The sequence below is a fragment of the Bacillus sp. RC242 genome (assembly GCF_044908245.1).
GTDB classification, from domain to species: Bacteria; Bacillota; Bacilli; order Bacillales; family Bacillaceae_G; genus Bacillus_A; species Bacillus_A mycoides.
Map to the genome: position 1 here is coordinate 576,564 of NZ_JBIYCZ010000002.1, position 56,527 is coordinate 633,090.

Annotated in this window: 53 protein-coding genes (1 of these 53 running past the window's edge); 6 read left to right on the forward strand and 47 right to left on the reverse strand. The window is 34.1% G+C overall.

Going from position 1 to position 56,527, the window contains the following annotated elements:
- The 13 genes from ABH957_RS06680 to ABH957_RS06740 form a co-directional block, all read right to left on the reverse strand.
- Window positions 1–794 carry the 5' portion of an S-layer homology domain-containing protein gene (locus tag ABH957_RS06680; protein WP_404443924.1) on the reverse strand. 934 nt of this gene lie to the left of the window's left edge, so only the first 794 of its 1,728 coding nucleotides appear in the window; it begins with the start codon at window positions 792–794; the stop codon falls past the left edge of the window.
- A 220-nt stretch (window positions 795–1,014) separates the two neighbouring features.
- Window positions 1,015–1,584 carry a hypothetical protein gene (locus ABH957_RS06685; RefSeq protein ID WP_404510790.1) on the reverse strand — a complete coding sequence of 190 codons (570 nt, stop codon included), beginning with the start codon at window positions 1,582–1,584 and terminating at the stop codon, window positions 1,015–1,017.
- 112 nt (window positions 1,585–1,696) lie between these two features.
- Complete coding sequence (locus ABH957_RS06690; RefSeq protein ID WP_113936930.1) at window positions 1,697–2,731, reverse strand: nuclease-related domain-containing protein; 1,035 nt, start codon at window positions 2,729–2,731, stop codon at window positions 1,697–1,699.
- A gap of 140 nt (window positions 2,732–2,871) precedes the next feature.
- Window positions 2,872–3,918, reverse strand: coding sequence for a GH25 family lysozyme (locus ABH957_RS06695; RefSeq protein WP_113936929.1), 1,047 nt, complete (start codon window positions 3,916–3,918; stop codon window positions 2,872–2,874).
- Between the two features lie 198 nt (window positions 3,919–4,116).
- Window positions 4,117–5,880, reverse strand: a complete 1,764-nt coding sequence (locus ABH957_RS06700; RefSeq protein WP_404510792.1) for an ABC transporter ATP-binding protein — start codon at window positions 5,878–5,880, stop codon at window positions 4,117–4,119.
- A complete protein-coding gene (locus ABH957_RS06705) occupies window positions 5,880–7,631 on the reverse strand; it encodes an ABC transporter transmembrane domain-containing protein (RefSeq protein WP_404510794.1) in 1,752 nt (583 codons plus the stop codon). The genes ABH957_RS06700 and ABH957_RS06705 overlap by 1 nt, the downstream gene beginning before the upstream one ends.
- A 124-nt stretch (window positions 7,632–7,755) precedes the next feature.
- On the reverse strand, window positions 7,756–7,977 hold the full coding sequence (locus tag ABH957_RS06710; RefSeq protein WP_001132292.1) for a YneF family protein: 222 nt from the start codon (window positions 7,975–7,977) through the stop codon (window positions 7,756–7,758).
- 78 nt (window positions 7,978–8,055) lie between these two features.
- Window positions 8,056–8,496 carry a sporulation inhibitor of replication protein SirA gene (gene sirA / locus ABH957_RS06715; protein WP_002014415.1) on the reverse strand — a complete coding sequence of 147 codons (441 nt, stop codon included), beginning with the start codon at window positions 8,494–8,496 and terminating at the stop codon, window positions 8,056–8,058.
- Window positions 8,497–8,652: 156 nt separating this feature from the next.
- Window positions 8,653–10,653, reverse strand: coding sequence for a transketolase (gene tkt, locus ABH957_RS06720; RefSeq protein WP_002087884.1), 2,001 nt, complete (start codon window positions 10,651–10,653; stop codon window positions 8,653–8,655).
- Between the two features lie 301 nt (window positions 10,654–10,954).
- A complete protein-coding gene (phnE, locus tag ABH957_RS06725; protein WP_002066554.1) occupies window positions 10,955–11,758 on the reverse strand; it encodes a phosphonate ABC transporter, permease protein PhnE in 804 nt (267 codons plus the stop codon).
- A complete protein-coding gene (gene phnE, locus ABH957_RS06730; protein ID WP_404510796.1) occupies window positions 11,758–12,552 on the reverse strand; it encodes a phosphonate ABC transporter, permease protein PhnE in 795 nt (264 codons plus the stop codon). The genes phnE (ABH957_RS06725) and phnE (ABH957_RS06730) overlap by 1 nt, the downstream gene beginning before the upstream one ends.
- Window positions 12,549–13,322, reverse strand: a complete 774-nt coding sequence (gene phnC, locus ABH957_RS06735) for a phosphonate ABC transporter ATP-binding protein (RefSeq protein WP_002033479.1) — start codon at window positions 13,320–13,322, stop codon at window positions 12,549–12,551. The genes phnE (ABH957_RS06730) and phnC overlap by 4 nt, the downstream gene beginning before the upstream one ends.
- Window positions 13,323–13,417: 95 nt before the next feature.
- Window positions 13,418–14,356 carry a phosphate/phosphite/phosphonate ABC transporter substrate-binding protein gene (locus tag ABH957_RS06740; RefSeq protein WP_404443907.1) on the reverse strand — a complete coding sequence of 313 codons (939 nt, stop codon included), beginning with the start codon at window positions 14,354–14,356 and terminating at the stop codon, window positions 13,418–13,420.
- A gap of 185 nt (window positions 14,357–14,541) precedes the next feature.
- On the opposite strand from ABH957_RS06740, the gene ABH957_RS06745 reads away from it, so the two are divergent.
- Complete coding sequence (locus ABH957_RS06745) at window positions 14,542–16,125, forward strand: bifunctional metallophosphatase/5'-nucleotidase (protein WP_404510798.1); 1,584 nt, start codon at window positions 14,542–14,544, stop codon at window positions 16,123–16,125.
- Between the two features lie 42 nt (window positions 16,126–16,167).
- On the opposite strand, the gene ABH957_RS06750 is transcribed toward ABH957_RS06745, so the two are convergent.
- Window positions 16,168–16,407, reverse strand: a complete 240-nt coding sequence (locus ABH957_RS06750) for a DUF896 domain-containing protein (RefSeq protein ID WP_002014431.1) — start codon at window positions 16,405–16,407, stop codon at window positions 16,168–16,170.
- Window positions 16,408–16,452: 45 nt separating this feature from the next.
- On the reverse strand, window positions 16,453–17,109 hold the full coding sequence (locus tag ABH957_RS06755) for a YneB family resolvase-like protein (protein ID WP_002014433.1): 657 nt from the start codon (window positions 17,107–17,109) through the stop codon (window positions 16,453–16,455).
- 141 nt (window positions 17,110–17,250) lie between these two features.
- Between ABH957_RS06755 and lexA the strand changes: the two genes are divergently transcribed.
- Window positions 17,251–17,865: a transcriptional repressor LexA gene (gene lexA, locus ABH957_RS06760; protein ID WP_002087894.1), complete on the forward strand. Its 615-nt coding sequence runs from the start codon at window positions 17,251–17,253 to the stop codon at window positions 17,863–17,865.
- 103 nt (window positions 17,866–17,968) lie between these two features.
- Here lexA and ABH957_RS06765 read toward each other — a convergent pair whose 3' ends face one another.
- The 31 genes from ABH957_RS06765 to hflX all read right to left on the reverse strand — a co-directional run bounded on the left by ABH957_RS06765 (window position 17,969) and on the right by hflX (window position 52,677).
- Window positions 17,969–18,772 carry a DUF4097 family beta strand repeat-containing protein gene (locus tag ABH957_RS06765; RefSeq protein WP_404456526.1) on the reverse strand — a complete coding sequence of 268 codons (804 nt, stop codon included), beginning with the start codon at window positions 18,770–18,772 and terminating at the stop codon, window positions 17,969–17,971.
- Window positions 18,773–19,315, reverse strand: a complete 543-nt coding sequence (locus ABH957_RS06770) for a DUF1700 domain-containing protein (protein ID WP_404510800.1) — start codon at window positions 19,313–19,315, stop codon at window positions 18,773–18,775.
- Window positions 19,308–19,631, reverse strand: coding sequence for a PadR family transcriptional regulator (locus tag ABH957_RS06775; protein WP_001102616.1), 324 nt, complete (start codon window positions 19,629–19,631; stop codon window positions 19,308–19,310). Before ABH957_RS06775 ends, ABH957_RS06770 begins: the two co-directional genes overlap by 8 nt.
- Before the next feature lie 226 nt (window positions 19,632–19,857).
- Window positions 19,858–21,657 (reverse strand): ABC transporter ATP-binding protein, encoded by a 1,800-nt coding sequence (locus ABH957_RS06780; protein ID WP_404510802.1) that lies wholly within the window; start codon window positions 21,655–21,657, stop codon window positions 19,858–19,860.
- A gap of 11 nt (window positions 21,658–21,668) precedes the next feature.
- The gene (locus ABH957_RS06785; RefSeq protein ID WP_404510804.1) at window positions 21,669–22,856 is read right to left on the reverse strand and encodes a nucleotidyltransferase domain-containing protein; all 1,188 of its coding nucleotides are present in this window, start codon (window positions 22,854–22,856) and stop codon (window positions 21,669–21,671) included.
- A 1-nt stretch (window position 22,857) separates the two neighbouring features.
- Window positions 22,858–23,331 (reverse strand): lasso peptide biosynthesis B2 protein, encoded by a 474-nt coding sequence (locus ABH957_RS06790; protein WP_033707071.1) that lies wholly within the window; start codon window positions 23,329–23,331, stop codon window positions 22,858–22,860.
- Window positions 23,332–23,367: 36 nt separating this feature from the next.
- The gene (locus ABH957_RS06795) at window positions 23,368–23,676 is read right to left on the reverse strand and encodes a lasso peptide biosynthesis PqqD family chaperone (protein ID WP_002128586.1); all 309 of its coding nucleotides are present in this window, start codon (window positions 23,674–23,676) and stop codon (window positions 23,368–23,370) included.
- Window positions 23,639–24,610 (reverse strand): aldolase, encoded by a 972-nt coding sequence (locus tag ABH957_RS06800; RefSeq protein WP_404510806.1) that lies wholly within the window; start codon window positions 24,608–24,610, stop codon window positions 23,639–23,641. The genes ABH957_RS06795 and ABH957_RS06800 overlap by 38 nt, the downstream gene beginning before the upstream one ends.
- 77 nt (window positions 24,611–24,687) lie before the next feature.
- Complete coding sequence (locus ABH957_RS06805; protein ID WP_000712621.1) at window positions 24,688–24,813, reverse strand: paeninodin family lasso peptide; 126 nt, start codon at window positions 24,811–24,813, stop codon at window positions 24,688–24,690.
- A 15-nt stretch (window positions 24,814–24,828) separates the two neighbouring features.
- Window positions 24,829–26,766: a lasso peptide isopeptide bond-forming cyclase gene (locus ABH957_RS06810; protein ID WP_404510808.1), complete on the reverse strand. Its 1,938-nt coding sequence runs from the start codon at window positions 26,764–26,766 to the stop codon at window positions 24,829–24,831.
- A gap of 292 nt (window positions 26,767–27,058) precedes the next feature.
- Window positions 27,059–28,222: an aminotransferase class I/II-fold pyridoxal phosphate-dependent enzyme gene (locus ABH957_RS06815; RefSeq protein WP_404510810.1), complete on the reverse strand. Its 1,164-nt coding sequence runs from the start codon at window positions 28,220–28,222 to the stop codon at window positions 27,059–27,061.
- A gap of 30 nt (window positions 28,223–28,252) precedes the next feature.
- The gene (locus ABH957_RS06820; RefSeq protein WP_016120646.1) at window positions 28,253–28,948 is read right to left on the reverse strand and encodes an HAD family hydrolase; all 696 of its coding nucleotides are present in this window, start codon (window positions 28,946–28,948) and stop codon (window positions 28,253–28,255) included.
- Window position 28,949: 1 nt separating this feature from the next.
- The gene (locus ABH957_RS06825) at window positions 28,950–29,927 is read right to left on the reverse strand and encodes an ATP-grasp domain-containing protein (RefSeq protein WP_002165241.1); all 978 of its coding nucleotides are present in this window, start codon (window positions 29,925–29,927) and stop codon (window positions 28,950–28,952) included.
- The gene (locus tag ABH957_RS06830) at window positions 29,914–30,519 is read right to left on the reverse strand and encodes a sugar transferase (RefSeq protein WP_404456520.1); all 606 of its coding nucleotides are present in this window, start codon (window positions 30,517–30,519) and stop codon (window positions 29,914–29,916) included. The genes ABH957_RS06825 and ABH957_RS06830 overlap by 14 nt, the downstream gene beginning before the upstream one ends.
- Window positions 30,520–31,135: 616 nt before the next feature.
- Window positions 31,136–33,370 carry a right-handed parallel beta-helix repeat-containing protein gene (locus ABH957_RS06835; RefSeq protein WP_404456517.1) on the reverse strand — a complete coding sequence of 745 codons (2,235 nt, stop codon included), beginning with the start codon at window positions 33,368–33,370 and terminating at the stop codon, window positions 31,136–31,138.
- 334 nt (window positions 33,371–33,704) lie between these two features.
- Window positions 33,705–35,264: a lipopolysaccharide biosynthesis protein gene (locus tag ABH957_RS06840; protein WP_016120648.1), complete on the reverse strand. Its 1,560-nt coding sequence runs from the start codon at window positions 35,262–35,264 to the stop codon at window positions 33,705–33,707.
- An 18-nt stretch (window positions 35,265–35,282) separates the two neighbouring features.
- A complete protein-coding gene (locus ABH957_RS06845) occupies window positions 35,283–36,551 on the reverse strand; it encodes a peptidase (protein ID WP_404510812.1) in 1,269 nt (422 codons plus the stop codon).
- A 43-nt stretch (window positions 36,552–36,594) separates the two neighbouring features.
- Window positions 36,595–37,563, reverse strand: a complete 969-nt coding sequence (locus tag ABH957_RS06850; protein WP_404443872.1) for a polysaccharide pyruvyl transferase family protein — start codon at window positions 37,561–37,563, stop codon at window positions 36,595–36,597.
- Window positions 37,564–37,626: 63 nt separating this feature from the next.
- Complete coding sequence (locus ABH957_RS06855; protein ID WP_404443869.1) at window positions 37,627–38,835, reverse strand: glycosyltransferase; 1,209 nt, start codon at window positions 38,833–38,835, stop codon at window positions 37,627–37,629.
- A gap of 119 nt (window positions 38,836–38,954) precedes the next feature.
- Window positions 38,955–40,127 carry a glycosyltransferase family 1 protein gene (locus ABH957_RS06860; RefSeq protein WP_002128602.1) on the reverse strand — a complete coding sequence of 391 codons (1,173 nt, stop codon included), beginning with the start codon at window positions 40,125–40,127 and terminating at the stop codon, window positions 38,955–38,957.
- A 35-nt stretch (window positions 40,128–40,162) separates the two neighbouring features.
- A complete protein-coding gene (locus ABH957_RS06865) occupies window positions 40,163–41,224 on the reverse strand; it encodes an EpsG family protein (protein WP_404510814.1) in 1,062 nt (353 codons plus the stop codon).
- A 35-nt stretch (window positions 41,225–41,259) separates the two neighbouring features.
- The gene (locus ABH957_RS06870) at window positions 41,260–42,153 is read right to left on the reverse strand and encodes a glycosyltransferase family 2 protein (protein ID WP_002128603.1); all 894 of its coding nucleotides are present in this window, start codon (window positions 42,151–42,153) and stop codon (window positions 41,260–41,262) included.
- Window positions 42,154–42,158: 5 nt separating this feature from the next.
- Entirely contained in the window at window positions 42,159–43,268 is a 1,110-nt protein-coding gene (locus tag ABH957_RS06875) for a glycosyltransferase family 1 protein (protein WP_002128605.1), read from the reverse strand.
- Window positions 43,253–44,410, reverse strand: a complete 1,158-nt coding sequence (locus tag ABH957_RS06880; protein ID WP_404456514.1) for a glycosyltransferase family 4 protein — start codon at window positions 44,408–44,410, stop codon at window positions 43,253–43,255. The genes ABH957_RS06875 and ABH957_RS06880 overlap by 16 nt, the downstream gene beginning before the upstream one ends.
- Window positions 44,411–44,442: 32 nt before the next feature.
- Complete coding sequence (locus ABH957_RS06885) at window positions 44,443–46,269, reverse strand: polysaccharide biosynthesis protein (protein ID WP_404456511.1); 1,827 nt, start codon at window positions 46,267–46,269, stop codon at window positions 44,443–44,445.
- A gap of 305 nt (window positions 46,270–46,574) precedes the next feature.
- Window positions 46,575–47,237 carry a CpsD/CapB family tyrosine-protein kinase gene (locus ABH957_RS06890; RefSeq protein WP_404443856.1) on the reverse strand — a complete coding sequence of 221 codons (663 nt, stop codon included), beginning with the start codon at window positions 47,235–47,237 and terminating at the stop codon, window positions 46,575–46,577.
- A complete protein-coding gene (locus ABH957_RS06895; RefSeq protein ID WP_404510816.1) occupies window positions 47,186–47,926 on the reverse strand; it encodes a YveK family protein in 741 nt (246 codons plus the stop codon). Before ABH957_RS06895 ends, ABH957_RS06890 begins: the two co-directional genes overlap by 52 nt.
- A gap of 269 nt (window positions 47,927–48,195) precedes the next feature.
- Window positions 48,196–49,530: a type I glutamate--ammonia ligase gene (gene glnA, locus ABH957_RS06900; protein WP_002014472.1), complete on the reverse strand. Its 1,335-nt coding sequence runs from the start codon at window positions 49,528–49,530 to the stop codon at window positions 48,196–48,198.
- A 48-nt stretch (window positions 49,531–49,578) separates the two neighbouring features.
- Complete coding sequence (gene glnR / locus ABH957_RS06905; RefSeq protein WP_002014475.1) at window positions 49,579–49,968, reverse strand: transcriptional repressor GlnR; 390 nt, start codon at window positions 49,966–49,968, stop codon at window positions 49,579–49,581.
- A 173-nt stretch (window positions 49,969–50,141) separates the two neighbouring features.
- Complete coding sequence (locus ABH957_RS06910) at window positions 50,142–51,413, reverse strand: methionine gamma-lyase family protein (RefSeq protein WP_404443851.1); 1,272 nt, start codon at window positions 51,411–51,413, stop codon at window positions 50,142–50,144.
- Complete coding sequence (hflX, locus tag ABH957_RS06915) at window positions 51,406–52,677, reverse strand: GTPase HflX (protein ID WP_404443848.1); 1,272 nt, start codon at window positions 52,675–52,677, stop codon at window positions 51,406–51,408. Before hflX ends, ABH957_RS06910 begins: the two co-directional genes overlap by 8 nt.
- Window positions 52,678–52,769: 92 nt before the next feature.
- Between hflX and ABH957_RS06920 the strand changes: the two genes are divergently transcribed.
- Entirely contained in the window at window positions 52,770–53,393 is a 624-nt protein-coding gene (locus ABH957_RS06920) for a trimeric intracellular cation channel family protein (RefSeq protein WP_002014478.1), read from the forward strand.
- A 99-nt stretch (window positions 53,394–53,492) separates the two neighbouring features.
- A complete protein-coding gene (locus ABH957_RS06925) occupies window positions 53,493–53,630 on the forward strand; it encodes a hypothetical protein (protein WP_002087943.1) in 138 nt (45 codons plus the stop codon).
- Between the two features lie 31 nt (window positions 53,631–53,661).
- Here the strand turns inward: ABH957_RS06925 and spoVK are convergent, their stop codons facing one another.
- Window positions 53,662–54,618: a stage V sporulation protein K gene (gene spoVK / locus ABH957_RS06930; protein ID WP_002014481.1), complete on the reverse strand. Its 957-nt coding sequence runs from the start codon at window positions 54,616–54,618 to the stop codon at window positions 53,662–53,664.
- A gap of 113 nt (window positions 54,619–54,731) precedes the next feature.
- Between spoVK and ABH957_RS06935 the strand changes: the two genes are divergently transcribed.
- On the forward strand, window positions 54,732–55,694 hold the full coding sequence (locus tag ABH957_RS06935; RefSeq protein ID WP_107886477.1) for a tyrosine-type recombinase/integrase: 963 nt from the start codon (window positions 54,732–54,734) through the stop codon (window positions 55,692–55,694).
- Between the two features lie 117 nt (window positions 55,695–55,811).
- The coding region (locus tag ABH957_RS06940; protein ID WP_404510818.1) for a collagen-like repeat preface domain-containing protein at window positions 55,812–56,527 on the forward strand (716 nt) is incomplete at its 3' end.

The following is a 56,527-nucleotide window of genomic DNA, read 5'->3' on the forward strand; positions in this document are numbered from 1 at the left end:
CTATAATTATCCGTCTCATGAATTGTAATGTATTTTGGTTTCATCGCATAACCTGGACGAATATTTTCATTACCTGTTGGTACAATCATTTCCTTTAATGGTACACCGTAAATATCCGTTGTTTTCTCTTCTATTGGTGCAGTATACATAACCGCTGCACGTTTCGTACGAGTTGGAGTTGTGCTTTGAATAAGAGATGCTTTTGTACCCTCAAATTTTGCTGAAGGTGAATAAATCCATTTCACCTCATTATCTATTTGGACTTGGAACCACTCTCCAACTTGTCCAATTGCAATAATTGTTTGCGGTTGTAACACTTTCTCGTCTTTATATGAATTAAATGGTGCGGAATATGTAGCTGTCTCTTCATTAATTACTAATTTTTCGTTTGCCAAGTGATAAACTTCCTTAACCTCTACATTTCCTTCACTACTTTGTATCCACCCAGCTCCAGATTCTGTTTGTATATAGTAAGCGTTTCCTTTTTGTTTTTCGGCTTTCACTACTTGATTAGAAAGCTGAACACCTGTCGCTTTTTGTAACTCAGCAGAATCAAATAAAGATGCTGAACCTATTATATGTACAAAAAAATCTCCTTGTACTTCATTTGTTATTCCTTTGCTCTCTCCACGTCCATCTTCATCTTTCATATGGCTTTCAATACTTTTTAATGCTTGCTCGTCTGTTGAAATCGTTACGGTCTTTTCTACTGTGTCGGCATAGGAAAAACTTGGAATCGTTACCATACTAAATACAATTGATGCAGCTAAAACATTATAAAATCCTTTTTTCATACTAATTATTTAACACGTTTATATCTTAATTCGTGTTAACTTCCCTCCCTAATCTAAAATATTTAAGACTATCTAGCAAACTTCTAAACTAAATAACCCTTTACAATATAACAAACTCTATCTCATTCGTATAGATAGGAATGACTACTATTTGCCTACTTTTTCTATATTGGAATATAGAAAAGAAGCTATAAAAGATATAGCTTCTCCTCTCACTATTTCAATCTCGTTGTACCTTATACTCTATAACTCTAACATCTTTATCAAATTGCAAAATAAGACATTCACTATCTATAGGAATGAAACTACGTTCATTCCCAAGATAGTATAGTGTAGTAATTCCCGTTTCCAAACTGCTTGTTTTCGTAGGGGCCCCTAACAATTTTATGATTTCCTCGTTTGATTTCCCTATCAATTTATGCTGCTGTAATAGGTCATCTACCATATGTACTCGTTTTTCTTCATAATTTAACCACCGATCCTGATTAAAGTTTGAAGTATATTTATTTACACTTAATTGTACAGTGCATACTATCAATGGAATGAGAGCAACCATCATTACAGTGAACAGTTGTTTCTTATCTTTATCACGTCTTGCTGATACATGTAATATAAACTTTTGAATAATAACTAATAAAATAAAAGGCATTACTACCACAAACATACTCATTACACTCAATGGCACATGAACCATATCGATAACAAAGATAAACACAAGATACATTAATATATACAAACAAAAATAAATGTACAATATTCCCCACAATATAGAGCTTTTACCTTTCTCCATCCAAATAACACCTTCTTTATCCCGCTATTTGCAAACAGTTATACTCCCACCTCAAAATTCGGCTGTACAGGGTAGGAGCCGGGATGCCCATAAAACCCTACTGATTAAAGTTTTACTTCGCGACATAATTCATCTGACCAATCATATCTCTAATCTTTCTTAGTTCTTGTGCTGTATATATTACTTTACTTGTTAAAACTTCATTTCTGAAAAACGTTACAATTTGCTCTCTATCTTTAAATCTCGGCAATTCTTCATTAGAAAGATCAATAACTTCTTTTCCATTCTCATTTTCAAAATATACAATCGGTTTTATTTTTTCCTTTACAATATCTATTTGCATTTCTTCCAAACAATTATATAAAGTTTGAGATAATATTTTCGCTTTATACGCTGGATTCCCTTCATTTCTTACTTGCAAAGTTAATGACGTTCCATCCGTAATAAATTCAAATGTCTCTTCTTTTTCAATTTCATGTTGATGCTTGCCAATTTCCTCAATCATAAATGAATATATACCTGCATTTTCTCTCGTTAAGCCATGGATTAATTTCCCTGTCCATTTTTTCGTCTCAAGTAGATAAATACCAGTTTTACATAAAATGAGGTGATGGATTCGATTTTCGTTTATGTCACGTTTATGTCTAGATTTATTGCGTATCATAAAAACGTTCGGCATAATATGAAATTCATCTTCTAGTATAATTCCTTGCTCAACAAAACCTCGTTTCATATAATGTAATGTTTCATGCGCATTCACTTCAGCACCGTTTTTGGTATACTCTCGTAAATCCGCAATTAAATTTTGAAACATATGTAGTTCATTACTATGCTTATCTTGCATTTCACTACGTTCTTTACTATGTTGAACAGCCAGTTGATTTTTCATCATACGCATATTTTCAAGTTCTCTAGCTGTACTAACTTGTAAATCATTATATTTTTTCTGTTCCATATTCTTTAAAGTACTTTGTTGTTCTTTATGATCTGTAATCGTAGCTGCAATTTCACTTTCATACGTTTCAATCGCTTGTTTCTTTTCAAATTCTACTTGCTGACTCTCTGATTCTAACTGTTTATTTTTATAAAACAGTACAAACACTGCAGCTAATAATATTAAAATCCCACCTATTAGCACATAATCCATACTTCTACTCCTTTATTTCATTTTCGATTATTTTTTATAAATATATCCATTATATTATACTATGCTTTCAATATACACTTTGTAAAAATTATATATTTTTAATAAAAGGCACCTCAGTCGAGATACCTTTTAAGTTCACTTTATTGTACACCATACTGAATATAACTTGAATCATTATATACCCACTGATTTGTCCCTAAGCAAAGCCATCCATTTTGCTTACTCCATACTCGATATGATTCACCATGATGTAACTGTCTTATAACATTCCCGTTTAATGATGGAGCGTCTCGCAGATTCACATTATCGCCAGTAATAGTTGCCACATAATGTTTGTACTGAATATAACTTGAATCATTATATACCCACTGATTTGTCCCTAAACAAAGCCATCCATCTTGTTCTCCCCAAACTTCATACGATTCGCCACGATTCAATTGGCGAATTACACTAGACTGTATAGATGGTCCACTTCGTAAATTCACATTATCTCCATTAATTACAGCAACTCCGTATACTGGAGTCGCATTATTAGGCGTGGGAACATTACCTCCACCACTTGCTCCATTTCCTTGTAAAGCTTCTAATGAAACAGCTGCTGATACATCACAATTTCCTACACCTGAAATTTGCCCAGAATCTGTGTACTGCCATGCTGTCCACTCTGTCCATCCACCAGCATCAGCAGGCGGTATACTAGAATATCTGGAAATCCATAGTGGAATGTCACTTAATCCGCTAATTCCAAATTCATTAATATACCAAACTCCTGTATATAACATTACATTTTTCCCAGTAGCTTGTTTCACATAATTTACGAAACTTCTTGCCCAATTCGATATAGTCGCACCCGTTAAACTACTATTGCTAGTATCCGTTGGCGATTCTAAATCTAAAACAGGAATTAAGTCCGTCTGATTACTCTGTAATATATTCACAAAATATTTCGCTTCTGAAATGGCATCATTTTGTTCTGGGTGCGCAAAATGATATGCACCAATTAATACATTCGCATTTCTCGCAGCTTGTACATTTTGAACGAAAGTAGGGTCAATATAGTTCACACCTTCCGTCGCTTTTGCATACGCCGCTGGAATACCAGATGACTTCACAGCATTCCAATCGATGTTTCCTTCCCAATGAGACACATCGATAAACGTAACATTTGAACTGGATCTATTTTGCATATAAAAGCTCCTATCAAATTTTTTTATTCCGTATACAATATGTACAACTTCAGTTAGTGGACACGACTTTTATGCTATAGTAATAAAGTTCTAATACATTTATTTTGTCGAGTTGTTTAAGAAAAAAGTGAAATTGAAACCACCCTTCACCAAAAACTCCATTAATACACTTTTAACACCGCAAAAAAGGCCTTGTAATTACAAAGCCTTTTGCAAACTCCCTTTATTTTGTAGTAAGTACATATTGTAGTAAAGTCCTTGTTCACTAAGTAACTCTTGATGTGTTCCGCTTTCTACAATTTCCCCTTCATGCATAACAAATATTTGATCCGCATCTTGGATTGTAGACAATCTGTGCGCAATCGCTATCGTTGTTCTGCCTTTTCGCATTTGCTGCAATGCCGTTTGGATAGCCTCCTCTGTTTCTGTATCAATATTTGCCGTCGCTTCATCTAACACTAATACTTTCGGATTAGTTGCTATCGTTCTAGCAAAAGCAATTAATTGCCTTTGACCACTAGAAAATGCAGCTCCTCTTTCGACTACTTCTGTATCATACTGCTCTGGTAATTTTTCAATAAACGTATTCGCTTGCACAAATCGCGCTGCTTCCTCTATCTCTTCATCCGTAATCTCTTCATTATACATACGAATGTTTTGCTTTACATTTCCAGCAAATAAAAATGCATCTTGCAGCACAAGACCAATTTTCTTTCGAATTTCTTGTTCTTCAAACTTCTCTAAATCTACTCCGTCTATTACAATATTTCCTGATTTAATATTGTAAAATCTCATTAATAAATTCATAATCGTACTCTTTCCGCTACCAGTATGCCCTACGAAAGCAACCGTTTGCCCTGGCTTTACGTGAAAAGATACATTTTTTAAAACGTCACGCTTTCCATCATATGAAAAAGTAACATCTTTAAACTGAATTTCCCCATTAGCTATTCCTGGCTGTTCACTCCCCATTTGAACAGGAGCTAAATCTTTATCATCCATTAAATGAAATACACGCGATGATGAAACAAGCGCTTGTTGGAAGAAAGATAGTTTCATCATCATCTCATTTACCGGCTGGAAGAAACGATGAATATAGTTAACGAAAGCATATAAAACCCCTACTTCAACAGGACTCTTTAAAGCATCGATTCCGAATAAACCAAGTACTAACGCAATTGCTACAATATGAACAAGATCTGTTGCTGGACGTAAAAGTAATGCATCTAATTTCAATGTACGACGTCCAGCACTAAAATGTTTATTGTTCACTTCTTCAAATTCTTTTCTCATCCGCTTTTCTTGCCGGAACACCTGAACAATATTCATACCTTGAATGGACTCATTTAACTTTGCATTTAATATACTCAGCTGATTACGTACCTCTAAATAAAAAGCTGCACTTTTCCGTTGATACAACACCATAATTGCAAACATTATCGGAATTAATATGAGCGAAAATAGCGCTAATTTTACATCTAATAAAAACATCGCTACTAAAATCCCTACTAAAAAGACTACATTTTTCACGAATGTTGATAGTACACTAACATAAAAATCCTTAATCGCTTCTGTATCATTCGTTATGCGAGATACGAGCGTACCAATCGGCGTACGATCAAAGAAGCTTAATGACAATTTTTGAACATGTTCATACACTTCAACTCGCATATCTTGGACAATCTTAAAAGCGATATTTTGAAAGTACAATAAGTCTAAATAAGTAAATAATACTTTTAATAAATGAGCAATAATATACACTACAAATAGGGTTACAAGTGCTGATTGTTCAAAGTTACGTGGTACTAAGTGTTCATCAAGAAATTGTTTAATTAAAAAAGGACCCATCATTTCAGTTACAGTTGCACCAACTAGAAATAAAAATGCTAACGCTAATAACCTTTTATATGGTCTCATATAAGAAAGCAATCGCCTTAAATCACTCCGCTTTTTCTCAGCCATCATACGCCTCCTTTCTCCACCAACGCCTCTAACTGCTGGCTTTCATACATTTCCTTATACCAACCATTTTCGTTCATTAGTTGTTCATGTGTTCCTCGCTGCATAACCTTACCTTCATCAATAACAAGAATAAGATTTGCATGCTGAATCGCACTTAAACGGTGCGCAGTAATAATCGTCGTTTTTTCTGCTCTTTCTCGTTTCAATGCAGTTAAAATAGTTTCTTCTGTTTTTGCATCTACAGCTGATAAACAATCATCTAAAATTAAAATTTCAGCATTCGTTAATAACGCACGTGCAATTGAAATCCGCTGTTTTTGGCCTCCTGATAGCGAAACCCCTCTTTCTCCTACTACCGTTTCATATCCTTCCGAAAATTGAATAATATCATTATGAATACAAGCAATCTCAGCAGCCCTGCTAATTTCTTTATATGTAGCATCGGCCTTTCCAAAAGCAATGTTCTCCCCAATACTCGCTGAAAATAAAAAATGATCTTGCGGTACGTATGAAATTGCAGAGCGTACACCGTGAAGTGTTAAATCTCGAATATCCCGCTCACCAACTTTTAATTCACCATTAAAGTGGTCATACTCACGAATTAAACATTTTAATAACGTCGTCTTCCCTGCACCAGTACGCCCTACAACTCCTAACGTTTCACCTTTTCTTAAGTTAAAGTAAATATCTTTTAAGTTTAATAGTTCATTCTTTTTATAAGAAAACGAATCAACAGCAAACGAAACATCACCACTTGCTATAGTATGTATAGCATTTTCCTTATTCACTACATCTGAAGTTTGTGAAAGTATTTTCTCCACACGATCATACGAAGCACGTCCACGCTCCATAATATTAAATAGCCATCCAAAAGCTAACATTGGCCATACAAGTGTCCCTAAGTACGTTGTAAATGTTACTAATTCCCCTACAGTTAATTCGCCCCGTACGACTAATAATGATCCGTAACAAATTGCGATTAAAAATGAAAATCCGACAATTAGAGCAATCGTTGGATCGAATAACGAGTCAATACGTGCGACTAGCATATTTTTATGTACGACATCTTCCGATTTCTTCTGAAACGATTGCAAATCCTCTTTCTCTTGTCCAAGTGAGCGAATTACCTTCATCCCACTCATACTTTCTTGTACTTTATCATTGATTTCAGAAAACGATTGCTGTGCCTTATGAAATCTTCTATGCAATAAAGTTCCATAATAATTTGTAGAAATAGCTACAATTGGCATCGGAATTAAACTTAATAACGTTAACTTCCAACTAATTGTAAATCCCATCGCTACGAGTACACATCCTCCAACAGCTAATGAATCAACGAGTGTTAAAACACCTGCCCCCGCAGTTTGCTGAATCGCCTGAATATCATTTGTCGCATGTGCCATCAAATCGCCTGTGCGACGTGATTGATAAAAGGATGGGCTCATCTTAGTAAAATGTTCATATAGATTCTTTCGCAGTTGACGAGCTAGTTTTAAAGAAGATCCAAAAATCATAATACGCCATAAGTAACGTAATATATACATCATAATTCCTACAACTACTAATAGAATAACCCAGTTCAACAATTTTTCAGACGTTAATGTTCCACTATTAATTTCATCTACTACAATCCCTAGTACTCTTGGCGCTACAAGTTCAAGAAGCGCGACACCAAATAACATAATAATTCCGATTATGTACGCTCGTTTTTCTTGCTTAAAAAACCAAGCTAAATTAAAAAACACTTTCATATTTATCCTCCTCCCTTAAAATGAGCGATGTTTTCAGTGTAACAAAAATACAGAATATTTAAAAGTTTTAAATATGTTTTATAACCAAAAGAAAAGGGCACTCGGTAAGAGTGCCCTTTGGCGCTTATTTTGTTTGTTGCTTGTTCATCGCGCTCATCATTTGATTGATTTTCTTTTGGGAAGGTTTTTGTCCCATTTGCATCATCATCATTTTTAACATTTGTTCGTTAATTGGTGGATTTTTTTGTAAGTAATTCATCATGTATTTGCGGGCAATGAAAAATCCTAACGCCACGCCTGCTACTAGTGCTACTACGCCCACTAGAATACCTAACCACATTGGCATATCTTTTCCTCCTTCATGTTGTCTACCTTACAGTGTACTAAAACCTTTTCAATAAGACAAGATACTATTCGACATTTTTTACACATATGTTCGTACTTGTTTGAGCGGATTTAACCAACCGTACTTTTTATTTTCATAATCCATCGCTAAAAATGTTAACTCACACTTTCTAAGCACCTCAAAGAAAGTTGTTTCCATGGATACATTTCCAGAAGTATTTATTCGAATATATTGTGGTTTCACCATTATTTCTCCGTATTCGGCTCCTGTATAAAGCGTATGAGTATGATTTGTTCTTTCATATTTACCAAGAACACGCAAAGCTTGTTCTAATTTATGATGAATTTTCATTACTTGTAACGGCATCGTAATATACGTCATTTGTTTATATAATACTTTCTTCTCCGAAAGGAACCCAGATTCTGAAAATCGAGCAAATAAATCAAAAAACAAATATTCACGACCAAAGTAAGCTTTCGCAATATCCTCTTGAATTAAATACAATTCATACGTTTTCATTTTTCCCCTCCCGATCTGGACAACCTTTTCCCTACATTATATAAGAGAAGATTTGCAATGATTGTCTGACTACGGAGAGAGAAAAAACTTTTCCTGTCGAAAAAACTCAATTACATAGAAAAATCTCCCCATGCTGGAGAGATTTTTCTAAAATCATTAAAGCATTTCTTTTACTTTACGAACAACGTTCTCTACAGTAAATCCATACTCTTCCATAATCTTCTCACCAGGAGCAGAAGCACCGAATGTGTCGATACCTAGTACATCTCCATCAAGGCCTACGTAACGGTGCCATCCGAATGTAGCACCCATTTCAATTGCGAAACGTTTCGTTACTGCTTTTGGTAGTACAGATTCTTTGTACTCAGCAGTTTGAGCTTCGAAGCGATCCATAGATGGCATGCTAACAACAGCTGCATCAACGCCGTCTGCTGCTAGAGCTTTTTGCGCTTCGATTGCTAAGCTTACTTCAGATCCAGTTGCAATTAAGATTACATCAGAAGTTTCTTTCTTGCTTGCAGAAACTACATATGCACCTTTTGCTACTTTTTCATAAGTATCGTCTTTTGCACCTTCTAATGTTGGAAGATCTTGACGAGTTAACACTAATGCAGTTGGTGTTTTTGTAGATTCTAGAGCTAGTCTCCAAGCTGCAACTGATTCGTTACCGTCTGCTGGACGAATAACAGATACATTTGGCATTGCACGAAGCGCTGCTAATTGCTCAACTGGTTCATGTGTTGGACCATCTTCACCAACAGCAATACTGTCATGTGTAAATACATACGTTACAGGCAATTGCATTAATGCTGCAAGACGAATTGCTGGACGTAAGTAGTCAGAGAATACGAAGAACGTACCACCGTAAGTTTTTAAACCGCCATGAAGTGCGATACCGTTCATTGCTGCACCCATTGCGAACTCACGTACACCGTACCAAATGTTTTTTCCGCTGTAATCAGCTCTTGTAAAGTCTTTTTCGTTATTCATGTATGTTTTGTTAGAACCAGCAAGGTCAGCAGATCCACCGAAGAATGATGGTACAGACTCTGCAATTGCATTAATTACAGCACCTGAAGAATTACGTGTTGCTGCTTTTGATCCTAATTCATAAGTTGGTAAGCTTTGTTCCCAACCTTCTGGAAGAAGACCGTTCATTGCTGCTTGCAGTTCGTTTGCTAATTCTGGATATGCTTGTGCATATTCACCGAGCATCGTGTTCCACGCAGCTTGCGTCGTTTCACCAACATCTTGTACTGTTTTACGGAAGTTGTCATATACTTCTTCTGCTACATGGAAGTCTTGTTCAGCAGTCCAAGCGTATGCTTCTTTCGTTAATTTTGTTTCGTCTACACCAAGTGGAGAACCATGTGAAGCTGATTTTCCTGATTTGTTTGGAGAACCGAAACCAATTGTCGTTCTTACTTCAATTAGCGTTGGGCGTTTTTCGTCAGCTTTCGCTTCTTCAATTGCTTTTGCGATTGCTTCAATATCATTTCCATCCTCAACACGGATTACTTGCCATCCGTATGCTTTGTAACGATCTTCTACACTTTCAGAGAATGAACGATTTAAATCGCCATCTAATGAAATATCGTTTGAATCGTAAAGTACAACAAGACGACCTAATTGTAAATGAGCAGCTAATGAAGATGCTTCAGCAGAAACGCCTTCCATTAAATCTCCATCACCACAAATAGCGTATGTATGATGGTCTACTACATTATACGCATCACGGTTGTATTTAGCCGCTAAATGTCTTTCAGCCATTGCCATACCTACAGCAGTTGCAATACCTTGTCCAAGTGGACCAGTTGTTGAGTCTACACCTGCTGTGTGACCATACTCAGGATGTCCTGGAGTTTTGCTTCCCCATTGACGGAAGTTCTTTAAATCATCCATTGTTAAGTCATAACCAGATAGATGAAGTAGACTGTATAGTAACATTGAGCCATGACCTGCAGATAATACGAAACGATCGCGGTTAAACCACGTTGGGTTATTTGGATTGTGTTTCATAAATTGAGTCCATAATGTATAAGCCATTGGTGCTGCACCCATTGGCATTCCTGGGTGACCAGAGTTTGCTTTTTCAATCGCATCAATGGATAATGTGCGAATCGTGTTGATAGAAAGTTGTTCGATTGAATGTGACATGCTATTCTTCCCTTCGCGTATGTTAGTAAACGTTTTATACATTTATATGATAGCTTCCCACGCAAGATTATACAACATGTATCGACAAATATGTTGATGTTTTTTTGATTTTTCATAAAAAACACAGTGATTCAGGGAATGTATGGGCATTCAATATGACATACTTTTTAATTGTTTTTATTTTAAAAATAAATATAATTATCTGTATTTTTATGCAAATATACTAATTTCTGATATATCTCCCTTTTGATAACCTTTAAAAATACAAAAAAGCATCTGAATTAGATGCTTTTAAAACAAATTAAATAATCCGCTTACGAATAGAACTTGAAATAAAATCAATTATAATTACCATTAAAATGATACCTAATAAAATAATTCCCACACGAGACCAATTACGTGAACTAAGTGCAAAAATTAATGGCGTACCAATACCACCTGCTCCAATAACACCTAAAATCGCAGCGGATCGTACATTAATTTCAAACCTGTATAACGTATACGATAGAAAATCCGGTAACACTTGTGGTAATACGGCATACCAAAGTATTTGAAACCGATTTGCACCCGTTGCTATTAACGCTTCCGTCGGTCCCTTATCTATATTTTCAATTCCTTCCGAATATAGTTTCCCTAACATTCCGATAGAGTGTAACCCTAAAGCTAGAACTCCGGCAAAAGAGCCTGGACCAACAGCTTTTATAAATAAAAGAGCCATAACTAATTCAGGAAATGTACGAACAAAACTAAGTACAAATTTCCCAGTTCCTGAAGTTAATTTTCCACTACTCATATTTGTTGCCGCCCAAAAAGCAAATGGAACAGATAAAAAAGCAGAAATAAATGTACCTAATATCGCAATTGCCAACGTATCAATTAAACCGTGTAATAAATCTTCACCATCTGGCAAAGATACATACGACCAATCTGGGTTCAATACGCCTGTCATAATTGCTTTTGTAATTTCTCCCGCCGTATTCTTTATTCCCTCTAACGGGACTCCTGAAAAGGCCCATACATATATAACTGTAAGTGCTATAAAAATAATCCAGCGATATATACTCGGTTTCTTCGGTTTTGGTACGATTATTGTCGTTTTACTCATTATAATTTCCCCCGCAACGCTGTACTTATATAATCAATTAGCAATACAACAACAAGGGTATAAATAATAATAGAAGCAGTTTGTTGATATTGTAAAAATCCAAGTGTACGATCATAATATAATCCAATCCCACCTGCTCCTACTAAACCTAGAACAGCTGCTGCACGTACATTCACCTCAAATGTATAAAGTACATAGGAGACGAAGTGCGCTTTCACTTGCGGAATGACCCCATAAACTATCCATTGCACCTTATTCGCTCCTACAGCTGTCATCGTTTCTAATGGACCTGGATCAATTGATTCAATTGACTCATACAATAATTTCGCTACGAGTCCAACGGAGAAACAAGTAAGAGCCAAAATACCTGGAAGTGGTCCTATTCCAAAAATCGCTACAAAAATAGCCGCTAATAATAAATCTGGTATTGTTCGTATAAAATTTAAAATCAATCGAGCTGGACTGTACAAAAATACACTAGTAAATACGTTACTTGCCGCAAATAGTGCAAGTGGAATGGCTAAAATCGCCCCTAAAGTCGTTCCAATAATCGCCATACGTATTGTATCTAACATTGCTGTTGTAATAATTTGAAAATAACTCCAATCTGGTGGCACCATTTCCTTCAATAAATCCATCATATTCGGAAAACCAACTACTAGTTTTGAAAATGATGCGTCGACCTGTACACTACTACCCCACAACAGTAAAATAACTAAAATAACCGTTAACATATGTTTCAATTTACTCGGCGGCTTCGGTATCGATTTCGAATATATCGTCACTTCATTCATTTAGCTGCCACCTCTAATAATGCGCTTTTCTGAGCTACGTCCCCATAAATTTCAGCGAATTTTTCATCCGTTGCCTCTTCTACTAATCCATCAAAAACAATTTCACCAGCATGTAATCCAATAATACGAGTAGCATATTGCCTCGCTAAATCAATAGAATGTAAGTTTACAATTGTCGTAATTCCAAAATCTTCATTAATTTTCTTCAAATCATCCATTACTTGCTTTGTTGTCAGAGGATCTAACGAAGCAACAGGCTCATCTGCCAATATGATTTTCGCTTCTTGTGCCAATGCTCTAGCAATTGATACACGTTGCTGTTGTCCCCCTGATAATTCATCAGCTCGTGCATATGCTTTTTCTGAGATATTCACTCTATTCAGCGCCTGGAATGCAAGCTCCACATCCTCTTTCGGAAACAGACCTAACGTTGTACGCAATGTAGAATGATATCCAACCCGCCCAGCTAATACATTCTTCAGTACCGTTGATCGCTTCACAAGGTTAAAGCTTTGAAAAATCATACCAATATCTCGGCGCATGCGTCGTAATCCTTTTCCTTTTGCAGCAGTAATAGACTCCCCTTCAATAATGATTTCTCCTTCTGTGATTTCATGAAGGCGATTTACCGATCTAAGAAGTGTTGATTTTCCAGCACCGGATAGCCCGACCATTACAACAAACTCACCTTTTTGAATTTTCAAGTTTATATTATTCAATCCTTTTGTACCATTCGGATACACTTTGGAAACATTTCGAAACTCTATCACACATCTTACCTACCTTCTATGTATTATCAATAACTGAAAAACGGCAAACTAACTGAAATCACACACTTTCCAGTTAGTCGCCATTTCCATATGTATTATTGCGTTTTCACTTTCTTTCCATATTCACGAACGATATCAAATTTACTATCATCAGATTTAACGTATCCTTCATGTGAGTATACTTCTTTAATGATTTTGTGCCCTCCCTCATTCTTTCCTATTTCAATGAAAGCATCCTGTAATTTCTTGCTCCACTCTGCATCTAAATCAGAACGTACAGAAATCGTATCGTTTGGAATTTTCTCCGTAAATTTTACTATTTTCGTTTGATCGAATATATTCGGATAATCTTTTTTTACAATATTACGAGCATCTTGGAATACAACAGCTGCATCTACATCACCATTTAAAAGAGCAATAAGTGACTGATCATGACCTTTTAATGTAACAGGTTTCACATCCTTTAGCGGATCGATTCCCTCTTTTAACAATACAGCCGCAGGCCATACATAACCCGCTGATGATGTTACATCTTGATAGCCAATTTTTTTACCTTTTAAATCTTTTACACTATTAATATTAGAATCTTTCTTAACAACAAACTCTGATTTATAAACATCTACTAAATCCTTTGTGGGAGCTCCAGTTTCATCATCTACCCCAAAACGTTGCGCCTGTAAAATTACGTTTGCAGCCTTTTTCTCATGCGCTAACACATACGCTGTTGGAGGTAAAAAGCCTACATCTACTTGCTTAGATGCCATCGCTTCTACAATTGTATTGTAATTCGTTGAAATACTAACTTTTACCGGAATGTTTAATTTATCACTTAATAGCTTTTCCAATGGTTTTGCCTTCGCCTCTAACGTATCTGCATTTTGAGAAGGAACAAATTGAACATTTAGTGTCTTCGGTACATAACCTTTTTTCGTATCTTCATTTTTACTTGCACTTGATTCCTTCGTTCCACATCCACTTAATAATCCCGCTGCTAGTACAACTGTTGTACTCATTGCAAAAACTTTTTTCAACATGTTAATGCCTCCATTTTTCGTTGTTATAAAATAACCTTCCATAAACATGAAGAAATATATCACATATTTTTACAAATAATTGCTTATTTACAGAATCTTTACACATTCTATACATTCACATTAAAATTCTTTTCATATATTTGATATGATTAATTGAAAGATAACTATAGAAAAGGTGAATGGCGTTGAATCAAAATCAAATTGTAACTTTAAATATTTTATTAACAAGCGATGTACATGGTACTGTGTATCCAATTCACTACCAAGATAACTCCAAAGCAGAAATTGGTTTAGCTAAAATTTCTACTCTCATAAAAAAAGAACGTTCTCAAAATGCAAACGTTCTTCTGATTGATAACGGGGACTTCATTCAAGGAACACCATTTACTTATCATTACGCTACATACGAAAAAGATATGGAAAACCCAATGTCCTTATTAGCCAACTACTTAGAGTATGACATTGCAATTATCGGAAATCATGAATTTAATTACGGAATGGATATATTAAATAATGCTGTGACTACTGCAAATTCCCCTTATCTATCAGCAAACATTTTAGATAAAAACAGAAAAGAACCTTATTTCGGAAAACCATATATAATAAAACATATTGAATCAAATATAAAAATTGCTATTTTAGGGGTGACAACGCATTACATCCCCCATTGGGAACAAGCACATCATATTAAAGATTTACAATTTGAAGATGCATTTGAAACAACAAAAAAATGGGTTTCTTACATCCGTAAACATGAAAAACCAGATTTACTAGTCGTAGCCTATCACGGGGGATTTGAACGTGATTTACAAACCGGAGTACCGACTGAAGTTTTAACAGGTGAAAACCAAGGATATGCAATGTGCCATGAAATTGAAGGCATAGATATTTTACTAACAGGCCACCAACACCGAGAAATCGCTCACACCGTGATTAATGGTGTAACAATTTTACAGACCGGATGCAATGGACACTCAGTTGGAAAAGTAACAGTAACATTCGAAAAAGCAGAACAAAAATGGGTGAAAAAAGAGAGTTATTCAGAGTTATTGCCCGTACAAGGAATTGCGGCAGACCAAGATGTTCTTTCCTTGGTTGCCAATTATGAAGAGAAAACACAAAATTGGCTTGATAAACCTATTGGAATAATTTATGGGGATATGCAAATTTCCGATGCTATGCAAACACGTTTGCAAGACCATCCTTTTATTGAATTCATAAATAAAATACAGATGGATATAGCTAATGTTTCAATTTCTTGTACAAGTTTGTTTCATAATACATCTCCAGGTTTCCCGAAACATGTAACAATGCGTGACATCGTTTCTAATTATATTTATCCAAATACATTAAAAGTAATTAGAATAACCGGAGCGGATATAAAAAATGCTCTCGAACTCTCTGCTTCTTATTTCACATTAAAAGCAGATGGAACCATCATCGTAAACCCTACCTATATAGAACCAAAACCACAACACTATAATTACGATATGTGGGAAGGGATTTCGTATGTATTAAACATTTCAAAACCAATTGGAGAGAGAGTAGAGTCTTTGCAGTATAAAGGCGCTCCTCTTAATATAAATGAAGAATATGACGTTGTTATGAATAATTATCGTGCAAGCGGTGGCGGGAACTTCTTTATGTTTCAAAATAAACCAGTAGTAAAAGACATACCAACAGATATGTCTGAACTTATCGCTAACTATATATTGAAGCATAAAAGGATAGAAGCAACGAAAAATGAAAACTGGAAAGTTATTAAATAACAATTTTAACGAATAAAAAAAAAGATGGGCTATGCCCATCTTTTAATTTAATTTTGCATTATCCTGCTTTTTTAAAGCTTTTAATTTCGCCGGTGTAACGTCCGTTCCTTCTTCGTTAACGACTTTAATTCCTTTTAATTCGTTTAACATATTTTGACGAAATCCTTTTAAATATTGTTCACGAAGCGATTGGCGCTCACGTTGTTCTTCTTCAGTTAAGCCTTCAGCTTTTGCTTTTTTCGCTAAGAAGTTAATGCGTTCAATGAGTTCTTGACTTGGCATCTCGAATCCCCCTTCTACTCAAAACTGATTATTATCATACAATAGTTATTCCTCTTTATCAAGCAATTGCTTTGTATATTCTACATACCTTCGATGTACAGTTGCTTTTGAAACATCATGACCAAAACCACGAAGTGTTGCTGCAATTTCTTCAAAAGTTAATTCATTCCGGCGCAAACGTACAATTTCCTCAATTGGCACTTCTTTTTTCTCACGTCCTACGCTTAAATGACGATTTTTCAAATTATTTTCTGGACGAAATCCTTTCTCCACTGCTCTTTGCATGCCACGTTTAATTTTTAAATTGTGGATCTTTCTTTGATACTCTTCAACGATCCCAATTATATTTAGCACCATCGAATCAGAATCTGAAAGCTGTAATTCACCACTATGCGTGTGCGTATAAACTTTTATCCCCTCTTTATGTAAACAATGCATTAATGCAATCTTTGCATTTCCTCTACCAAGACGCGTTTCATCTTGTATAAGTAGTACATCAACTTGTTCATCTCGAATTGTATCTAGCACTTCTAATATGCCATCACGTTCAATTGTATAACCGCTAGCCTGCTCCTCAATTACCTTTGTAACATCCATTTGATAGCGCTCAGCTAAATGCAATAATTCATCTTTTTGACGCAATAATGATGTTTCCTGTTCTTCTTTTGTTGTGCTCACACGTGCATAAATAATTGCATTCATTTTGAACCCTTCTTTCTCACTATATTTTCCTTATAGTGTATCATAAATTTGCCTTTCGTTCGAACTTATGTTTGTAGAATGTTTTTTCGCATGTTATACTTAATAATAAGAAAAATGAAAGAAAACGAGGTGTTAGAAAACATGGAAAAGTTAACGAAACGCCAGCAAGACATTCTCGACTTTATTAAGCTAAAAGTACAAGAAAAAGGATATCCACCTTCCGTACGTGAAATCGGTCAAGCAGTCGGCCTTGCTTCTAGTTCTACAGTGCACGGACATTTATCACGACTAGAAGAAAAGGGATATATTCGACGCGATCCAACAAAACCACGCGCAATTGAAATTTTAGGTGACAACCGAACGGAAACACAATCTGTTATTCAAGTTCCAATCATCGGAAAAGTTACTGCCGGTTTACCGATTACAGCAGTCGAAAGTGTAGAAGATCACTTCCCACTTCCAGCTAGTATCGTTGCTGGAGCAGATCAAGTGTTTATGTTACGCATTTCTGGAGATAGCATGATTGAAGCCGGTATCTTTGATGGTGATTTAGTTGTTGTTCGCCAACAACAGTCTGCATACAACGGTGAAATTGTAGTTGCTTTAACAGAAGATAACGAAGCAACTGTTAAACGTTTCTATAAAGAAAAAGATCATTTCCGTCTACAACCGGAAAACTCTTCACTAGAACCTATTATTTTAAAACAAGTGTCAGTTATTGGAAAAGTAATTGGCGTATATCGTGATTTACATTAAAAATAATAAAAAGAAGATAATTCCCTTATTTATATAGGTAATTATCTTCTTTTTATATTTTGATAGATTTCCGTTCATTCAAAAGAATGCGTTTCATTAATTATTAACGCGTTTCAATAGTAACATCTCCAGCAGCGGTTTTACCGCTAATCTTTTTACTACCACTACCAATCGTTATATTTTTATTGTCTTCATTAAAAATTGTCACGTCTCCAGCAGCAGTTTGCCCAGTTATAACTGCATCTTGTGGTTTTTCCAATAAAGTAATATCTACATCTCCAGCAGTTGAACTTACCTCTAAATCATATTTAGAATCATGATCAATAATATCTATATCCCCACTAGCCGTTTTTGCTGTTACTTTCCCTGTTACTTTTTTAAAATTCACCTCACCAGCTTTTGTAGACCCCTCCACACTCTTTGCTGTTACATGTTTCAAATCCACTTCTCCGGCGAGTGTTTCAACACTTACGCGGTCACTTTTCACATTACTTATTTCTATTTGTCCAGCGGATGAATTTACTTTTATCTCTTGATAAGAACGTTCAGGTACTAATATAGTCAATGTAGGCGTTTGAAATCCGAAATTGTAAAATGAAAAATCAAATGAAACACCTTTTTCTATTTCCCCTATGATTTTTAATGTATCACCATCTTCAGCAATACGAATCTCCTGTTTACTTACGTCTCCTTTTTGCTTTACATAAAAAGAGGAATCAGGAGATTTTTGGACAACAATATCTCCAGCATCTAACTTAACTTCTACATTTTTTAGCGTTTCGTTTTTAATTACGTCCTCTTTATCTCCTTTTTCTGCAGTTTGTACTGCTTTTTCATATGTTTGTGAAATCCCTATTACTCCAATAATGATACAAGCGATAGCTACTAATAATATCTTTTTCATCATCTACTCCCCTTTTATCATTTTGAAGTTCCAGACTACATAGCGTACACATAATCTTTTAAACCACTTCGTACTATAATAAGCTACAATACATAACAACAAACCTACTCCGACAAACGTTATACTAACGAAAAGATCCAACCATATAAAAGTGCCCATAAATACTTTTACAATAACGAAAAATGGTGTCACTACACTAGCAATCCCACCGACCCAAAAGGAAAATATAAAAGCTATAATTGCAACTAACGGGCCTAACACAATAATAAAATTAAACAAACTAAGTCCAACCGCTGCCATGACAGCTCTTGTCACATTTGAAGTCGACGGATTTTTTTTCATTTCATCAAATCGATACATCGCAAGTAAGTCTTTCGCAATTACTTTCGGAGAGCCAAGTCCCTTTATTATTTCTGATTCAGTTTTCCCCTCTTCCATCCCAAACTGAAAGTGCTCTTCATAATCAAATAAAATATCTTGTCGCTCTTCTTCTGGTAACTTTCTAAGATGACTTGATAATTCTTTAAGAAACTGCTCTTTACTCATCCCATTCCACCCCTTCAATAATTTCTTGAACACCTTTAGCAAAATCACGCCACTCTGTTACTAATAAAGTAAGTTGCATCTCTCCTTGCTCTGTTAGTTGATAATATTTACGGGGCGGTCCTTCCGTGGATTCTTTTAAATATGTTTGAAAATATTCCTCTTTCGTTAAACGACGTAATAGCGGATATACAGAACCTTCCGATATTAAAAATTTATTTGAAATTTGCTGAACAAGTTCATATCCATAACAATCCTTACGTTTTACAAGTGCCAATACACACAGTTCTAACACGCCTTTTTTAAACTGAACGTTCACGGACAATCCCCCTTTCTCATTTTAGTACTGTTCAATAAACGGTAGCTGTTTATCCACAATATACTACTCAATACTGTTTATTGCAAGGTACTGAGTTATATTTATTCCCTAAATTTAGAAAACACAAATATAAAAGCCCGAATAAGATCTGTTGTAACTGACCATTATCCCGGCTTTCATTCAACTCGAATTACAATACTACAAGATTTCATTCAATCTTTCTCCTCTATGAACCCACTTCCATTTGTGACCCTAATAAATTTCGAAATACACCTTTTCTCTCTTTAGCCAATTGATTAAATTCACCTTTTTGAACAATCTCACCTTTTCCTAAAACAATAACTTGATCTGCATTGCGGATCGTAGATAACCGATGCGCAATAACAACAATAGTCATCGTTCCTTTCAACCTTTCTATTGCTGATTGAATTTTTACTTCATTTTCAGTATCTAATGCACTCGTAGCTTCATCTAATACTAAAATGGATGGTTGTCTTAAAATAGCTCGAGCTAGTACAAGTCGTTGACGTTCACCACCTGAAAGTCTCACTCCACGATCTCCAATGAGAGTATCAAGCCCTTTTGGAAGCATTCGTACAAATTCAGCTGCCGCCGCAAAATCTAATGCAGTCCAAATTTGTTCTTCACTCGCATTCGGCTCAATCATCAATAAATTTTCTCTTATGCTTGCATTAAATAAAAAAGGATCTTGTGGCACATAACTAATAGCCCGTCTCAATGACAATAAATTTTCACTTGTAAGAGGAGTTCCATCTATTAATACTTGACCTTTCTCTGGCTGAATCAATCCCATTAAAACATCGATTAATGTACTCTTCCCAGCTCCCGAATGTCCCACAATAGCCGTCATACTATTGATTGGTATTTTCACATTAATATTTTGAAGTGCATACAAATGCTCCTTCTTATTATATCGAAAATAAATACCCTTACATTCAATACCCTGCTCTATACAAATCGGCTTTATATGTTTTTGCTGATGTATATCCTGCATTTCAATTGCTTCATTACATTCCCCTTGTAATTCCCATAATGACTTAAAAGCAGGAATGCTTGCAGCAAGCTGTTCTAAATTTGACTGAATTGTCATAAATCGTGGCCATAGTCTCGAAAAGATGAGTATGATTAATAGTAATTGGGTGGGTTGAGCTTTAAATATACTTACTGATAATAATATAAAAAATGCAATTAAAATAGCCATTGAAACTTTATAAAACAATTGAGAGTTCGACCTTATTCTCATATACTCCATTTGTTCATTACCCATCTTTTCTGTTATAGATTGTAACCAATCTAAACGTGATGCTTCCAAAGTATTACTCTTTATATCTTTAATTCCATTAAAATGATCTGTTATACCAGAAAGATAGTCTTGTGCTAATTTCGAGGTCTTATCGCCTAGTATTCGTGCTTTTTTTATAAAAGCACGAGAAGCTACTAAGAATAATAAGCCAAAGACCAAAACAAATATAGTTATTTGGGGAGATAATAAAAACGCAAGCCCCACCTGTATGAATGTAAACAGAATAACAGCTAACAATTGTAAAATTAAATTAACCCCATAACTTACGCGAGCTAATTCTGTAGTTAATATATTTATTAGATTTGTTTTCCTTTTCTCTAAAAAAAAACTCCACTTCGCTTTTAGAATCATACTATATGTTTCTATTCTTAATTCTCGTACAAAAGCTTGTTGCGTTCTCGCATCCCTTAGCGTTATGTTTCGTTGTAATAGATTTTGACCTAACACTATTAGTATATATATACCTAAAATAGAAATTAGACTTGTTGTTTTAGGGAAATCCTGCAAAAATCTATAGACAGGTGCAATAAAAGCAGTCTCCTCACCTATATTAATTATTCCAGTCATACTTATCATAGGAATTAATAAAATAATACCTATCCCTTCAAGTAAACTTATTAAAACCATACCAAACAAATTCACATACAGAATTTTCCCTGCAGAAGAATATAATTTCTTCATAAAATATATAATATGATTCATCGATGCTCCCCCTATAACAAAGCAAGCTTCTTTGTTTTCCTCCAAAGACATAGAAACGGACGTAAAGGAAAATATAAAAAATGAAGGAATTTAGGTAACGGCAATGTTTTTGCATCAATTGGATAAGGATATAGTTGGCTCATAATATATAAAATCTTTTGCTGATTAGACATTAGTGAAAATAAATGTCGACTATGATAAGCAAGTACTTCTTTTGGCACAGGGTCGGTATGCAAGTTTATCATTTGCTTGAAATAAAACAACGCTTCTTGCGCTAACTGTTTTGAATGTTTTTTAGTTACTAATTCCATCATTCTTTCATCTAGTCGTACACCTAGCAATTGAGATGCCAAAATTAACGCTTGTCCTCCTAAATAAAGCATTTGATATTTTCTCATTAATTTATGAATCTCACTCCAATTAAGATCTTGATCGACAATTTTTTTTATGTCTACTAACCAACGTAGCCTGGACCAACCATGTCTGGCACCATGAGATACAAGAAATAAAAATAAGTCTTCCTTCCCTAACATATATACCGAATTACTCGTAAGTGTACTTTTTCTCTTTCGCTTCCAAAGCTCTTCAAACCCAGGTTCCTTACCCGGTCCGGGATTTAATCTCCAATGAATTTCAAGTTTGATCCGCCTTGTTGGGTGGAAAAATGTTATATGGTGATGCCTCCATTTCCAATCACTTAATATCGTTTGAATATAATCATCTTTCACATACCCTTGCTCTAAAAGTAGTTTTTCTGCTTTTTCTAAATTTTGAATAGGGATGAGAACGTCCAAATCACAGGATGTTCGTAAAGAAAGATCTCCATATAAGTCCTGAGATAGTACAGGCCCTTTTAGAAAAATCGTACGAATCTCATTTTCATTACATAATTTATTTATTCGTTCCATTTCAGCACTTAAATAAAGCATTTGAAATGTATTTCTTTTATATTTTCTAGTCAAGGTTTGTACAATATGTGAAGGAATCAGCTCCTTGTCCACCTGTTTAAGTTTTTGATATATCACCGGATAAACGCGATGATGCACGGCTTGCTCAAGAAATACTTCCCAATCAATATCCGAAAACCATTCATTACTGTAAGTTTGCATTGTTTCGTCATCTTGTAACTTCAAAATTGCAAAAAGAAGTTTCAATTCCTTAGACATGAACTCTACATTAAGACCAAAATCTTTCTCCATTTTACTCTCCTTTAATAGTGTTCTCACTTAGCCTCTTTGCAAATGATCCAACGACAGTGAATTTCTCCATTCCTTCCGATCCAGTAACATAAAAAGAACCGCTACGTAACCATGCATGTGCAATTAGTTCCCCACTATTATCCTTAGCCATTCCTAAATAAAGAGTACTCTCAATGTGACGTTTTTCAAGCATTTTCATCCCAGCTATAGCTTTAACAAGACATTGACTTTCCCAAAAAGTATAACGACTCATAATAGAAATTGCTTCGGACACCTTTTTTAGCGTATCTCCGTGCGGTTGAATATGAGTACTTGAGGTTTCACTCATGTAATCCCCTAAAGAAGGTGCAACTTTGGAAAATGTAATATTTTTTAGTACACGTGCCCATCCTAAAAAAATAAAAGCCTCTAAAAATAAGAGCTTTGTTTTCATGTTTAGTGATAAAAACATCCTTAACCTTTTCACAATATTTATTAATCCCTTCCTAACAGTTCTTTTGAAATTACGAATCTATCTATTAGGCTGATCTTTTATTTGAATTAACCCTTCTTGAAACAAACACTCTAAAAAGGAAAGAACTTGCTCTTCACAATCTTTTCGTTCAATATCATAGTTAGATACTAGCATAGTAACAAGCTGATTAATTATTATTGGCTTTTCAATAAGCTCCCATATTTCTCCGCCTATTTCACCTAAGTTATAGTAATTTCCTTTCTGGACATTTAACATAACTTTTTCTCCGTCCATATCGCTTACTATATTACCCTTACTTTGGACAACGTTATGTTCTAATGATATTTTTCTCGAGTGGACAACCATCAACCATACTCCCTTTCTGTATAGTATTTAAAATAACTTCCACAAGCTCATGAGCTGTAAATCTTGAAGCCGGGCGGCTTACTTGAAATATTTCCATTCCACTTGCAATATTAGATGCAGTTTCAAAATGCCATTCCATCAATCCTAATTTAGAAATCAAAGAATTCCTAAAAGTATGGCGGTATAATTTATACAAGCGTGCGAGCCCTTCTATACGGGTCATCTCGATATCTTCTCCCTGCGTTTTTACTAATTCAATAACACCAGCAAGAGGTAATGGATCAGGAAAGAATTGAGAATTCACAGGAACAGCATACTTCGTTTCCCTTTCAAATAAAGGGCTAAATTGCGCTACTTCCATTCCTAACTCATTTATGCTCTCTTGCCATAATTTTTGTTGTGCGTAAGAAGGATGAACTATTGCAGTATTTTTATTCAAAAGAGACACAGCAACTACATCATCACTTAAAAGCTTATATCCTTTATTCAAAAAAGCCGAGGCTAACGTTGATTTTCCAGCTCCTGAATCACCAATTAATGCATATGCTTTCCCATCTATGGCAATTACACTCCCATGCAATGGGAGTATTTTACGTTGCATTAAAAGCGCCCCCATACAAGTTCCCAAAATATATAGTCGAATTTTATCTTCTTCTGCATTTGCCATAGGTGAAAAGGTGATTTTCTCACCTGATTGTATAGCGAATATTGCAGTTTGAGGAACATGAAACATAACTATATCATCCTCCACTACTATCGTTTTTTGCTTTTCTGCGCTATATTCACCCCACTGTTCTGACAAATCAGTTATTTCAACTTGAACATCCGCCATCTCTTTTTTTTCATTCAGCTGAGACAATTCAGGTAATGGGATTTCACTTACTATTTTTAACCCGAAGGCTTGATATAACACATTCCCCATAGAATCAAACATCCTATCCCCCCACATTGTCAATTTTTTGAAAGCTCTTATATAATAAAGCTATATAAGAGCTTTATTTTTCCAATGACTTAACTGTACTTCACTGGATCATCTGGGTCAGGTTGAACAGCATCTGGATATTTATGCCCAGGCCCCGCCATAGTCATATTAATATTAAGTACTTCTAATACAGGTTGTTTCCATTCCTTTTTCATACGTATCACCTCCTTTCACATTGCTTTTTTTATAAATCGATAGAAGATTAAGCTACGCATTAAAATTCTAAAATCTAAATCAAATGCATATTCTGGTCGAGGTTCTTTACAAATTTTTGAGATAGCTTTCTTAATTACCTCGACATTTAGAAATTCAGAAATTACTGGATCTACACTAAGTTCTTCAACTTCCTCAATAAATTCATTCCAAAAAGGAGCCATACGGTAAACACCATCTGCACCTTGAATACCTCGAACCCGTTGATTCAATCGTACTTTATCAGGAAGGAAATTCTTTGTGGCTCTCCGGATCAGGGCTCGATCCAAACCATTTTGAACATACTGTTCTTCTGGAACTGACAAACAAAATTGAATCAATCGTAAGTCATTTGTGGGATCACGATCCCATAAAGCATAACGTAATGATAATTTCGTTTCATACGTTCCATTTATGCTCCAATAATATGGTTTTTCAAACTGTTCTCTTTTCATGTCATATGCATTAGAGATAGAGGTGCCTGTTATATCGATGTCTTGTTCTCTGAGTCTGTCAAAAACATTCATTTCCCTTGCAAATTCCGGATTAATTATTGCGGAATTTGCATCTTGTTTCCCTGAAAAAAGTAACTGATGCAAAAATGGAAATGCCTTTCGTCTTACCACTTCAAAAACACGTGATTTTTTCACTCCTATATTTCTACTATATAAATGTAGTTCACGATAAAAACGAATCCAATGTAGCTTTTTCAATAACATTGCCTGGTAATCTAAAATAGGTCCCCACGATACTGTCCAATTACCTCTTTGACCACTAAGAAGTACTCCTATTCCATTCTGAGATGCTTTTTCATAAACTCCACTCAACCAAAAAGTATTCTCAAAAAATTTATATGGCATCTCCATTGTTTCCAGCCAATCATCAATTTCCGATAGTGGGCTTCTCTCCGGCAATTCTAAATAATAATCCTGTATATTCCCTACATGCTCGACAGTCGATTGAATAAATGGTCTTTCGTCAGCTATTCTACCTTTGTGTGTCCAATCTTCAAATCCTTCTACTGGAACATAACTGTACGTATGTAATTTTTTATTTTCAGCCCGTAAATCACTTGCAGCAAAACTAACGACAGAACCTGAGTCTAGCCCTCCGCTCAAATGAGCTCCTACTTGGTGATGTGTTCGTAAACGTGCCTTCACTGCACTTTGATACACCTCTCGAAACGCCTCTTCATACTCTTCATTTGATTTTAAATTAAGCATTTCCCCAACAGTTGGTGTATAGTATCGCGAAAACTTCACTTCGCCTTCCTTTACCAAAATAGTGTGTGCTGGAGGCACTTGTTCTATATATTTGTAAACTGTTAACTGTGGATCTACCGATTCGAAATTTACAGGTATAGCTAGAAATTCAGCAATCCACTGCTTATTCAATTTCTTCTCAACATATGGTAGAGAAAATAACGGATTTATAATAGTACAAAAAGTAAATTTTTCCTCACCACGATAAAAATAAAGTGTCCGACTTCCTGAAAAATCTCTGGCACCAAAAAGAATTTGTTTTTTCTCATCCCAAATCATAAAGGCAAAATCGCCTACCAAATATTTTGGAGCCGCTTCCCCCCATTTCTGATAAGAGAGTAAAATTAACTCGCTATCTTTCATGTTTTTTCTATCCGAATAATCCACTTGTAATTTTTCAAATAACTCATCACGATTATCAATAATAGCATCTGCTGTAATTGCCAGTTGCTTTTCATAATTATAAAAGGGTAATTGTTCACCAACTGACTCTGGTGTAATCCATTGTGCATGACATCCTAGAAAAGCATTTTCTTTGTGCCATATTTGAATATCATCGGCAGGATATTTGTATAAACGACTCATTACTTCTCTTCCGTGCTCAATTGATACAGGCTCATTAGTAAAGTGAATAATGCCAGCTATAGCGCTCATTTCTTCCTCCTAATATATGAAAAGTTACTACAAATACTATTTACATATTAAATTCGTTAAACATACCTCTTTATCATTCTTTTTAACGAACGGAATTATTTGTTTTATTACTTTCTCAATTACATGCTTAAATTTACTTTCAGACTAAGATATAGATATTAAAAGCCTATAATTATCCCTTTTTTATGTCAATTGAAACTGAATGTTCCCAAACAATCCCCTTTGGAATTCACTATAAAGAACAAATAGTGGTACATATACAAATCTAATTCCAATTTTACTTACTTTTCTTTTAATTCTTCCATTCTACTGCTGTTAAAATGCTTTGTATTACCCTTTGTTGATCTTCAGCTAACATATTAGATCCTGAAGGCAAACAAATTCCACTTTGAAATAAGGAATACGACACATCTTCATTTTTACTATGCGGATAATACTTCTTCTCTTTAAAGAGCGACTGCATATGAAGTGGCTTCCACATAGGACGCGCTTCAATATTCTCTTCTGCTAAAGTTCTCAACAATTTCCCAATAGTGATCCCGGATTCCTTTTCATCAATTGTCAATGTAGTAAGCCAACGATTAGAGCGAGTATTTTCTAATTCAGGCATAAAATAAAATCCTGGCATGTGAGATAGCGCTTCATAATACCGTTTATATATAAATCTTCTAGCTCTCACCCTATCTTCTAACACTTCTAATTGTCCTCTACCAATACCAGCTAAAATATTACTCATTCGATAATTATATCCTATCTCACTATGCTCATAATGTGGAGCTGGATCCTTTGCTTGTGTCGCTAAAAACTTCGCTCTCTCTAATGCTTCTACATCATTAGAAACTAGCATTCCACCACCCGAAGTTGTAATAATTTTATTTCCATTAAATGAATAAACACCAAACCTACCAAATGTACCGCTTGCTTTTCCTTTATATGTAGAACCTAGAGATTCTGCTGCATCCTCGATTATAGGAACATCATATTGATTACAGAGCGAAAGAATTTCATCTAACTTAGCACTCTGACCATATAAATGAACAAGAATGACAGCTTTCGGTAATTCCCCTGCTTTATTAGCATCATATAATGCAAGCGCTAGCGCTTGCGGTGACATATTCCATGTTTCTGGTTCCGAGTCAATAAACACCGGTTCAGCTCCCAAATAAACAATCGGATTCGCACTCGCTACAAAAGTAAAACTTGAACAAAACACTGTATCTCCCTTTTTAACATCTAATAGTCTCAAAGCCAAATGAATAGCAGCCGTACCTGAACTAACTGCAGCCCCACCTTTCACTCCTACAAAAGATGCAAGTTCTCTTTCGAATTCATCTACATTTGGGCCAAGAGGGGCAATCCAGTTTGTATCAAATGCATTTTGAATATATTTTTGTTCATTCCTACTCATGTGCGGAGAGGAAAGGTAAATTCGCTTTTTATGCTGAACTGTGTGCATGTAAACACATCCTTTATACATATTTAAATACTATGTATCTAAAAACATATGCTTTAATACAGATATATCAGATAATCTCCTTAAATTATCAATTGTATAATGTGCTTTATAAGCTTGCTCAACTATAAGATTATGGTGAATTCCACCTTCTCTATTAATATGGATCGTTAACCATTTCAATTTCTTGGCTGTTATAAAATCCTTACTTAAATTATCTCCTATATAGACACATTGCTGATGAGGCACCTGTAGTTCCTTACTTATCTTTTCATAAGGAATTTGGCTCGGCTTCCAATATTCTTTTCCCAGCTCATCAGTGAGAATTATCGAATGAAATCTCTCTTTTAACTTTAATGCATTAATTTTCTTTTCTTGGGCAACTAAATATCCGTCTGAAATAAGTCCTATTTTAACGGTATTAACTAAATTATTTAGTACCCAATCCGCTTCATCCAACAATTGAATATCTGGTTTATGAAACCTATACTGTTCTATCAAATTACTAATCAATTTTTCATCGTAAGGAATGTTTAACTTTTCTAGTGTTTCATTAAACACGAACCTTCTTTCCCCCGAATCGAATAATTGAATTGCAATATTATAAAATCCGGTTTTCTTATACTTCTCTTTAATCCAATCATCCACTGCTTTCAAACCACTTACAACATAATCTTTCTCTTTATATAAAGTATCATCCATATCAAAAACAATTGCTTTAATCATCATCTTAAATACTCTCCATAAAAACCGCTTCATCATATCTAAGCATTGTTAAATTTTCTCTCCAATTAAAGTCCTTATCTATAAAGACTTCCCCCTGACACATTTTAATTGTCCAAAGTGGAAAATTCGCTCCTGCTTCTATTGATAGTGGTATTCCTCCTCCAAAACGAGGGTTTATTTCAATAAACGTAATTTGTCCATCCTCCTTTTTAAAACATTGTAAAGTAATACACCCAATAGGATTAGGAAGAGCTTTTATTACAGTTTCTGCTGCTTGGATGATATCAAAATCCTTCTTGGTCATACCTTTACTTACCTCACCTGCTCGTGTCTCTATACGCAATCTAGGAACGATTGTTTTTATATTCCCACAGAAATCTACCATGACATCTATAGTGTATTCTTCTCCTGAAACATACTCTTGTATCATAGCGTTAGGTATATAATCCTTAAAAAATTCCAATTCCTTTTCATTCATTATTTTTGTTACACCTTTACTAGAACTGCCATCATAAGGTTTAATTAATAGTGGAAATTGATATTCTTTTCTTCCAATCTCTTCATCACTATATACTCTAGGTGTTGGTATATTATTAGATGCAAAAAAGTTATATGTGTATTTTTTGTTATTAGCAATCTTATTTAATTCCATACTAGAAACTAATACTTTTACACCAATACCCTCGAAAACCTTCGAATTATTAGCCATAAGGGTTAATTCCGTATCAATTAACGGGATTATTAGATTTATCATTTCAGATTTACATATTTTTAATAATTCATTTATATATCCCTCTTCATTTACACGCGGAACAATAAAATGCTTATCGCTAAAGTAAATGGTAGGAGCAGTTTCTTTTAAGTCTGCAGTAAAGATTTTTCCTTTGATTCCTTCTTGTTTAAGTACTTCCTTAAATTTTTTAATTAAGGTGACCCTCCTACCAGAACTAGTAAACAAAATATTCATTTTATTCCCCCCCATGCTCGATTCCCCCCTTAAAAACTGGCATAGTCACATGCTTATTATTTGTTATCCCTTCCGACTTTAAAACCTTACTAAAAGTTAGATATAAAATTTTCAAATCTAAAAGAAAACTTTGATTCTCAACATACCATACATCTAATTTAAATTTCTCATCCCATGAGATACTATTTCTTCCATTAACTTGAGCCCATCCAGTGATTCCGGGTCTTACATTATGCCTTTTAGCTTGCTCTTTCGAATATAAAGGCATATATTCTATTAATAATGGGCGGGGGCCCACCAAACTTAATTGACCTTTTAGCACATTTATTAATTGTGGTAATTCGTCTAAACTATATTTTCTAAGAAATTTTCCAACTTTAGTTAATCTAGCGTGATCTTGTAACAGCTCCCCATTACGATCTCGCTCATTGGTCATCGTACGAAATTTATAAAGATAAAAAGATTTTCCATGTAACCCTGGACGTTGTTGTCTAAATAAAATGGGTGATCCTATCTGAGTTTTAACTATAATTGCTACTAAAAGAATAACGAAAAAAAAGCAAATTAATAATAATAAAGAAATAAAGATATCAAACAGTCTCTTCATTACCAATCATTCCCCCATCTTAAATTATTACAAATGCTTTTCCAAAGTTAAATAATCTACAAAGTATTCATTACGGATTGAAATCAAGTATTCTTAAGTTGTAATTAAAGAATTGTATTCAATTTCTCTTTACTTATCACCTGCAAACATTTTCTATAGTACACAGCTTTAAAACTTAATAAGTAGAAGAAAGCAATACACATAGGTGCAAAATATATTTTTCCAAATGCTTATCCAAGAGACTATTACACACTGTAAAAATCTCAAAAAATATATTCACAAACACAGTTTTATAAACAACGCTTAGTAGTATATTAAAAAATCCATTTATTATTTAAAAATTCTCCTACACACTATTTTTTAGTATGCAGTTAACGTAATAATAAAAAGCTATTATGTTTATAAAAAACATAATAGCTTTTCTCTATTCTATAGTAGTAACTAAAAGTCAATAAACCTATTATCTATTAGGAATTAGACTATTTCGAATAATTACATTGGACAAAATCCTTCCATGTACCATTATATAATACTTTATGGACATATTTATTAAGAGCCACTCTACTTCATTTCTCATAATTTTTTGAAACTATTCAAATTTAATTATCACCATGCATTAATTTGGATCTATTACACCATTAACTATATTCCCTTGCAGAAATTCCCTCCCTGTAATTGTAATTTTCGCATTATTCAACACGTTGTTTTGAATTACTACTAGGGGTGTAATACTCGTTGTTCTATTATCTATCCCAACTTGCATCAAATTTGTGGAATTTATAATATTATTTTGAATTATCACTTGCTTACCAGTAAACGCTGCATCCAAAACAATAATAGCTCTCTGAAGAGTATCATTTGTAATTTTTATAGTATTTCCCCCTAACACTATTTCATCAGATACATTTTGAATATTCAAGACCGTACCATTTGGTTTTTCTATATGACAATCCATCATCTTGAATGCTTTGAGGTTATTCACTGTAAATAACGTGTTATTTCTATCTATACTAAAGAACTTGCAATCTTTTAATTCTAAAGTGCTTCCTGTACTTGTTATCCCCAAAAAGGTGACGTCCTTAAAAAAGCAATTTGTATATGTCCCTGCAACTAAGGTTGGGTTTTTAACATTATTAAATATAATATTTTCAAATATCCATCCTGATTTAACTGTTCCTACTGGTACATAATTTAAATACAAAACGTCTTGTCCTTCAAATATACAATTTGAGATAGTTTGCGGCTCATTTTTCATCTCTAATGTCCACTGATACAATGATGACAAGGAATTTAGTTTATCTGCATCGTTTATAAAGCGACAGGAATCAACTTTAACCGCATATGGAAAGGGGGTATCAATAATCATTTTACTATTAGAAAAATGATTATCTAATATATTAATAGGTCGATTTACATATACACCTTGAACATTTACTTGCGCTCCGTATACATAATTATTGGAAAAAATAACATCTCCTAACAAAGAGACCTTGGTTAATCGGATATTATTCCCTGTTACGATTACCCTATCTGCACCACCATTAATAGATAGCCCAACATAAGCATTTGAAATGGTATTCATAATAGAATTATTCGATATATAGATAAATTTCCCATTTACAACAATAATATTATAATTTTTATTATCATGAAAATTATTTCTTTCAATGTATATATATTGATTTAAATCATATCCATCTTCAATATCTAGTCCACTTTGTGGATTGGTACCTGCGATGTGATGAATATCATTATCTCGAATATATACATTCTTTGCCCCACATACACTAATCCCTTGTCTACGGCAATCATGTAAATTACATTTTTCTATATAAGTATATTGTGAAAAAGAAGGCACCCGAACATTTATTAAACAATTTGCAGGAGCAGGAACATTCCCTTGATGCAAAACAATTTTAGCATAACTTGCTCCATTAGGGACTTCTACTTCATCAAAGAATTGTACATTGGTTTTTGAAGATAAAAATATATTATTTGAAGTGTAAAAAATGACATCATAATAATCGCATTTTATTTCAGAACCCAATGCTCCAAATCCATTTCCATATAATCCAAAGTAACCATACTTTACAATAGCCACTTGGGTCATATCAATTTGCAAATTGGAACGTATCTTTGTTGTACTACTTACTAATGAACCATCTGTTGTATTAATTGCTCCCTGTTCAAATGAACTTGCTAATGCTGTAGGAAAAGGTGAAATCTGCCCAAAAGTACTGTTCAGTGTAATGGCATCTCCTGTACAATCTAAAATATCTAGATTATCTAAAGATACAAACCGTGTATTGTTCCCCCCATCAGCAGGTGGAGTAAAACTCCCCAATTCAATGCCGTACCCTGCCTCATGTGTTCCCCCACTAGAATAATCATGTGTATATCTATCTCCTTGGATAATACCATTTGTTATCCTAGAATATACTTGATTTCTACGAAAACTTATAATTGCATATCCAGTCAAATTATTTGTTTCCATTTTTAATGTTGAACCGTTTAGATTCAAAGTTAAATGACTTGGTGGTTCGATGGGTGTTTGTTTATCAATCAAATATATTCCTCTAGGTAACACAACTTCCGTATAACCTTGTTGAGCCGCCCAAACTAAAGCATTATTAATACCTTTGGAAGTATTGATAGCATCAGTCCCATCATTCTTAACATCCCATCTATCTAATTCTAATACATATATACTTGTAGAATTTGTAGCTTCAAATGATTTTGGAATCCATTTTAATTGCGTACTATCATAAGTTAAAATGTCATTATGAAAAGGAGGCTTGGACACCAAATCTAAATCATTCAAATTCCCAAGATTATCCCTTCTTCTCCACATCAATTCACACCTCTTTTTTGCTTTTCTACATCTTATGTTTCATAAGGTAAATTGATTGGATATAAGAGAAGTAACATCACTTTTTATTTTTTTTAGAGATCCATTATTTAGAAAGTCTTTTCACAATTCCTTTCTCCTTCCTAAATAGATCTATTCTTACTAGCTGTTTTTATTTCAATACCCTTTTATTTATACTATTTAAACTTACAATTTTATTAAAAAGACACTATGCTCTTTATACATAACTCCCCTACTATTATTTTCAGAACAACCTAAAATCTCTTCCGTAAATAAAGCATTCTTTACTGTGATATGGAAAAAATAAAATAATAATTTATGGATAATTATCATTCGAAACTTTCCGAGTTAATATTTTCGACTTTATTTTTTTTATTAATATTCGGGTTAAATTAAGGAAATATCTATACTCTTCCGCCTCTTTAAATACCATCCAAAAGATCAAATTCGGAATAATCAGGCACAAAATACTACGTATTACCATGTCCATAAATATATTTATGTGAAAAATATAACCAATAAAATCCGTTGCTATAACAGAAAATAATACAAGCACTACAAACAAAATATATCTAATAAAATATACTTTTACAGATTTTTTAAAAATCATTTTAAATATAATATAAGGATCATACCAAAAGTAAGTACATAATCTACTAATAACAGTCCCTAAAAGCACTCCTGCTATTCCTATTTGTTTCGCGAGAATTATAGAAACTACAATATTTATAATTGCCGCTATGATAGGTCTATACTTCCCTTTTTTAAATAAACCTGTGGTTTCTCTAAAAATTGTAGTTGTATTTTGCATTCCTGAAGTGAAAAAATTAAGTAATATGAAAAATAATACATACTTATTAAACACATATTCCTCACCTAACCAGAGTGTTATAAATGGATTTATCAAATTCCAAAGGCAAACTGTACAAAATCCATATATCCAAAAATTAAAAAAGTTAATTACACGAAAAATAAAATATTTTTTTTCTGCATTTTCTTTCACATTCAAATTTCCAACACTAGCAGTGATAGAATAAAACAAATAGCCTAATAAGGTATTTAATGTATTTAAGATCAACAAATAATTTGAATACACACCAACCCAAATAATTCCAATGAATTTCGATATAATTATATTATCTGTTGCATTAATTACTACACCACTAATTTTATATAGTAACAAGGAATACAAATTCTCAAAAAACTCTCGTCTGTCTGCCTTAGATAATTTCGCATTATTTTTTTCTTTTAAAAATGGATATAATTTATTTGCCTTATTTGCAATATATACATTCTCAATTACTTTCAATGTTAATTGAACTATCAGTACTACAATGTAATCACTAATAATTATTAATAAAACAATTTGTAATGCGTTAGATATAATTATGAACAAAGTGTGTATTTTAGAAATGATATAGTTACTTTGATCAGCAATAATAATAGATTGCTTATATACAAAATAATATGATGACACCGAACTTATTAAAAATAAAAGATAGATAATGTTAATGTCTTTAATCATAGTATCTGCATTCACTAAATAATCAAGAAATGGTAATAGAGATAACCCTAATAATAAGACTACTACTCCTATTAATCTGTATGCTTTTTGATATAAATTCATTAATGCCTGTATTTTATAGATATCCTTCTCAGCTAATGGCCTATATAAACTATAAATTATAGCTGTATCAAAGCCTAAATTAGCTAGGGAAAACATCAATAGTATACTTGTAAAAAGCCCATCCACACCTAAATATTCTATACCGAGTGTATAAATAAAAACAGTTCGAACAACAAATCCCATGCCAATACTAATTATTTGTCCAGACAAACCGAATAAAATATTTTTTAAGGAATTTTGTATTCTCATCGTAATACCTTCTATATTTTAGTTGTTTTGCGTACCCACTCTACTAAATTTGGCACTAATCTTCCTCTTTAAAATAGGGAAAAACTTTGTTATCCTGTATTTTAATAACGCTTTTCTTCGTTGCGCCTTGAAATCATAATCTAGAAACCAATTTAGTAAATTTTTATCTGTAATACAATCACAATTTTGTTTCATTCGCACTTGGATTAAATTCCAATACATTTCAATGAATGTATTAGTAAAAAACTTCACCTCACTATTTAAAGAAGTTTTAACGTACTGATAAAGATTACTTGGAATATTAAAACCATATTCACGAGGATCTCTCCCTTCAGCAATAATTCCCATAATTGTTCTTAAACATTTTTCACATTTACAACAATTTTCTTCATTTTTAAAACATACCCTGATATTAACAGGTTCTTTACTAGCTGAATAATGGTCCACAACAACTTTAATCTTTTCTTGCCTAGTAAGTTCGTATCCATCATGAAATACTGTTCCAGATGCATATTTTATTTCATTATCCACAGTTGGATCAGATGCACAAGTAACTTGATATAATGGAGAATTAGAGCTTGCAATGTATATACATTTTATCTTAAGTTTAAAAGCTATTGGAATAGCTGCAGATATTATCGCTAGACCATGATGCAATCCATGCCACCATGTATCGTTTAACTTTTCTCTAAAATCATGGTCAATGTTCCCTGCAATTATAAAGGTCCCATAGTTGGATTGTATAAAAATATTTTCTAGTCCATTATCCTTTACAAAATTTATGGCATTTTCTTTATCTGCCTCCCATACTTTACTACCCTCTATTTCATTTTCATGCCATCCATATTCAGTAACTAGCAAGGGGTTTTTATCTTTTATTCTTATAAATGTAGTAAGTGCATCTAATCCCCCACTAAATAAAGATGCCGCTTCAAATTCCGGAATGTAAACATTATCAATAATTTCTCCTACATCCACGGATCCTTTAAATTTCACACCAGGAAACATGTTTTGATATGCATTTTTTATATTATTTAAACAAATATAAAAAGATTTATCTAGTTCATTTATTACTATTGTTGAATTAGTAATCCATACAAGAGGAACTACATTTGCAACAAACGGAATAGCCAAAATACTTAAAGGGATATCAGATACATCATAGTTATATTCAAGAAACATATGATTACTTGTCTTAAAATACTTTTGTAAATCCCCCTTAATACTAAAAGAATAATCAACTCTATTATTTCTTAAGACAATTTTATCGAGAATTATACTATTCATTTGAGCCTCCTAATAAATCGCCATTTTTATCAAAGTACATTTATTAATTAGAGAACTGTTTTAACCATTGATTTACTACATCAAAATTCACTTGAACATCCGTGATAAACTCTGAATTTATCATTTTTTCAAGATTATTTAAATCTTCCCTATCAATCAGATTTAAATTATACGTTTCGCCCATCCCCTTAGCTCTTTCATCTATGGAGATAATTATTGCACGTTTTTTATGACGCATAGCAAATATGCCGCCATGTAAACGTGTTCCAATATAATCGACGGCTGTATTTAGGATTTTTTCATACGCCTCTATAGTAGGAGGTATAATTTTTATGTCCTGTATACCCTCTAAAGTTTTTAAATATTCAAAATCATCAGCGTCTTGTATCCAAAAATAGACATTTTCATAACTTTTGTTAAGTGTATCTATCAATAATTGATCTTTTTCACGATTTTTAGAATGATGGGTTAGTGTAAAAACAACCGATTCCGATTTTCCACTTGGAATTCCCCTACAAAAATCATGCGTAAAAGACCACAAAGTTGCACAACCAGTATTTAGAGCTTTAAAGCCCATTTCTTCTAAAATTTTTTTTGTTCTTTCATCTCTAACGCTATGTATATATTCATGTGATAAAACTTTTCTATATAACATTTTTGTATAGGGATTTATTTTATTCCCTTTTCCTGCACCAACTCCAACCAGAACACTCCCCTTTAAAGGACCATAATTAAATATATTAATATTCCACTGCGGAAAGTGCGTAAACATATCCATTGCTAGCAAATTCGAACCACCTACAAACTTATATTTCGCATCACTATAAATCTTTACCCTATTTGATTTTCTCGCTACTTGGTACCAATGAAAAGGTGAAACATGAGTAGGTAATGTTAAAACATATGCATTTTTAGTTATATCAGAAAGATGATGCTTTACACACTTCATTATTATATCGTCACCCTTGTTAAGAGAACCTACCGATGTATCTAATACTAAAACATTCTCCATAAAAATAATTCCCCCAAGTATCTTTTATAAATAGTAAAAGATTTTTTAGTTTTATAACTTAATCTATTCTAATTCAATTAACCTATATATCTTTTCCACTTCTATTTCATTACCATAATTTTTTTGGCTTACATTATTAACAATTTCACTTCTGAATTCAACATCATCAATCATTTTTTTTATTCCTTCGACAATTCCCTTTATACCCATTGGACAAATATATCCATCTACCCCGTTCTCCAGCTGACTTTTGGCAGTTGAAAAATTAGTTATTAATACTGGTTTCTTAAGAATTTGCGCTTCCCGAACTGTTACTGCCTTCCCTTCGTATCTAGAAGGTTGTACATAAATATCACATGCTTTTATGTACGGGTACGGATTAATCTTCTTACCTAGTAAAACAAATTCATCTTGAAGTCCTAATTTATCTATCAACAATTTAAGTTCCGCTTCTTGAGGCCCATATCCAACTATGTACCACTCGATATCATACCCTTGATCTAATAGTTTTCTAAGCGCATATATAGCGTCATCAATTCCCTTAGCATGAGAAAGTCTAGCAACAGTAACTAACTTGATTCGCTCTCTATTTATTGGTATTTCCTGAGTAATATCTCCTTCATTAGATTGTTCGCGAACAAATTCAGAATCTATTATATTTTCTATCACTTGCACCTTTTTATTAATATAAGGCAGACTATTCAGGAATGTATCTCTACAACTTTCGGAAACCGCCACAATATCATCCATTTTCCTCCACATTTTACATTCCATTTCTTTGTTAAGTTGTATGTTCGAATAATCAGTATGAATCCACCCAATTTTTCTTTTCGCTCGAACTTTATCCCCTATAAAATAATGCGGCCATAAAAAACTTATCGCAACATCGTACTCTTCTCTCAACTTTGGAAGAAATGGAAGAGATATTCTCCATCCATATTGAATGACGAAGTATCCAGGTTCTTTACTATTTACATATCGCCCATGCATAACGCCCATAATTCTCCCTACTATCCTAGTAATCCCAATTGAGTAATGCCCTTCTTGTAATATCTGCTTAATTGATTTTCTAAAAGTAGTATATTGTTGCAATTCCTCTAATAAATTCGGCTCTTTAGGTAGTAAAGAGAAAAATCCACCTTCATGTTTAAATAACATTAAATCTATATCATACTTACTGTAATCAATTGTATTTAATAAACCAATCAAACTTCTTTCTACTCCACCAATTTCCATATCAAAAGATGTAATTAATATTCTTTTCTTTTTCATTATAGGATACCTCACAAAATCTATTATTGATTTCTCTTCCTCATTTTATATTTGTATTTTGCTGTTACGCTCAACAAATCTCCTTATACATCAGACATATAAAATGAAAATAAATTAGATTATCCTATTTCTTCCTTGCGCACAATTCCATATAACGATAGCCACTCGTAAATGTTATCGTTAATATCAAAGCCTAATTTCGATATATTGTTAATTATGAATTCCCTGTCAGGTCTTTCTTTTAACAAGGCTTTATAAATTTCTTTACACCATATTTCAATTTCTTCATCTAAGTCAACAAATGACATTATCCCTAACCCCATATCAGTATTATTAGGTAGCGTATCTGCTACAACACATGGTACACCTGCAGATTGCGCTTCTAAAGTTACAATACCAAACCCCTCAAACAAAGAAGGAAAAATAAAAACATCAAAACTCTTCATGAGTCGTGGAATATCCTTCCTAACCCCCAAAAATCTAATATTTTCAAAAATCCCTAATTGCTTTGCTTTTAATTCAATAGAAATCCTTAACGGGCCATCTCCTACTAAAATAGCAACAAAATTTGAATCTCGTTTTAAAATTTGCTTTAAAACTTTTAGGATAAAAATATGATTCTTTGACTCTGAAAAACTTCCTATATGTCCTATTAATTTTGTTGCATTCGGTATATTAAGTTCCCTTCTTACGCTGACACTACTCCCAGCGTCTATATCAGTAAATTGATTAATATCTATACCGTTTTTAATTAGTTCTATCCTCTCACTATGAAGCATCCTTTCGCCAAATAAAAAACGTGCTGCTTCAACGCTGCACGCACAATAATTAGTTCCAGCATATTTAATAATAGATTGCAAAACCTTTAGGATAACTCTTGCTTTTATTCCAGAGTCTTGTGGCCAATTATTACTATGCGAATGACAAATCCTCTTTTTTATACCAGCTATTTTTGCCGCTACAGCAACGAAACCACCTTGATAATCCGTATGTGCATGTACAACTTCATATTGATTATCCGACATAATTTTCACAAGTTCTTTAACATAGGAAAAAGGTCCTATTTGTCCTAAACTAGGTACCTTATATATTCTTCCACCTAACGCCATTATTTCATCTTCATAATCATTTTTCTCATTTCGATGAGATACAAAATCAAACTGAAGCTGCCTCTTATCTATTTTCCTATATATATTCATTAGTAACGTTTCAGCTCCCCCGCGATTCAGAGCGCTGACAATGTGTAAAACCTTCTTTTTATTTTTAGGTCTAAGCTTAGAATCTATCCCCATTTAACAATCCTCTCCCAGCATCTTGCACTTTATTATCAAAGTAGGTTACTCTTATAGATAATTCCCAGAGTAATTACATGTTCATATACAAAATAAATAAAATAGCACACTAGAACTGCATAATAAATCAACTTTTGATCTTTATCTGTAAATGACTTCACAACCCAAGAAATTAATATTAACTGATACAATCCAAAATATATGGAGAATCTAGCAAATATCCAATTTTGTGTTGAAATAATCATAAAAACAAGACCTAATATAGACATATTTACAATATAATCACTTTCAGGGAATAACGCCCTCATTTTATCTTTCCCAAGGTAAGCCAGTATAATTGGCACTATACTCACAGCAACCCTAAGTATATTGGCACCACCTTCATGAAATTCCTTATATTGACCATATTGAGTATTTCCAATTGCCGAAAATAAAACTTCCGAAAACTGATTAAAACCTATAACTACACATACTGCTAAAAAAAGAAGCAAATATGTCGTTCCTGACCAGGCTTTTTTTCTTACAAAAAAGTAGATTGGCATAAGAACTAATGCACTTGCATGAAATGTTGATGCGCATAATACAATTGCCATATATTTTTTCCATTTTCCTTCAAAAATATATTTTGTGGCAGCAAAAATAATTGCAGCGGCTAAATATTGCCTAATCCCATTCATTGATGTTAAATACATACCCGACGTAATATAAACATATAAACTCAATTCAATTAGTCTTGAATATTTATATAGTGTTGCTACAATGAGTACATTTGTTATCAATGCTGTAGTAAAAACCATTATTTGAGGATCATCCGCATATTTTTTCAAAACCATTTGAAAAATATTAAAGCCCATGTCTTTGTTAGTTTGAACATACTCCCAATTAAACTCCGTTATTTTATATGCATGCATATAAAAATAAGTATCCCCAATATTATTCCGAAGTCCCGCTACCAATACAAGTGATAGAGCCGCCATTAAAACCAATAATCTATTTGGCTTTATCAATGTAAAATTATTAGTTACAGGTATAGCAAAATACCTTGCAAAAAATGCGAGTATGAATACGATAAAAAGATTCATCCAAAGTATAGTCATTATTATGTCCTCTCATTTACTTACTAAGTAAATCCCTATATATTTACTTCCATTCTTGTTTTCATTGTAATGTAACTATAAAGAATAACTCCAAATGGCAATGCGCAAATCGTAAGACCTTTGCATGGCGACTCTTGCATAAATCTTTTATTTTTCGCTATAAAACTACTAGATACATAATGTACAGCTTGCCTATACTTGAATACTCGATTAGTAAATGGTAATTTCATAAGTTCCTTACGATAAAAAGCAAAACCTCTTGGATTTTTACGATATTGATTTAGCATATTCATTGATGAACCGTCAGGCATGTATTCAACATAGCAAAGAGGTTCGTTCATCAGTAACATCTCATACTGCTGATCTAACATATAATATTTATATGCTAACCCAACATATTTTTCATTTTTAAAAATTGGGTATGGATATTTCTTAGTCAATTCTGTGCGATAGACCAATTTTTTATCACCTGTGACACCATGTTTGTTGTAAAGATTAAACAACGTGGAATATTTAAGGTTTTCTGGTAACTTTGAGCCAATTATTTGCCCATTTGTATACAAATCCAATCCAATTATCCCACTAACTTCATCATTCCCATATCTACTCCAAAAAGAAAGGATTTTTTCTACAGCATCGTCTGGCATATAATCATCAGAATCAATACAAATATTTAACTCCGTATCAATCATTTCGTATGCTGTATTGTGAGCACCATGCATCCCTTGATTTTGTTGCCAATGATACATAATTTTTATATATTTTTCAGCAATCCAGCTATCCACCAATTCTTTTGTGTTATCACTAGATCCATCATCTATTATTAACCAAATAAAATTCTTACATGTTTGACGTTTTAAACTCTCATAACAATTTGTAAGACAATATGCTCTATTATAAGTAGGGGTGAAAATCGTTAAATTCTCCAAATTACTCACCTCGAAAGTACGGAATAATAGTCGTGAGTTAATTCTGCCGTATGTTTTATATCGTAGCCTTTCTCCAAAAATACTTGAGCTGGTATTTCCCTCGGAAAATTACTAATTTCTATATTTTTCATTTTTTCTATCCAAGCCATTTTATCTGCTAGAGGAACATGTTCAACTAGATTCATTCCCAAATCCACTTCTTTCGTAATAGCATCCGATATAATACAAGGCAAACCAACTCCTTGCGCCTCTATGAGAGTAAGTGGCAATCCCTCATGTATGGATGGAAAAACAAATACATCAAATGCTTGAAGTATCCTTTCTATATCAGCTCGTATCCCAAGAAACCTTATATGCTTCTCCAAATTTAATTCCCTCACTTGATTTTCAATTTCCATACGAAGTGGCCCTTCGCCAGCTAATAAAAGAATTGAATTCGGCCTAAATCGAGTTAACTGCGCAAATACTTCTATAAGGTAAGCATGATTTTTTTGATGAGCAAATCTTCCAACATGGCCAATAACAAGAGCGTCTTGCTCAAGCTGTAATTCTTCTCTTACATGTTTTCTCATTTCTGGAATGAACAAAAATCTATCACAATCAATTCCATTTTTTAAGATTCTAGCTGTATCAGCTTTATCTGCAAATAACCATCTCGCAGCTGCATTTGAGCATGCTAACAAATGCGTTGCACATGTACCTATAGATTTTCCTGCATACCATTTATAGATTTTTGCAGTAGCACCACCTTCACTACTAGTATTGTGACTATGTGCAATCCTAACTGGCACCCTTGCTTTTTTAGCTGAACGAAGTACCAATCCACTCATTTTATCCATATGTGAATGAACGATTTTATATTGCGGATGAGAGCTAAAGAAGGTATTTAATGCCTTTATATAGCCTCTATGACCAACATCCGTAACATATGGAATTCTATGAACTTTTCCGCCCAACTTTACTATTTCTTCATCAAACACTCCTTCTTTACATGTTAAAAAATCAAATTGAACTTTGGAACGATCTATATTGCGATATAAATTCATAATTAAAGTTTCCGCTCCGCCTCTATTCATATTTACGACTACATGTAATACTCTTAATGGAGTGCCCAATTTAAATCCTCCATTTCCCCCATAAATGTTGTATAAATTTCTTTTTTCTCTTTTAACACTTCATTTACTGAATATTGATTTTTAATAATAGTACATCCATACTGCCCCATCTGAGCTAATACTTTAGGATTTATAGAAATACCCTTTATCCTGTCAGCCATTGCTTTTATATCATCACGATCTACAATCCAACCATTTTTATTGTTAATAATCAATTCCCTATGTCCCCGGTTATCAGTAGCTACAACCGGAAGTCCACAAGCCATGGCTTCCATAATATTAACTGGCAAACCTTCCCTGTAACTAGATGCAACCGCAAGATCACACATCTGTAGTAAGGAAGCTATATCATTTCTGTAACCGAGAAAATGAACCATGTTAGTCACTCCTAGTTGAGTAGCTATTTTTTTGCACTCTTCCATTAACGGTCCTTCGCCAGCAAGCAAAAGCTTCGCATGTGGCATTTCATTTTTCAATTGTGCTAATACATGGATTAAAAAGCTTTGATTTTTATTCTTATTAAATTCAGCAGCAGAAAACATTAAAAAATCTTGTGGATTATAGCCAAATTGTAGTTTTAATTCTTGCTTTTCAGTTTCAGTTACAGGGGCAAATCGCTTTATATCTACCCCTACACCATGAACGAATTTAATATCTTTCGCTTGAAAACGATGTTTAACTGCTAAATTGTAATCTTCTTGATTAATTGTTATAAGACAATCCGTATTAGTTGCTAAACTTCTTTCAATTGGATAATATAGAAGCCAATTTATGAATGGTGCTCCTTTACAAAAATGAAATCCATGTGCTGTATATACGACTTTCGTTCCTTGCCGCCTGGCTTTCTGAGCAGCTAAACGAGCAATTACTCCTCCCATAGGCGTATGACAATGAATGATATGATATTTATTTTGACCAATAATTGATTTTAGTTTTTTATATGCGTGGAGGTTTTGTATACTAAGAGGTGACCTTTGAATAGGAATATTATATTTTCGAGTTACGTACGGAAGATGTATATTCCCATTCGCTGCAACATGTACTTCCCATCCTTGTTCTGAAAACCATTTCAAATACGGTAAATGAAAAGCCTTAAAATGATAATCTACAGTTGCACAAAGCAGAACTTTTTTAGACACCATCCCACGCACCCGTCTTATATAAATTTTTTCTATTAACCTGATACAGGTATTAACAGTTTTAAAGTTTTACGCTGATTTACTAACTTTAACAATCGTTTTCTTAATTCTACTTCGTTTAAATCTGTATAACTTGAAATAAACTCTTCAATTTCTTCTATACGAACATTCATTTCTTGTCCTACGTAAATCCTCGGATGAATTTGCTTTTCATTCATTTCATCTTCTTTTAGTAATTCTTCAAAAAGTTTCTCCCCTGGGCGTATACCAGTAAATTCTATTCCTATTTCATCCACAGAATTTCCTGATAATCGAATAAGATTTTTGGCAAGGTCGACTATTTTCACTGGTTCTCCCATGTCCAATACAAAAATCTCTCCACCTTTAGCTAAAGCACCAGCTTGCACTACGAGTCTTGATGCTTCCGGGATTGTCATAAAATACCGAACCATATCAGGATGAGTAACTGTAACTGGTCCACCATTTTGAATTTGCTTCTTAAATAAAGGTATAACACTCCCTCTACTTCCTAAGACATTCCCAAAGCGTACAGTAACAAACTTTGTATGACTTATTTTATCTTTATGTTGAATTACCATCTCAGCTAATTTCTTTGTTGCTCCCATAACACTCGTCGGGTTCACAGCTTTATCAGAGGAAATCATAACAAACGTTCCTACTCCATGTGCTCTCGCTGCCTCTGATACATTCATAGTTCCAATCAAATTATTTTTAACAGCCTCTTCAGGATTATTCTCCATTAGTGGTACATGTTTATGTGCAGCTGCATGATATACAACATTTGGAAGATGTTTATTCATTATTAAATTCATCTTTTTTTCATCTTGTATATCTGCGATTTCAGGAATAAACGTGCCTTTCATACCTCCATATTTTCTGTTTAATTCCATTTCTATAGAATAAATACTGTTCTCCCCATGCCCTAGTAAAATCAACCTTTTCGGCCTAAATTTTGCAATTTGTCTACAAATTTCCGAACCAATTGAACCTCCTGCACCAGTAACTAAAATAACTTTGTTAGTTATATAATCTGAAATAACATCCACATCAAGCTCTACAAGATCGCGCCCTAATAAATCTTCTACTTGAACATCTCTGAATTCGTTCACCGATACTTTACCCGTTACTAAGTCTTCTAACATCGGAAGAATTTGAGTTTTCACTTCTGTTTTTAAACATCTTTTCAAAATAACATTTTGCTCTCTTTTGTTTAATGAAGGAATTGCCAAAATTATTATTTCAATATTCAGTTTTTTAACAGCGTACTCAATTTGATTCTTACCACCAATTACTGGAATACCCCAAATATCAAGGTTATGTTTTTTTACATTATCATCAATAAATGCGACTGGCATTAATTCGGCAGCACTATTCTTTAACAACTGCCTTGCAACCATTGTCCCAGCAGATCCCGCACCAACAATTAACGTTCTTTTTCTATCACCCTTTTTTACATAATAAATATCTCTGTACATTCTCCATATAAAACGTGAACCACCAATTAATAAAATATGAATCATCCAAGTTACAACTAACAGCCGAAAATACATTTTTTGCATGATTAGTTGCTGCACAACTGCTGTAGCAATTATAGAAAATGTAACAACTTTGCATATAATGAGTAATTCTCCTATACTTGCATATTCCCAAGCTTTATTATACAACTTATATATTAAAGCAAATAAATGATGACTGACTAATAGAGTGATAGAGCTAATAATTGATGATAAAGTGATAACACTAAAGCTAGCATTTACAAAGAAATAACTAAAGAAAATAGCACTTAACACAATCATTGAATCCATTAAAAGCAATAACGATATCCTCCGCCGATACGTCATGTAACTTCCTCCTTTAATCAATTCCATACTTAACTCTTTCAAATTTAAAGTTTCTAACTATATTCTCTTTATTAAAAGCACATAGTTAGAAACTTTAATAAAACATGGGCATCTAACCCGGCCTCACATTACACTCTTGATGACTCGCATCTAAGGTTGTTTTCACAACCCACAGCATAATCGAGTGCCTCCGTTGATAGCGGTAAGGAGACATCACCACATCGTAGCTCTTTAAAAAATTCTTTATAAAAAACATCTTAATATTGGGATATTAAATTATTTTTTTAAAAGTCCATTTATGTTATTTATACTTTTCCATTCAAAATCGCACCTAATATCCTACTTTTCGTAAAACTTAACGCCCTTTTCGTTTCAAGCGCATCTTCATTCACAGTATGATTATAACGTATCACCAATAATACACCTTCACACTTATCAGCCAATACACTTGTATCTGTTACTTCTAGTACAGGAGAAGAATCAAATAATATAATATCATATCGTTCCATTGCCTTTTGAACTAACATATCCATTGCACTCGAACTAAGTACTTCGGATGGATTGACTGGTACCGGTCCGCTAGTTAATACATCCAGACTTTCCATCTCTGTTTTTTTCACGGCGCCCTCTAAAGTTGTTTTTCCGTTCAATATATCAATTAATCCAATTGTATTTTCTACTCCAAACATTTCATGAATCGTTGGTGTTCGTAAATTTGCATCTATTACCAATACTTTTTCACCTTTTTGTGCTATTGAGACTGCTAAATTAACTGTAATCGTTGATTTTCCTTCACCATACCTCGGAGAAGTAATAACTATAGTTCTGCTTTTATGAATAGATGAAGATAATTGAAGGTTTGTTCGAAGCGAACGATACTGCTCCGAAATTTTCGATCTTGGAGCGGTATGTACAATTATACTTTCTCCTTTAACTTTATTTGTTTTTCGTCTATTTTTGTAAGCCACTCCGTTCCCTCCCCCAATAATACCGTATTTTTTTTACTGAATTTGTCTTTCACATTTTTTCTATTCATTTTAGATATTCCGCCCAAAACAGGGACATCTAACAATTGTTCAATTCGCCGTTCCGATTGGATTCTCTCATCAAGTGAATCCAATAAAAAAATGAATCCAATACTGAGCACCATACCTATAGAGAATGCAATTAGTATCGTCTTAAAGTGATTTATATTTATAGGCATAGAATTTTTTTGAACTGGGTCTTCTGGTAATATACTCACATTATTAAAATTCAGTATATTCGCTACTTCTTTCTTATAAACAACGGCTGTAGTATTTGCAATTTTATGAGCAAGCACAGGATCTATATCCACTACATTTATTCTCATAATCTGGGACCCTTGCACACTTTCTGTACTTATTTGTCCACTTAATGCACCTGCAGATCTGTTAATATTCAATTCAGCAGCCACTTTTTCTAATATTACAGGCTCATTTACCATCGCTTTCAATGTATTCATCGTTTCAGCATTAGCTTGAACAATAACTCTTGCTGAAGAGGCATATAATGGTGTTTTTACATATATAGTATACATCGCTCCTGCTACTGTTGTGAGAGTTGTAAATAATAGAATGATCCAAATTCTTTTCCGTATAATAGTAAATAGATTTTTCAAATTTATTTCCTTATCCATAACTTCCCTCCTCATTTAAAACCAATGAGCTTCAACTTGAAATTGACATCGAAAACTTAAGAAAAAAACAATATTTTCATTCTTTTTAATATACAAACATTTCTAGTTAATGCCATTTTAGTTCTTTATACAGAACGAGTCAACACAAATTATTTTCACTAAATTACTTCCTGATGACACTAAAAAAAATGCGACAATATTCGTGTTTTTTCACTGTAGATAAATGACGAAAAAGCCCTAATACCGTAGTATTAGGGCTTTTTTCTCTCTTAATATAGAGACATATATTGGTCGCGTTCCCATTGGTGAACTTGCGTGCGGAAAATATCCCACTCAATTTCTTTTGCTTCAATGAAGTGCTCAAGTAAATGATCACCTAATGCGCCACATACGATTTCATTAGATTGTAAAGTAACTAACGCTTGCGCTAATGTTGCTGGTAAGTCAACGATACCTGCTTCTTCACGCTCTTCTTTTGTCATTACGTAGATGTTACGGTCTACTGCAGCTGGTGGAGTTAATTTATTTTTAATTCCATCAAGACCTGCTGCTAATAATGTAGCCATTACTAAATACGGGTTCGCAGCTGGGTCAACACTACGTACTTCTACGCGTGTACTAATACCACGAGATGCAGGAATACGCACTAATGGACTACGGTTTTGTGCAGACCATGCTACGTAACATGGAGCTTCATATCCAGGTACTAAACGCTTGTAAGAGTTTACAGTTGGGTTTGCTACCGCTGTAAATGCTGGCGCATGTTTTAAAATACCTGCGATGAAGTGACGAGCATCATCACTTAATTGTAAATCACCGTTTTGATCGAAGAATACGTTCTCACCATTTTTAAATAGTGATAAGTTACAGTGCATACCTGAACCGTTCACACCGTATAATGGTTTCGGCATAAATGTTGCGTGTAAACCATGTTTACGAGCAATCGTTCTTACAACAAGCTTGAATGTTTGAATGTCATCACATGAGCGAATTGCATTTGCATATTTAAAGTCAATTTCATGTTGACCTGGCGCAACCTCATGGTGAGATGCTTCAATTTCAAAGCCCATTTCTTCAAGTTCAAGAACGATATCACGACGACAGTTTTCCCCTAGATCCATCGGCGCAAGGTCGAAGTATCCACCGTTATCGTTCAATTCCAGTGTTGGATTTCCTTTTTCATCAACTTTAAATAGGAAGAATTCTGGCTCTGGTCCAAGATTGAAATCTGAGAATCCTAATGCTTCCATTTCTTTTAACACACGTTTTAAGTTGTTACGTGGGTCGCCATCAAATGGAGTACCATCAGCATTGTAAATATCACAGATTAAACGAGCTACTTTACCTTTTTCAGCTGTCCAAGGGAAAATTACCCAAGTATCTAAATCCGGATATAAATACATATCAGATTCTTCAATACGTACGAAACCTTCAATAGAAGATCCATCAAACATCATTTTGTTATCAAGAGCTTTTGTTAATTGGCTCACTGGAATTTCTACGTTTTTAATTACCCCTAAAAGGTCCGTAAATTGCAGACGGATATACTTTACATTCTCTTCTTTCGCCAAACGGAAAATATCTTCTTTTGTGTACCTAGCCATTATAAATTCCTCCTTAGTCCCTCTAAACACCTTCAGAATCAGTTATCTTTAGTGAAAAAACCTTGAAATGTCACCTTGTCGCAATGAGGTCCGATTAAATCTACCTGTATGTTGTAGTTCATCTCGAAGAATTTTGCGAAGCTCGGATTTTGAAATTTCTTTCGTTTCTTCTTTTACTTTCACTGCTTCTGTTTGATTTTCTTTCATTTGCAATACTTGTTTAATTCCGGCCATATTTAAGCCTTGATCTAACAAATCTTTAATTTCCAACAATTTATCTACATCGTTAAATGAAAATAATCTACGATTCCCTTTTGTACGGGTTGGAAAAATAAGATTATGCTCTTCATAGTAGCGAATTTGACGTGCAGATAATTGTGTTAAATCCATTACAATACCAATTGGAAACAGCGGAGCAGAACGTCTATCTTCTTTCATTGTTTCAGTTCCTCCTTCGCCTTAACTGTTTCTCATTTTATACCATGTTATGTTTAGTGTCAATAGATGTTAGCTTTTCTTACATGATTTTTTTGTGAATTTTTTCATTTTTTTCTAATGGCACAAATCATTACTTTCACACGAAAAAAGCTGCCGAAATCGACAGCTTTCCTTTAAGAAATTGTTAATAGTTTTTTTTCAATTAACGCATCAATCGCAGAACAAATCGCAATCTTTACATGCGAATAAGTTAATCCACCTTGCACGTAAGCAACATAAGGCGGACGAATCGGACCATCAGCCGACAGCTCAATACTTGCACCTTGAATAAACGTCCCCGCAGCCATAATTACATCATCTTCATAACCCGGCATATAGTTTGCATATGGAGTGAAATGAGAATTAATTGGAGATGCATATTGAATCGCTTGACAGAACGCAATCATACGATCTTTATCATCAAATTGAACAGACTGAATTAAATCTGTTCTTGGTGCATTCCAAGCTGGTGATGTATTCATCCCTAACTTTTCTAAAAATGCAGCTGTAAAAATCGCACCTTTTAGCGCTTGTCCCGCTACATGCGGCGCTAAGAAGAAACCTTGATACATTTCTTGCAAACTGTATAAAGATGCCCCTGCTTCCGCACCGATTCCTGGAGATGTTAGACGATATGCACACGCTTCAACATACTGCTCTTTACCAACAATGTAACCACCAGTTTTAACAATTCCACCGCCAGGATTCTTAATAAGAGAACCTGCCATTAAGTCCGCACCAACATGACATGGCTCTTCTTCTTCAATAAATTCGCCATAGCAGTTATCTACAAATACAACAACATCAGGTTTAATCTCTTTCACAAACGCAATCATCTCTTTAATTTGTGAAACAGTAAACGACGGACGAGTAGCATATCCTTTTGAACGCTGAATACCAATCATCTTCGTATTACTATGGATCGCAGCTGCAACATATTCAAAGTCCACAAATCCCTCTTCAGTTAACGGAACTGCGTTATAACCAATATTATATTCTTTAAATGAGCCTACACCTTTTCCGCGTACACCAACGATTTCTTCTAACGTATCATATGGTTTTCCTGTTATGTATAGCAGTTCATCTCCTGGACGTAAAATACCGAATAGAGCTGTCGAAATTGCGTGAGTACCTGAAATAATTTGCGGACGAACAAGACCCGCTTCTGCCCCAAATACATCAGCATACACTTTTTCTAACGTGTCACGACCAATATCATCATAACCATAACCTGTCGTCGGAATAAAATGCGAATCGCTAATTTTGTGTTTACGAAAACTTTCTAATACACGAAATTGGTTACTCTCAATCACTTCATCCACATATTTATGTACTTCTATAATTTGACTTTCTACTTCTTTTACGATTGGAGCAATTTTTTCTCCATTTTTCAAACGATCAAACATTATTTTCTCCTTCTTCCACTAAAAATCTCTTTAATTGCCCCTTAAGCGATGAATGAGCAAATATATACCCTGTACAATCATATACAAATTTATCTTCTAGAAACTCCATTTTAGTTAATATTGTTTCTGTCTTTAAAAGCGTTAATAACCTACCTTCACTCGGAGGGATTTCCACTTTATAATCATCCATTTCTTCCTTCATCTTCGTTTCTAGCGCTTCTTTTATACGCAATAAATCACTTTCTTCAAAAGCACTAGTCATTAAGAAATCACTTTTCGGAAATGGAATGAAGTTTTGATGCAATTTATCTTTTTTATTATATAACGTAATAATAGGAATACGATTAATTTCAAGGTCCGACAATAATTGTTTTACTGTCTGCTCATGCCCTACATAATTAGGATCTGCAGAATCAACAACATGTAAAATAACATCTGCTTCCCCAGCTTCTTCTAACGTAGATCGAAAAGCAGCAATTAGTGACGTAGGTAAATCTTGTATAAAACCAACCGTATCAGTCAAAAGCACTGTATAACCAGAAGGTAACGGCATCTTTCTTGTCGTCGGATCTAGCGTTGCAAACAATAAGTTTTCTTCAAACGTATCAGCTTCCGTTAATCTATTAAACAACGTAGATTTCCCTGCATTTGTATACCCAATTAACGCAACTTGAAACACTTTATTATCTTTTCTTCTCTCACGATATCTCTTTCGATGCTCCACAACAACCGCAAGTTGTCTCTTTATTTCATCAATACGAGATCGAATATGACGACGATCTGTCTCAAGCTTCGTCTCTCCTGGTCCCCTTGTACCAATTCCACCACCAAGACGCGATAAAGCAAGACCTTGTCCCATAAGGCGCGGCATTGTATATTGCAATTGAGCTAATTCTACTTGAAGCTTACCCTCTCTCGATTTCGCACGTTGCGCAAAAATATCTAGTATTAACTGCGTTCGGTCAATCACTCTCGCATCTAATACTGAAGATAAATTCCGAATTTGACTTGGTGTTAACTCATTATTAAAAACAATAACAGCTGGTTCTAATTCTTCCGTCAACGCTGCAAGCTCTTCTAGTTTACCTTTTCCTATATAAGTCGCCGGATGAAACTTCGGGCGCTTTTGCGTCGTTGATACTAACACTTCCGCTCGCGCAGTTTTCGCTAGCGATGCAAGCTCTTTCATGGAATGCATAAATTTTTCATCATCATCTTGTGGCAATTGACAGCCAACTAATATGATTTTTTCTTTTTCTTCCATCAAATATGTTCACTCATCCTTTTCGAAATTTAAACCTTCTAATATAATAGCAGAGGAAGCACATTTCATCTAGTTAGCGGGGGAGAAAATTCATGGCATGGGAGATTTTTAGCATCATAGGCACAATCGCTTTCGCACTAAGCGGAGCCATTGTTGCAATGGAAGAGGATTATGATATTTTCGGGGTATATATTTTAGGAATGGCAACCGCATTTGGGGGAGGTGCCCTTCGTAATTTATTAATCGGTTATCCAATCGTCGCGTTTTGGCAACAAGACATGTTATTCCAAATCGCACTATTATCAATGACGATTATTTTTCTTTTTCCTAATAAATTAATTAAGCATTGGAAAAAGTGGGAAAACATCACAGATGCCATCGGCTTATCAGCGTTCGCCGTACAAGGAGCTCTATACGCCCAAAAATTAAATTTACCAATTAGCGCTACAATTGTAGCTGCTGTTTTAACTGGCATTGGCGGCGGTATTATTCGTGATCTTTTAGCACGTAGAAAACCTCTCGTCCTTCGAGCTGATGTATATGCGTTTTGGACGATTTTAGCCGGTTTTTTGATTGGCGCTAAAGTCATCGTTAGCGATTGGGCTCTATACACCTTATTCATTTTAATTGTTTGCTTTCGCATGGTTTCTATTCATTACAAATGGCATTTACCGCATAGACGCATCGATACAAAGGAGCGCTCAATGCATAAATAGCAATCTAACCTCTTTACATATCGTAAAGAGGTTTTTCTTTTCTAACGAGTTTTTCTTTACATAATGTTTATACTAATTTTTAAAGCGAGGTGAATGCAAATGACAAACCATGTTAATAAAGGAGCTCAAAAAAGCTCAGTAAACCAATTTGGACATGATCCAAATTCAGCGCACGAAAAGAGCGCTAAAATGGAACGTCTTCATAAAACTCACCAAGAAAAAGCAAAAAAAGAGTAAACGAACTTATGCATAAAAACAGACGCACAGTTTACGTACTGTGCGTCTCCTCTTCAAGCATTAAATCCATACTTGATATCCCAATTAAATCATATTTATCATACGTATCCTCTTGTAACAATCGCATAGCTTGTGTACGAATCGATTTTTCAACAATATTCCGTACGTATCGCCCATTACTAAACGATGTAATTTGCGACGAATACTTTACCGCATGTAAATGATCTCGAAATTTCCACTCCGCTTCTTTAGATAACTGATATTCACGCTCCTCATACATTCTCTTTCCAATTTCCAACAGCTGATTTACCGAGTAATCCGCAAATTCAATAATAAATGGAAAACGAGATTGTAACCCTGGATTTAATGAAAGAAAATGATTCATCTCTCTTGAATATCCAGCTAAAATTAATACAAAACCGTGCTGCTTATCTTCCATATGCTTCACAAGTGTATCAATAGCTTCCTTCCCAAAATCCTTCTCTCCCCCCCGCGCTAAAGAATACGCCTCATCAATAAACAAAATACCTCCCATGGCCTTTTTTATTAAATCTCTCGTCTTTTGCGCTGTATGACCGATATACTCCCCCACAAGATCAGCACGTTCTGCTTCAACTAAATGCCCCTTCGATAAAATATTCATCTCAAACAACAATTTCCCTATCATTCTAGCAACGGTTGTCTTCCCAGTACCGGGATTCCCCCTAAATAACATGTGAAGCACTTGCTTCTCAGATTTCAACCCCATCTCTTGTCTTTTTTTATTTACATAAATCCAAGCATAAATTTCTTTTATTATCTTTTTTATTTCATCCATCCCAACAAGCTTTCCCATCTCTTCTTCAATTCTCTGCAACATCTCATGTTTAGTAGTGGTTTCACTTGAAATTACCGTTTTATTTTCTGATGCCGGTAACGAAATTTTCTTTCGATGGTTTAATACAATATTAATTTGATTGTTATTTTTCTTACGCATCGATTGTTCCATACAATCACCTCATTTTATCCACTCACCAAATATTATTATTCCAGTCCCTCTTGCAAATGCCTATTTTCAGAAAAGTTTGCTATAATATAAGAAATAATCAAGGTGGTGGGACTATGGAAACAACGGAATTCCATGATACAATACAAGCCTTTTCTATTTTTTTATTGAATAAAGGCCGAAAGTCTTCAACCATTAAACGTTATGTTTATGACATTGAAGATTTTGGACATTGGTTAGAAAAAAACAAAAAGCTCCCTTCCAGTAATATATGGGCAACACTTTGTACAAAAGACTATGAAGATTACTTTTCAGACTTAAAAAAGAATCGACACTACTCTGAGAAAACAATGCATCGTGTATTTATTGTATTAAATAGAATGCATCATTTTCTTAACATTCCAAATCCATTGAATGATATGGAAATTACTATTCAACCAAACCGTGCATTGCGTAATGAAGATTTCATTTCATCCGATGAAGAAAAAAGATTAAAGCATATAGTCACTTCATTAGAAGGACTTTCAGAAAAACAACGTCCCGTTCGCCCATTATTAATGGATCGTAATATCGCCATTTTAAGTATATTAATCGACTACGGACTATCCTTACAAGAGCTTACAGCATTAACTATGCATCACGTTCATTTTGAAACTAATACACTTTCTATTCCAGCAACCGCAGGAGTAGAAAGAACAATCACATTAACAATCGAAGACAAAAAACAACTGTACACATATTATAAAAGTATTCCAGAACCAGTTCGCCCTAAATACCATAGTAATGACCCGTTGTTTGTTGCATTCGATTTTAACCGCGGAACATACAGATGGGTATATGAAAACGACGCACCAAAAGCACTAACAGAAATCGCTATTCAAAAAATGATCCGACTTGAAGTAGCAAGAGCGAATTTACGTAAAGGCATTTCTGGACAACATTTCCGGAACACATTTATTTTACGCCTAATAAAAAAACAAACCCCAGAGCCAGAGATCATAAAATTAGTTGGCTTCAAATCAAAAATTTCACTAAAACGGTATTATCAGTATGCTGAAAATAAAAAAAACGCCCTATAATAAGGCGTTTTTTTTATTTTTTTCTCGAAAGAACCCATTTCACTATGACCATTTAACTACTCTCTGCATCTACTATGATGAGTTTCGTTCACATTCTTATTAGAAAGGAGAGATTTAATGTCTCGCTTTAATGACAATCAAAATAAATACTCCAATCCATGCTTTCCAACTAGCGCTGGACGAATTCCAACTACCCCAACGATTCCAATTACTAAAGCGCAAATTAGAACATTCCGCGCAATCATTAACGATTTAATAAAAATAATCCCTAAACTTTTCGCCAATCCATCTTCCAAAAACATAGAAGATCTAATAGATACATTGCACCTACTAAGCAAATTCATCTGTTCACTAGACACTACTTCCGCTCTGAAAGCACAAGGATTAGCCATCATTAAAAACTTAATAACTATATTAAAAAATCCAACCTTCGTAGCAAGTGCTGTATTTGTTGAACTTCAAATTTTAATTAATTATTTACTTTACATTACAAAGTTATTCCGAATTGATCCTTGTACACTCCAAGAACTCCTTAAATTAATTGCAGAGTTACAAACTACTCTAGTTAATTCAGCTTCGTTCGGCAGAGGACCTACTGGACCTACTGGACCTCAAGGTAACACGGGCGCTACTGGTTCCACTGGTCCTAGAGGTAACACGGGTGCTACCGGACCTCAAGGCGTTCAAGGTAACACAGGTGCTACTGGTTCCACTGGACCTCAAGGTGCGCAAGGTAACACAGGTGCTACTGGACCTCAAGGTACGCAAGGTAACACGGGCGCTACCGGTACCACTGGACCTCAAGGTGCTCAAGGTAATACAGGTGCCACTGG

Coding starts and splice junctions, on each gene's coding strand:
- ABH957_RS06685 (WP_404510790.1), bottom strand. CDS start 1,584: ATGGAGAAAGGTAAAAGCTCTATATTGTGGGGAATATTGTACATTTAT.
- ABH957_RS06690 (WP_113936930.1), bottom strand. CDS start 2,731: ATGGATTATGTGCTAATAGGTGGGATTTTAATATTATTAGCTGCAGTG.
- ABH957_RS06695 (WP_113936929.1), bottom strand. CDS start 3,918: ATGCAAAATAGATCCAGTTCAAATGTTACGTTTATCGATGTGTCTCAT.
- ABH957_RS06700 (WP_404510792.1), bottom strand. CDS start 5,880: ATGGCTGAGAAAAAGCGGAGTGATTTAAGGCGATTGCTTTCTTATATG.
- ABH957_RS06705 (WP_404510794.1), bottom strand. CDS start 7,631: ATGAAAGTGTTTTTTAATTTAGCTTGGTTTTTTAAGCAAGAAAAACGA.
- ABH957_RS06710 (WP_001132292.1), bottom strand. CDS start 7,977: ATGCCAATGTGGTTAGGTATTCTAGTGGGCGTAGTAGCACTAGTAGCA.
- sirA (WP_002014415.1), bottom strand. CDS start 8,496: ATGAAAACGTATGAATTGTATTTAATTCAAGAGGATATTGCGAAAGCT.
- tkt (WP_002087884.1), bottom strand. CDS start 10,653: ATGTCACATTCAATCGAACAACTTTCTATCAACACGATTCGCACATTA.
- phnE (WP_002066554.1), bottom strand. CDS start 11,758: ATGAGTAAAACGACAATAATCGTACCAAAACCGAAGAAACCGAGTATA.
- phnE (WP_404510796.1), bottom strand. CDS start 12,552: ATGAATGAAGTGACGATATATTCGAAATCGATACCGAAGCCGCCGAGT.
- ABH957_RS06740 (WP_404443907.1), bottom strand. CDS start 14,356: ATGTTGAAAAAAGTTTTTGCAATGAGTACAACAGTTGTACTAGCAGCG.
- ABH957_RS06750 (WP_002014431.1), bottom strand. CDS start 16,407: ATGCCAAGTCAAGAACTCATTGAACGCATTAACTTCTTAGCGAAAAAA.
- ABH957_RS06755 (WP_002014433.1), bottom strand. CDS start 17,109: ATGAATGCAATTATTTATGCACGTGTGAGCACAACAAAAGAAGAACAG.
- lexA (WP_002087894.1), top strand. CDS start 17,251: ATGGAAAAGTTAACGAAACGCCAGCAAGACATTCTCGACTTTATTAAG.
- ABH957_RS06765 (WP_404456526.1), bottom strand. CDS start 18,772: ATGATGAAAAAGATATTATTAGTAGCTATCGCTTGTATCATTATTGGA.
- ABH957_RS06770 (WP_404510800.1), bottom strand. CDS start 19,315: ATGAGTAAAGAGCAGTTTCTTAAAGAATTATCAAGTCATCTTAGAAAG.
- ABH957_RS06780 (WP_404510802.1), bottom strand. CDS start 21,657: ATGAATCATATTATATATTTTATGAAGAAATTATATTCTTCTGCAGGG.
- ABH957_RS06785 (WP_404510804.1), bottom strand. CDS start 22,856: ATGGAGAAAGATTTTGGTCTTAATGTAGAGTTCATGTCTAAGGAATTG.
- ABH957_RS06795 (WP_002128586.1), bottom strand. CDS start 23,676: ATGGTTGTCCACTCGAGAAAAATATCATTAGAACATAACGTTGTCCAA.
- ABH957_RS06800 (WP_404510806.1), bottom strand. CDS start 24,610: ATGTTTGATTCTATGGGGAATGTGTTATATCAAGCCTTCGGGTTAAAA.
- ABH957_RS06805 (WP_000712621.1), bottom strand. CDS start 24,813: ATGAAAAAGGAATGGAAACAACCTGTATTAGAAGTACTTAATATTAAT.
- ABH957_RS06810 (WP_404510808.1), bottom strand. CDS start 26,766: ATGAGCGCTATAGCTGGCATTATTCACTTTACTAATGAGCCTGTATCA.
- ABH957_RS06815 (WP_404510810.1), bottom strand. CDS start 28,222: ATGCACACAGTTCAGCATAAAAAGCGAATTTACCTTTCCTCTCCGCAC.
- ABH957_RS06820 (WP_016120646.1), bottom strand. CDS start 28,948: ATGATGATTAAAGCAATTGTTTTTGATATGGATGATACTTTATATAAA.
- ABH957_RS06825 (WP_002165241.1), bottom strand. CDS start 29,927: ATGGGGGGGAATAAAATGAATATTTTGTTTACTAGTTCTGGTAGGAGG.
- ABH957_RS06830 (WP_404456520.1), bottom strand. CDS start 30,519: ATGAAGAGACTGTTTGATATCTTTATTTCTTTATTATTATTAATTTGC.
- ABH957_RS06835 (WP_404456517.1), bottom strand. CDS start 33,370: ATGTGGAGAAGAAGGGATAATCTTGGGAATTTGAATGATTTAGATTTG.
- ABH957_RS06840 (WP_016120648.1), bottom strand. CDS start 35,264: ATGAGAATACAAAATTCCTTAAAAAATATTTTATTCGGTTTGTCTGGA.
- ABH957_RS06845 (WP_404510812.1), bottom strand. CDS start 36,551: ATGAATAGTATAATTCTCGATAAAATTGTCTTAAGAAATAATAGAGTT.
- ABH957_RS06850 (WP_404443872.1), bottom strand. CDS start 37,563: ATGGAGAATGTTTTAGTATTAGATACATCGGTAGGTTCTCTTAACAAG.
- ABH957_RS06855 (WP_404443869.1), bottom strand. CDS start 38,835: ATGAAAAAGAAAAGAATATTAATTACATCTTTTGATATGGAAATTGGT.
- ABH957_RS06860 (WP_002128602.1), bottom strand. CDS start 40,127: ATGGGGATAGATTCTAAGCTTAGACCTAAAAATAAAAAGAAGGTTTTA.
- ABH957_RS06865 (WP_404510814.1), bottom strand. CDS start 41,224: ATGACTATACTTTGGATGAATCTTTTTATCGTATTCATACTCGCATTT.
- ABH957_RS06880 (WP_404456514.1), bottom strand. CDS start 44,410: ATGGTGTCTAAAAAAGTTCTGCTTTGTGCAACTGTAGATTATCATTTT.
- ABH957_RS06885 (WP_404456511.1), bottom strand. CDS start 46,269: ATGACGTATCGGCGGAGGATATCGTTATTGCTTTTAATGGATTCAATG.
- ABH957_RS06895 (WP_404510816.1), bottom strand. CDS start 47,926: ATGGATAAGGAAATAAATTTGAAAAATCTATTTACTATTATACGGAAA.
- glnA (WP_002014472.1), bottom strand. CDS start 49,530: ATGGCTAGGTACACAAAAGAAGATATTTTCCGTTTGGCGAAAGAAGAG.
- glnR (WP_002014475.1), bottom strand. CDS start 49,968: ATGAAAGAAGATAGACGTTCTGCTCCGCTGTTTCCAATTGGTATTGTA.
- ABH957_RS06910 (WP_404443851.1), bottom strand. CDS start 51,413: ATGTTTGATCGTTTGAAAAATGGAGAAAAAATTGCTCCAATCGTAAAA.
- hflX (WP_404443848.1), bottom strand. CDS start 52,677: ATGGAAGAAAAAGAAAAAATCATATTAGTTGGCTGTCAATTGCCACAA.
- ABH957_RS06920 (WP_002014478.1), top strand. CDS start 52,770: ATGGCATGGGAGATTTTTAGCATCATAGGCACAATCGCTTTCGCACTA.
- ABH957_RS06925 (WP_002087943.1), top strand. CDS start 53,493: ATGACAAACCATGTTAATAAAGGAGCTCAAAAAAGCTCAGTAAACCAA.
- spoVK (WP_002014481.1), bottom strand. CDS start 54,618: ATGGAACAATCGATGCGTAAGAAAAATAACAATCAAATTAATATTGTA.
- ABH957_RS06935 (WP_107886477.1), top strand. CDS start 54,732: ATGGAAACAACGGAATTCCATGATACAATACAAGCCTTTTCTATTTTT.